Source organism: Myxococcus sp. AM010 (assembly GCF_013372585.1).
Lineage (GTDB): Bacteria > Myxococcota > Myxococcia > Myxococcales > Myxococcaceae > Myxococcus > Myxococcus vastator.
Genome location: NZ_JABXEO010000042.1, coordinates 1 through 57,671, shown reverse-complemented (window position 1 = coordinate 57,671; position 57,671 = coordinate 1). Strand labels below are relative to the sequence as shown.

Genomic DNA, 57,671 nt, shown 5'->3' with positions numbered 1-57,671 from the left:
CTGCCGTGATGTGCTGGTGCAGATGTCCGCGGACGCCGGGCAGACGACGGGCGAGCCCTTCCACCCCGTGCCCCTGGCCCGGCTGGTGGAGGACATGCTGGCGGAGCTCCCCGGCGCGGAGCGGGTGACGGTCGAGCTGCCCGCCGAGGCCCGCGAGTGGCACGTCCACGGCCCCCCTCGGGCGCTGGCCCGGGTGCTGCGCGGGCTGGTGAAGAACGCGCTCCAGGCATCACAGCTTTCACGTCCCGTGGAGCTGCGCGTGCGAGCGCGCGGCGAAGGCGCCCTGCTGGAGGTGCGCGACGCGGGCACGGGGATGGCGGCGGACGTGCTGTCCCGGGCGGGCGAGCCCTTCTTCACCACCAAGCCACCGGGCGAAGGCATGGGCCTGGGGCTCTTCCTGGCACGCACGCTGGTGGAGCAGCTGGGCGGCTCGCTGGAGCTGCGCTCGACGCCGGGCCAGGGCACCACGGCGAGCCTCGCGCTGCCGGTGACGGGGGGCGCGCCATGAGCATCGCCAGCGCGGGCACGGAGCAGCGCCCCAGCCTGCTGCTGGTGGATGACGACTCCACCCTTCGTGAGCGGCTGGCGCGTGCCTTCCGCGAGCGCGGCTGGGACGTCACCACCGCCGGGGACTACGACGAGGCCCTGGCCGCCGCGGGCCGCGAGTCCCCCGAGTACGCGGTGGTGGACCTGCGCATGCCGGGCCGCAGCGGCCTGGAGGTGGTGAGGGACCTGCTCGCGGTGGATGCCTCCACGCGCGTCATCGTCCTCACGGGCTACGGGAGCATCGCCACCACGGTGGATGCCATCCGGCTGGGCGCGGTGAACTACCTGCCGAAGCCCGCGGACGCGGATGACCTGCTCGCGGCCTTCGCGCGGGCGTCCGGCGAGCCCTCCGTCGCGGCGGCGGAGCGCTTCGAGGCGCCGTCCCTGGCGCGCGCCGAGTGGGAGCACATCCACCGCGTGCTGGCGGACTGCGGCGGCAACATCTCCGAGGCGGCTCGCAAGCTGGGCATCCACCGGCGCTCGCTCCAGCGCAAGCTGCAGAAGTACCCGCCTTCCCGCTAGCACCTTTGCTATGGGTGGCGGAATGTCGACCGCACTCCAGACCCGTCCTCCCAGCCACCTGGCCCCCGGCCGCTTCGGCCAGACGCGCTACATGATTCGCCGCAAGTTCTTCAAGCTGTTCGGCGACGCGTTCCACATCTACGACGAGGCGGGCAACCTCGCCTTCTACTCGAAGCTGAAGGCCTTCAAGTTGAAGGAGGACATCCGCATCTACGGCGACGAGGAGATGCGCGAGGAGCTGCTCACCATCAAGGCACGCGGCATCCTCGACTTCGGCATGACGTACGACGTGACGGACGCCACCACGGGCGAGCGCATGGGCGCGCTGCGCCGCAAGGGCCTGCGCTCCCTCCTCCGCGACCAGTGGCTGGTGCTGGACGCGAATGACCAGGAGGTGGGGAAGATTGAAGAGGACAGCATGATGATGGCGCTGGTGCGCCGCTTCCTGACGGCGCTGATTCCCCAGTCCTTCACCGGGACGCTGGGCGACACCCAGGTGCTCGCCTTCCACCAGCGCTTCAACCCGTTCATCCAGAAGATTGATTTGGACTTCTCCATGGACAGCGACCGGCGGCTGGACCGGCGGCTCGGCATCGCCGCGGCGGTGCTCATGTGCGCCATTGAAGGCCGGCAGCAGTAGGCTCCGAGCCTTCTCCCAGACGGGCGACGGCGGCCTTCAGGGCGCCGCCCGTCGCATCACGTCGCGCGGACCTCAGGGAGCGCGAGCTTCGATTCGCCAACAAGCGGCGGTGAACCGCACCTCGTCGCCGTGCACATAGGGGTTGAAGGCGGCAAGGACGGTTTCGATGACGTGCGTCCGGGTCCGCTCGTCGGCTTCGTGAAGGACGCGGCCGAGGGGCCCAAGCCGGCTCACGTACTGGAGCAACCCGCGCTCGGGCAGGGCACAGGTGGCGTCAACGGGCTGGATGTCGATGTCCGCCCAGCCGCTCTGCTCCAGGATGCGATGGACGCTGCCCTGGTCCGCGAAGGCGAACTGTCCCGGCGCGCCCGGCTGACGCGTGGGGAGGTTGGGGAGGAGGGGCGCCGCGGCCCGCTCGGCGGTCGTCATGAACGGGTTCTCCGAAGGGCCTCGCCAGGCGATGACGCTCAGCCTGGCGTTCTCCTTCGAGGCACGCCGCAGGTTCGCGAAGGCCTGGACGGCATCGTCGAAGAACATCACGCCGAAGCGTGAAATCACCATGTCGAAGCGCGCCGGCTCGAAGGCGTGGTGCTCCGCGCTGGCTTCGATGAAGCTGGCGGCCACCTGCTCCGCTTCGGCCCGGGCCCGCGCCGCCGCGAGCATGGGCGCGGAGATGTCGATGCCGACGCAGTGTCCCTGGGCACCGAGCCGCCGCGCGACGGCGAGCGTCGTGCCGCCCGTCCCACAGCCCACGTCGAGCACCTGACGCGCGCCGCGGGCCTGGACGGCTTCGACGAGCAGGTCCTCGAACGGCTTGAACATCCCTTCGAGCAGGTCCCGGCTATCGACCCAGGCCTGTCCCGCGGGGCCATTCCAAAGCGCTGCCTGCCCCTCCGGGGGCTGGTGACCCGATGCCATCGTGCGTCTCCCTTCACATGCCTTCAAGAAGTGAAGGCCGTACAGTGCCAGTTCAAGCCGACTTGAGGTCAACAAGGTGAGCGCCCTGCACGTTACCGAGGGCGGCCGGCGCACGGGCGTTCCTGCCTCGACGCCGCGCTTCCATGAGGCGAGGAACCTGCTCTCCTCGACGGCAACGCAGACCCTTCGGGCGCCACCAGGGCAGCAGGCCAAGGCCCGGAGCGCATGCATGCTCCACGAGCCACCGCGCGGATGGCCGTCTCCCCCTCCTCCGGCCCCTGGATGAGCTACCTCTCTTAGCTCGCTGTTCGGAAATGTCGGGGGTTTTGGCGCTACAAAAGTCCCGACATTTCCGAACAGCTATCCACCGGGCTGCGCCCCCGACCCAGAAGGCGACTCTCGCCGTCGCTGCCTCCATGCTCACGGCCGCCTACCACTTGCTGCGCCAGGACCTTGCCTACAAGGACCTGGGCGCTGACTCCTTCGTGCGCTCCAGCAAGGCGCAGCTCGCCAAGCGGCTCCTGCGCCGTCTCGAAGACCTCGGCGTCCATGTCGCTCTGGCGCCGACGGCGCAGGAGACCTGCCCCCCCTCTTCTGCCAACCCCAACACCTCGGTGCTCTCCCGAAGGTGTGGCAGCGCCAGCAGACGGCGCCCAACAACCGGGGCACCAACGCCGGCTACGCCATGGACCTCGCGGCGTACGACTTCAACAAGCTCGGCTGGAAGGTGACACGCCTGGCCTGCGGTGACGTGCCCAGCAGGGACTCGTTCATCCCGTGCAGCCAGCACATGGCGGCCATCGACATCGCCTTCGCCAACATCGCCAACGCCGTGGCCAACTGCAACTCGCTGGCCTACCAGTCACCGCCGCCCATCCCCCAGAAGCAGCTTCGCTCGCGGATGATTTTCAACTCGCACCTCTACGGGCTCGGCAACGAAGGCCATGACTTCAACCAGTCGCTCCCGGGCGATGAGCGCTGGGCCCTCATCGAATCCATGAAGACGCTCTGACTCGACCTTCGCCATCCTGGCCCGCCGCTCAAGCCGCCCGTGGGAGCGGCGGGTCCGAGCAGTTGAAGCCCACCCAAGGCGCGGTGCGCGGCACAACACTGCCGGCGGGGTGCGGGCTCCCTCCCTTCCCAGGACTTCAGCGCCTACGGGCTGAACGTTCCGGTGAGCACGCTGGCGCGGCCCCGAGGCAGCGAGCGCTTGAACGGGCTCGTCGCCAGGTTCGAGCCGGGCTGGTACCAGCTCTGGATCTCCGCGAAGTACGTCTGGCCCGCCCGCAGCACGTCCGGGGGCAGGTACACGCTCTGGAGCTCCGTGTGCAGCACCGCCACGCGCGACGCGGTGGTGGAGCCATTGCTCACGCCGAGCCGGTAGATGTTCACCACGTAGTTCGTGGCCGTGCCGACCAGCGGCTTCGACCAGCGCAGCGAGGCGTCGGTCCCCACGCCCGCGAGGTCCTGGAACGCGCCCCGCGTGTTCACCTTGGGCGCCTGCACCGGCCCGACGAGGGGCTGCACGGGCGCGGCGGTGAACACGCTCGCCTCTTGCTCCACGCGGATGTCCGCGCGCATGGTGTAGGGCGCCGCGGTTCCCAGCGCGTAGCTCTTCGTGAAGCCCGCGACGGCGAACGCCACCTTCTGCCACGTCGCCGGGAGCGGGTTGTTGTAGGTCATGCTCCCTGTGACGATGTCGGTCCGCTGCGCGTCAGGATTGAGCTTCACGAGCAGTGGCGGCCCGCTGATGGACGCGAGCGCCGAGCCCAGCGCGGCCGGCCGAGCGGACATCCAGATTTCATTGTGCGTGCTGACCGCGTCCGGGTTCACCTGGGTGCGCATGGCTTCGAAGGCCGAGCGTCTCCAGTCCACCTCGAAGGTGCCTGTCGCGACGGGCTGGGTGAAGGTTCCGCTGACGGTGACGGGCTGGCCCTCCACCTGCGTCATGCTCGCGTCGAGCACCTTGTGCATCGCGCGGTAGGGCACGCCATTCGCGCTCGTCTGCAACCGCATCTGCGCCAGCGAAAACACATCCCCGCGGCCGCTGTCGAGCAGCACCGGGTTGAGCATGTTGGCGTAATCAAAACTCAGCCCGGAGAGCGACGTGGCGCCCGCCAGGGGGCGCCCCGTGGCGCTGCCGTCGATGTATCCGAACGCGCCCGGGTTCAACGAATACATGTCCAGGAAGTCCTCCGGCTGCCAGGGAGACAGGCCGGTGGCGGACACCGTCACGGGAGTGGGCAGTGACGCGAAGGAGCCATCGCGGCCCCACTCCGTGGAGCCCAGATCGAACGCGCGACCGGTGCTCACCAGGTAGCGCGAGCCCAGCTTCAGGTAGATGCGGCCGGAGGGGACGTTCGGCACGGAGATGGTGCCGTCCGCGGAGCCCGTGCCCGGATAGGTCGTGAATGCTCCGGTCGTTGAGTCCCGCAGGTATGCCGCCACAAACGTGGCGGACTGGTCGTATGGCTTCGTCTCGTTGCCCGACGTGGCGATGAAGGTGACCGGGCTGGTGCCGGTGACTTGGGTGACCAGGCCTTGGGTGACCTGGGAGGCGTCCACCGCCTCCGCCTCGTCGAGCCCCCCGCATCCGCCCCCTGCCATGCCGACCAAGAGCCCGAAAGAAATCAATGGCATCTTCATTGTGAAGGAAACCCTTTCGGCGACGCCATGAATGGCGCTGCGCAGGGAGCTTCATAGCGGGTCGGTCTGACTTTTCCGGGAGCGCCTCGACTCCAATTCTTGCTCGGGACCGTGCAGGCAAACCCGCTTGTCGGCAGGTGAGCCCGGCAACGGACTCCGTGGCTTGGAGAGGTCCGACCGCAGGGCGGCGAGCAGCTCCGCCTCGAACTCGCGAGCCACCCGTTCGAGCACCTGCGGTCGGACCTGTCCTTGCGTGCGCCGCTACTTCAAGAGCTCGCCTCGCTCGGCCTTCTCGATGAGGGACGCCGGCGGCTCGAAGTGCGCGCCGTAGCGCTGCGCGAGCTCACGCGCGCGGGCGATGAAGCCCCGAAGCCCGTTGCCCGTCCGGCCCTCGTAGCCGTTGATGAACTGCACCACGCCGCCCGTCCACGCCGGGAAGCCGATGCCGAGGATGGAGCCGATGTTCGCGTCCGCGGCGGAGCGCAGCACGCCCTCATCGAAGCAGCGCACCGTGTCGATGGCCTCGGCGAACAGCATCCGCTCCTTCATGTCCTCGAAGGGGATGGTGTGGCCGGGCCTGGTGAAGTGCCGCGCCAGGCCCGCCCACAGGCCCGTGCGCTTGCCGTCCACGTAGTCGTAGAACCCGCCGCCCGTGGAGCGGCCCTTGCGCTGGTGCTGGTCAACCAGCGCGTCCACCACGGCGTAGCTGCTGTGCTCCACCCAGGGCTTGCCCTCCGCCAGGGTGGCCGCCTTCGTCTCCTGACGAATCTTGCGCGGCAGCGTCAGCGTGAGTTCGTCCACCAACTGGAGCGGGGCGGCGGGGTAGCCCGCCTGGAGGCCAGCCTGTTCGATGGAAGCGGGCGAGAGGCCCTCGCCCACCATGGCGATGGCCTCGTTGAGGAAGGTGCCGATGACGCGGCTGGTGAAGAAGCCCCGGCTGTCGTTGACGACGATGGGCGTCTTCCCAATCTGCACCGCGATGTCGATGGCCTTCGCCAGCGTGGCGTCGCTCGTCTTCTTGCCCGCGATGAGCTCCAGCAGCGGCATCTTGTCCACGGGGGAGAAGAAGTGCATGCCCACGAAGTCCTCCGCGCGCTTCACGCCCTCGGCGAGCACGGAGATGGGCAGCGTGGACGTGTTGGACCCGAGCACCGCGTCCGGGGCGACCACGTCCTGCACCTCCTGGAAGACCTGGTGCTTGAGCTTCACGTCCTCGAACACGGCCTCGATGACGAGGTCACACCCCTTGAGGTCGGCGGCGTCCGTGGTGGGCGTGATTCGCGCCAGCAGCGCGTCACCCTTCTCCTTCGTGGACTTGCCCCGCTGGATGGCCTTCTCCACCAGCTTCACGGAGTACTGCTTTCCCTTCTCCGCGGACGCGAGGCTCACGTCCTTGAGCACCACGTCGATGCCGGCCTTGGCGCAGACGTAGGCGATGCCCGCGCCCATCATCCCCGCGCCCAGCACGCCCACCTTCTTCGCCGTGTACTGCGGGTAGTCCTTGGGACGACCGCCGCCGGAGTTGATGTGCTGCATGTCGAAGAAGAACGCCTGAATCATGTTCTTCGCGACCTGCCCGGTGACGAGCTCGGTGAAGTAGCGCGACTCCACGGTGAACGCGGTGTCCACGTCCACCTGCGTGCTCTCCACCGCCGTGGCCATGATGGCGCGGGGCGCCGGCATGTTCGCGCCCTTGAGCTGCTTGCGCAGGTTGGCGGGGAACGCGGGCAGGTTCGCCGCCAGCCCCGGAGACGACGGCGTGCCGCCCGGAATCTTGTAGCCCTTCTGGTCCCACGGCTGCTGCGCGGTGGGGTTGGCCTTCACCCACGCCTTTGCCGCGGGCAGGAGCGCCTCCACGGAGTCCACCACCTCATGGACCAGGCCGGCCTCCTTCGCCTCCTGCGGACGGTAGCGCTGGCCCTGGAGCAGCACCTTCATCAGCGCGTCCACGATGCCCAGCATCCGCACCGTGCGCACCACGCCGCCGCCACCGGGCAGCAGGCCCAGCGTGACTTCCGGCAGGCCCACCTGGGCGCCCTTCACGTCCGCGATGATGCGCCGGTGACACGCGAGCGCGATCTCCAGCCCGCCGCCCAGCGCCGCGCCGTTGATGGCCGCGACCACGGGCTTGCCCAGCGTCTCCAGCGCGCGCAGCTGCGCCTTGATTTCCTGCCCCAGCTCGAAGGACTGCCGCGCGTCCTCCTTGCGCACCTTCAGCAGGTCCTTCAAGTCCCCACCGGCGAAGAACGTCTTCTTCGCGGAGGTGAGGATGACACCGGTGAGGGTGTCCTTCTCCTTGACCAGCCGGTCCACCGTCGCGCGCATGGACTTCAGATACGCGGCGTTCATGGTGTTCGCGGACTGGTTCGGGTCATCCAACGTCAAGACGACGATGCCGTCGGCGTCCTGGTCCCAGCGGATGGTGCTCTGCTCGCTCATGGGGTTCGCTCGAATCCTGTCGAAGTGTTGGAAGAGAAGCTCAGACGCGCTCGATGAGTGTGGCCACGCCCATGCCACCACCCACGCACAAGGTGATGACCGCGCGGCGCGCCTTGCGACGCTCCAGCTCGTCCACCATGGTCCCCAGAATCATCGCGCCCGTGGCGCCCAGCGGGTGCCCCATGGCGATGGCGCCGCCATTCACATTCAGCTTCTCATCCGGAATGCCCAGGTCCTTCTGGTACTTGAGCACCACCGAGGCGAAGGCCTCGTTGAGCTCGAACAGGTCGATGTCCTTCACCGACAGGCCCGCAATCTCCAGCAGCTTCCGGGTGGCCGGAATCGGACCGGTGAGCATGATGGTGGGGTCCGAGCCGGACGTGGCCACGGCGGCGATGCGCGCGCGCGGCGTGAGGCCCAGCGACTTGCCCACCTGCTCCGAGCCGATGAGCACCAGCGCCGCGCCGTCCACGATGCCCGACGAGTTGCCCGGCGTGTGGACGTGCTCGATGCGCTCCACGAAGTGGTACTTCTGCAAGGCCACCACGTCGAAGCCGCCCGCCTCGCCCATGACGGAGAAGGACGGGTTGAGCTTGCCGAGCGACGCCACGGTGGAGTCCGGGCGCATGAGCTCGTCATGCGCCAGCACGGGGAGGCCGTTCTGGTCCACCACCGGGATGACGGAGTTCTTGAAGTAGCCGCCCGCCCACGCCTTGCCCGCCAGCTGCTGCGAGCGGGCCGCGTAGCGGTCCACGTCCTCGCGCGTGAAGCCCTCCATGGTGGCGATGAGGTCCGCGGAGATGCCCTGCGGGACGAAGTAGGTGTCGAAGTTGGTGGCCGGGTCCATGGCCCAGGCGCCGCCGTCCGAGCCCATGGGCACGCGAGACATGCTCTCCACGCCGCCCGCGATGACCAGGTGCTCCCAACCCGAGCGCACCTGCTGGGCGGCCATGTTCACCGCCGTGAGGCCGGACGCGCAGAAGCGGTTGAGCTGCACGCCGCCCACCGTCTCCGGCAACCCCGCCGCCAGCACCAGGGTGCGGGCGATATCTGCGCCCTGCTCACCCACGGGGGAAACGACGCCGAGCACCACGTCGTCGATGCGCTGGGGGTCCAGGTTCGGGTGACGCTGCTTGAGCGCGTCCACCAGCCCGGTGAGCAGTGAAATGGGCTTGGTGCCGTGCAGCGCGCCCTTCTTGCCCTTGCCTCGTGGGGTCCGGACGGCGTCGAAGATGAATGCTTCCTGGCTCACGCAGAGCCTCCTTGAGACGAAGATGTGGGTCTACAGGGAACGGGCGACGAGTTCTTTCATGACCTCGTTCACGCCGGCAAGGCTTCGCAGCACACCGTACCCTCCGAACAACTGCAAGCAACGGTCGGCGACGATGCACGCCGGGTCCGTCACCCACCCGGTAGAAGTCACCGTCACGCACCGCGCGTGCGGAGAGGGCCTGGAGGACGGAGCCCGTCCCCGGCTCCGTCATGGCGATGGCCGCGCCCTGGACACCCAGCCGTCCGGCGGCGATGCCCTGGACAGCCCGATGCCACGGCTGCCTCCCGCCATCAGCAGCGCGCGACCCGCCAGTATCGAGCTGGTGGCCATTGCGCTTCCTTGCCCACGCCGGCGCTGTCAGGGCGATGACGGGTGTCTATCAACAGAGCGTCAACAGTGTGCTTCGTCTGGATTTTCAAACACTTCCAACCTATTGCGTCATCCCTCCCGGGCGCGGCCACTCCGGCGCCCATTCCTGCTTTTGCAGTTTTCCCCGCTCGGCTCGATACTGCGGGGTGCCGGGACACATTGTGTGGTCCGGCCACCCGTCGTCGTGGAGTCATCATGAACCTGCTTTCAAAGACGCTGTTCGTGAGCGCAGTGGCCCTTGTCACGCTCTCCCCGCTGTCCGCGTCGGCGCTGCCTCCGGATTGCGACGTGCAGTGTGCCGACGAAGCGCCCTGCTCGCTCCTCTGTGCGGTGCCTTGGGGGGTGCGCATCATCACCTGTGAGCGGTGGTTCAGCGACTACGAGCTGGGCGGCACGTGCACGCCGGACGCGCAGATTCCTTCCGAGGAGGAGGATGAGCTGTCGTCGGTGGAGCCGCGCCAGGGCAGCATGCCTGGCATGGCGGCGGCCTGCCTGTCCGCGCCGGTGAGCGCCCGGTAACACGCGTCCCCCTGGGTCGGCCCGCTCCGCGCATCCTGGCGTGGGGCGGGCGCCGTCGGGTGACTCCAGAGCCTGCGTGCGAAACCCTGTCCTGTCGTGGTGCGTGCTGCTGGTGGCCTGGCTGGGCATCGCGTGCGCCGCTCGACCGCCGCGGGTGCGGGTCTGGGAAGAGGTGAAGGCCTCCCGCTGTGCCGCGCCTGTTGAGGAGCACTGCGTGGTGCTCGGCTGTGAGGAAGGCGTTTGCGGCTTCTTCGCCTGCGAGGATGTCAGCGAGTCCGGCGCACCCGCGACCTCGTCCGTGGATGCGCCCGCCACCGGGCAGGTGCTGGCCCTGCGACCGGGCTTTCCCATGGGCCCGCCCAGGCCCGGACGGTGGTGGCGCAGGGCGCCCTGGCTTCGGCGGGGTGCCGAGCCGGAGATGACGTTCCGCTGATATCCGGAACGCCCGCCGCTACGGCCACCGCCCGTCCTGCCCGCGCCCCAGTTGCAGAAGCACCACCTGTTCCCCCAGGCCCCAACCCTCTCGGCGTGGTTCAAGGAACGTGGCATCAACATCCACGACCACACGATACTCATCCCCACCCATGTCCACCGGCGCATCCACGGCGGCGGACCTTCCGAGGCCTGTGGAACGAAGCGTGGCGGCAGTTCATCGAGACACGAGGCAACAAGGTGCGGCGGGCCCTGTGACGCCTGACGAAGAGTCTCGATTGCGCATCTATCAAGTCGAGTCGCCGCGACCTTCGCACTACACGGGGAGCCTGCATGCCGCGCATCGATGGAGCCTGCCCGGACTCGCGGACTGTCCCGGCTGTGGCGCGACCTGGAGCACCGCCGGACTTCACTATCCATGCGTGGACCTGACCGCGCACCCGACACGGCACGAGTACGAAGAGCCCCGCCCGGAGCCATACGCGGAGTGGGCTCGATTGCGCGAACAGATACGGCCCCAGGTGCCCCCCGGGTTTGCCTTGATGCCCGGGACCAAGTTGGGCCCGCTGACCGGACGCGCCTCCGGCACCTTCGGACAGCTACATTTTCAAGCGTGGGCCCTGAGCCTCCGCCGTGAAGCGCTGGAACAACTGCGGCGAGCAGGACTGCAAGGGTTGAACGGCTGCGCGATGCAACTCACGGGGAGCGGAAGGAACCCGCCCGAACTGCTCGAACTCGAGCTGACACCCTGTGGACGCTTCCACCCGGACTGCCTTCCGCCCGACCGCGAGCCCCCGTGCCCCACATGTGGCGTTGAGAGCTACGAGCTCCCCACCCCCTACTTCCTTGACGCGGCCTCCCTCCCCACCGCGGTGGACGTCTTCCGCCTCGCGGACTGGCCCACGCTCATCCTGGCCACCCAACGCTTCGTGGACGCGGTCCACCGCCTGGAGCTCGACGGCGTCACCTTCCGCCAGGTCGCGGTCCGCTGACCCACTGCCATGAGCAATCCGCTCCCTGCCTCCAGCGCGGCGCGCGAGGCGAGGACGCAGCTCACGAAGAGCCCTTTCGAGAGAGCCGGGCAACATGTTCAGCCTGGATGCGGCAGCCGCCGCGCTCGGACAGGCTCGGACTCCACGGCATCCTCCCGAGGGGTAGGAGGAAGGCCGCTACTGCGCGCGGCAGGGGGGCCGCGAAGACGTCAACGCCTAGCAGGCTCCACAGTCCGCGGCGCAGCTGTCCGGCGTGTTGCTGGTGCCGCAGCGCTCGGAGAGCTGGCACGTCCCGTCACCACACTTGTAGATGTCCTGGGGGCGGATGCGGGTGGTGAGCGGCCGGTACACGACGCCGTTGTACGTGCAGCGCGTGTAGTAGGACCGCGTGGGGTCCTGCTGGCAGTACGTCTGGGCCGCCCCCACGTGGGAGATGACGGCCGCGCAGTCCGGGTCCCCGCTCCACGACGACAGGCCACACGCACGCACCGTGCTCTCGTCGTAGGCCAGATAGGGCGCGTCATTGGCCGCGAAGAGCCCCTGACCATTGAAGAGGTTTCCGAAGAAGACGGCCTCATGCTGGTTGTAGGTCTGCAGCTCCTCGGCCGTCGTCGGAATGGCATTGCCCTGCGAGTCCTTGCCCTGCACGGAGATGTTCAGGTGCACGCCGTACTTGTTCACGTGTGCCGCCAGGCAGCTCGACACCAGCTGCTGCTCGGCCTCCGGAGCAACCGGACTCGGCGGAGGCGGAGGCGTGGGGCTCGACCACGTCGGCGCCAGCCCCAGGGAGCCCTGCCAGGTGTGCGTGGTGCCCGCATGCGTGTACGTCAGCGCCTGGCCGGAGGCGAGCGCGCACCGGACGATGTATCGCATCACCTCTTCGGCCTTGACGGGGTCCGCGCTGAACCACGTGCTGAAACCATTCGTCGACAGGCCATTCGTCGACAGCCCATTCGTCGACAAGCCATTCGTCGACAGCCCATTCGTCGACAAGCCATTGGTGGACAGGCCGTTCGTCGACAGCCCGTTCGTCGACAGCCCATTGGACGACACCAACCCATCCGACTGGGTGCCCAGCGTCTCGCGGGCCATATCCATCGGCTCCGCCGGGCCACACCCCACGGCGGCGACGAGAAGCAACGCTGGCAGCAGCTCCCACCGGTGCGCACAACGGCGCCCAGCGTAGGTGACCTTGGAGCTGGAACAGGTCTTCGAGGTGGGGTGGTGATACATGGCTGCCTCCGGTTTTTGGGGGTAGCCGCGTTTCTCGCGGCCAAGATAACCGGTAGTCCTTCTTTTCCCCTCTGACAGGTGCCCTCTCGGGCAGTTCGCGCATGTCGGTCATGCGGCAAACACGTAGTCCGTGCGCCGGCTGACGCTCAGCGCACGTTCCGCCCAACCGCCAACGTTGCAGTCACACGCGACGTCTCACGCCCGAGGGTGCGGGCACCTGCGACTGTCGCGCGTCTCGTGGCATCTTCACCGTAAAGGTCGTCCCCGCTGCCGCGGAGGAGGTCACGCACACCGCGCCTCCGTGCGCCTGGACGATTTGTTTCACGATGAAGAGCCCCAGCCCCAGGCCACCAGCGCCGCGACGGTGGCCCTTCCCAGCGCCGGTGCCCACCTGCCGGAACGGGTCGAACAATGTCTCCAGGTGTTGAGACGGAATGGGCGCCCCGGTGTTGTGGACCTCCAGGACCTGCTCACCGTCCACGGCGATACATTTGAGCCGGACGGGCGCGTCCTCGGCGCCGTGCTCCAGCGCGTTGCCCACCAGGTTGCTGAGCACCTGCGCCATCCGGTCCGCGTCCCAGAAGCCCTCCGACGCGCCCTCCACGTCCAAGGTGATGTGCCGGCCAGGATGCGCGGCGGACAGCTCCTCCACCACCATCCGGCAGACGATGGCCAGGCTGACCGTCCCCAGGTGCAGGGGAATGCCGCCCGCGAGCCGCGCGCGGGTGAGGTCGAGGATGTCGGAAATCATGGCGCCCATCCGCGCGGCGCTCGCCTCGATTCGCTGGGCGCACTGCTGCTGCTGGACCGCCGGCAGCGTGCGCTGCGCCATGGCCCGGGCGGACAGGGCGATGGCGTTCAGGGGATTGCGCAAGTCATGCCCGAGGATGCCGATGAACCGCTCACGAAACTCCGCCTCCTCGGTCAGCCGCTGAAGCGCCAGGTGGCGCGCGGTGCCATCCAGGGCCTCGCGTGCCAGCCGGGCCGTCGCGTGCTCCAGCGCGCCCTCCGCGCGGTGGCGGGCCTCGCGCTCACGCTCCAGCGCCTCGCGGAGCGCCTGCGCGTCGTCCGCGTCATCGGGCAGCAGCCACAGCACGAAGGCATCCAGCGCCTTCGTGCCCACGGCCCGGAAGCGCGCCTCCATGTTGCCCTCGCGGGCGATGCGCAACACGACGGACACCGGCTCGCCCGTGTCCACCACGCGGGCGCAGTCCTCCAGGCGAAGCCCTCGCACGCCCTCCTGCTCCCAGCGCGACACGCAGGCGGGCAGGACCCAGCCGTGCCCCACCGGCTCGGCGGACGCCCCTGGCGTGGCCTGGTGGAAATCGAGCACCTCCCCCGCCGTCCCTCGCACCGGCTCGAAGCGCAGGCAGGGCGCGGGGCCTCCCGCATGCGTCGTCCAGGTCCAGGCGGAGCCCCACTGCGACGACAGACACACCCCCATCGACGTCCCCCTGGCACGCGCTCCAGCCCCGATGCTCGACGCCCGGTCGCGGAACGCACGCGGGACAAGAGTGACAAATCTCAGGGAGCGCGAACGTGTACGCGAGTGCCAACGCGGCCCTCAGTGCTCACTCCGCGCCAGTGCCAACGCGCCACGCGGTCCGATATCCGCCGCGGTGTCGTCATTCCGCAATGGCCCTGCGCGAACGTCCTGGGCCGCGGAGCGTTTGCTCACGTCAGCAGGGGCCCACGGCGCAGCGCACCTTCTCAGACCGCCGCGCGGGGCAAGCGCACGGTGAAGGTGGTGCCGTGCTGCTCGGAGGACACGACCTCCACGCCGCCGCCGTGGCCGCGCACGATATCCTGCACGATGTAGAGCCCCAGGCCGATGCTGCGGGTGGACTGGCCCTCCTTCAACGCGCCCCGTGTCAGCGGCTCGAACAAGCGCGGCAGCAGCTCCCGGGGGATGGGGGCGCCTCCGTTGAAGACCGACAGCAGCGCGGCCTCCCCCTCCAGCCGTGTGTCCACCCGCACCGGGGCGTCCGCGGGGCTGTAGGCCAGGGCATTGCCCAGCAGGTTCGTGAGCACCTGCGCGATGCGGTCCGAATCCCATTCGCCGCGCACCTCGCCCTGGACCTCCACCTCCACGCGGCGCCCGGGGTTGGCCACCAGGAGCTCATCCACCACCTGGTGCACCACCTCCCGCAAGTCGGTGGCCTGACGGTGCAGGGCAATGCCGCCACCCAGCCGGGCCTTGGTGAAGTCCAACAGGTCGCGAATCATCCGGGCCGCGCGCTCGGTGGCCTGGCCAATGCGCCACACCATGCGCTGCTGCGACTCCGTCAACGCCCCCTTCTTCTCCAGCAGCCCCGCCGACATGGAGATGGCCGCCAGGGGATTGCGCAAGTCGTGGGAGACGATGCCCACCAGCTGCTGCTCGAACTCGGCGCGCCGGCGCAGCTCCTCCTGTGAGCGCTGCTGCTCCGCGAACAGGCGCGCGTTCTCGATGGAGAGCGCCGCCTTCGCCGCCAGCTCCTCCACCAGCTCCTGGTCCTCCTGGGTGAAGCCCCGGCCCTGGCCCATTCGCCCCACGGCCAGCGTCCCCACCACCTTGCCCTGCGCCCTCAGCGGCACGCACAGCAGGCTGCGCAGCGCCTCGCCCTGTCCCAGCTCCCGCTGTTGCTCCTGGGACAGCTCGGGCACGAGCAGCGGCCGTCCGCCACGCAGCACGCAGCCGCTCAGCCCCGCGCCCGGGAGCAGCGGCGCCCCGTCCTCCCCCTGACTGGAATGGCTGGCCGCCACCTCCAGCCGCGTCCCGTCATCGGACAGCAGGCACAGCGTGCACGCGTCCCCCAGGAAGTAGGCGACCTGGCGGGTGATGGTGCCCAGCAGCACGGACAGGTCGCGGTTGGTGGCATCGAAGGCGTCGGACGCCTCCGTGAGCATCTGCAGCCGGGCGGCGGCGGCCCGGGCCACGGCATGGGCCCGGCGCTCCTCCGCCGTCAGGTGCACCCGGTCCAACGCCTGGGCGCACGCATGCGCCAGCGCGGTGAAGAAGGCCCGGTCCATCTCCGTGAAGGTCCGCGGCCGCGCGAAGGACAGGCCAATGGCGCCCAGCGCACGTCCCTTCACCAGCAAGGGCAGCGCGAGCGCCGCCTCGTGGAGGCCTCGCGTATCCATGAGGGGATAACGCGCGCTCCACTCCTCCGGCGAGCCCACCCAGATGGCCTGCTGCTCCCGCAGCGACTCCACCAGCGGCATGGCCGCCGTCATCGGGATGCGCCGCCACCGGCTCAGCACGCTCTCCGGGTAGCCAATGGCGTCCACCACCTCCAGCGCCTCGCCCTCCGCGTCCAACAGGTTGACGGTGCCCGCCTTCGCGCCAGCGGCCACCAGTCCCTGTTCGAAGAGCGCGCGGCACACCTGCGGCACGGTGGCCGCCTCCGACAGCCGGGCGGCGAAGTCCCGCAGCCGGTCGATGTAGCCCGCGGCCCTCAGCGCGGCATCCCGCGCCTCGGCCTCCTTCTGCCGCACCAGCTCCGCCTGGCGCCGCACCTGCTGCTGCGCGCGGAACAGCTCCACGAAGACGGACACCTTCGAGCGCAGCACCTCCGGCGGGAAGGGCTTCTGGAGGAAGTCCACCGCGCCGGTGGCGTAGCCGGTGACGAGCTCCGCGTCATCGCGACCATAGGCGGTGAGGAAGATGATGGGGACGTTGCGCGTGCGCTCGCGCTGCTTGATGAGCGACGCCGTCTCGAAGCCGCTCAGCCCCGCCATCCGCACGTCCAGCAGGATGACGGCGTAGTCCTCGCGCAGCAGGAAGCGCAGGGCCTGCTCCCCCGAACAGGCCTTGTCCATGCGCACGCCCAGCGGCTCGAGGATGGCCTCCAGCGACACCAGGTTCGACACATGGTCATCCACCAGCAACACGGCGGGGGTCTCCGAAACCGCCTTCGCCTGGCGATGCGGGTCTTCGTCCGTCACCCGCGGGTGCGTCAGCGCCAGCCGGCTGGCAGCGGTGGCTCCCCGGCTGAAAGGGAGGCCTCCGCGCTGCAACGGCACCATCGTTGGAATCCCGTCCTGCGACATGAAGAAGTCACCTGGTGTGCGGTGGTCAGGAACTCGGCCCATGCGCTCCGGGCCCCCAGGAGCGGACCGGCCCCCGGAACAACTGGCGGCGCGGGATTACACCGCGCGGCGCGCCGTCGTGCCCAGGTGAAGGCGGAGTCGCGGCGCCAAGCGTGCGCTATCCATCAGTCCTCGTGCTCAGTAGCGCCCCTTCACGCCCAGGATGGGCAGGGCGATGGGCAGCCCCACCGCGTCCTTGCGCAGCGGGAAGCCGTTGCCACCCTCGTACTCGAAGCCCAGCGTCTCCCGACGGAGCGTGACGTTGAGCATGTCCAGGTACGCCTCCAGGCTGAAGGTGTCGTAGACCCACGACTTGGACAGCCGCACGTCGAAGCGGAGGAAGGCAGGCAGCCGATCCACGCGATCTCTGTCTGACTTGACCCAGGCTGGCCGGCCGGCGGTGTCTTCACCCGGGCGGTGCGTCTGCGTGCCCAACGTGCCGTATTCAGGGCGCCCGGTGTTGAAGTGCAGCACCCCGCCCAGCGTGACGTTGTTGGCGAACTTGTAGCTGAGCACCAGGTTGAGGATGTGCGTCTGGTCGAAGGCGAAGGGCAGGTCCGCCTCCGCCTCGCCCACCCGGTGGCCCTCCGCGTCGTAGCGGTAGAAGCGCGTGCGGCGCGTGCTGCGCTGAAGCGAATACGACAGCCAGCCAAACCAGTTGTCGCCCAGCGGGTGGCGCAGCAGGAACTCCAGGCCGTAGGCCATGCCGCTGCCGCGGAAGTCCGGGAAGTCGAAGTCCGAGCGGTCGGGGATGCCACCGTCATCCCCCAGTTGCATGCCGCGGCGCAGGCCGCCTGGAGGCGTCTGGGTGTCCGGCGGCTCGTCCTCCCCCAGGCCCTCATCGGAGAAGGGCGTCAGCTCGAGGGTCCGCAGCATGGGGTTGAGATAGACGTCCAACCCCACCTCCAGGCCGCGCCACGCCTTCCACTCCGCGCCGACGGAGAGCTGCACGCCTTGCTGGAGCCCCAGCAGCAGGCTCCCCACGTCCACCACGGGCAGGCTGATGAGGGTGGTGGGCGGCTGATGGAAGAGGCCCGCCCCGCCCTTGAGCGTGAGCGCCTCCGACACCTTGTGGCGCACGGTGAGGCGCGGCTCCAGCGCGCGCCGGTCAATCCCCGGCGACAGGTGGTAGCTGTCCACGCGCAGGCCGGGCACCACGGCCCACTTCTCATGGGGCTGCCACACCAGCTCCGTCCACGCCCCCATGAAGGTGCCCAGCGCCACGGGCGCCACCTCCATGTCCACGTCGGGGCCGCCGTCCTGCTGGAGCAGCTCGACGATGGCGCGCTTGTGCTCCACGTCCGCCCCGGCGCGCAGCGTGGCGCTGGGTGACAGCGTCGCGGTGTAGCCCAGGCGCGCGGACCAGTGCCCCTGGTCGATATGGATTTCGGTGGCGTCGCCAGGCGGACTGCGGCTGACGATGGCGAAGCGGTCCAGCCCCCACGTCCCGCCCACCTCCAGCTCACCGGGGCCCACGGGGTGCCGGTGCCGCAGGTCCACCCGGTGGAAGACAATGGACTGCAGCGCGGTGTCCCCCCACTCGTCCTGGGCCTCCGAGCCAAAGGTGTCGGACGAGCCAAAGGCAAACAGGCGCAGCGTGCCCTCGCCCAGCCGCTGCTCCACCCGGCCCTGGTAATCCCAGAAGTCGAGCACCACCTTGGGGTTCTCCCGACCGGGAGGGGGCGGCGCCTGGAGCTGGTTGGCCGCCAGGGCGATGAGCCAGGGTGTATAGGAATAGCGGCCGGCCAGGCTGACGTTGGTGCCCGTGTCCTTGAACGGCGTCTCGATGAAGAAGCCCGCGTTGATGAGGTCCGCGTAGGCGCTGCCGTGGACGCCGTCATCCCGCGGGCGGCTGAGACGCCCGTCGATGGCGCCCCCCATCAACCGCCCATACCGGGGCGGCGGTGAGCCCGGATAGAAGTCGATGGCGTCGATGAAGTCCGGGTGGATGACGGCCGGGCCCAGGAACAGGTGGAAGAGGATGGGGACGCGGATGCCATCCAGGAAGTAGCCCGTGGCCGCGGGCTGGCTGCCGCGCACCACCGGGTAGGCCACGCCGGACACCATGCTGCCCACGCCGGGCAGCAGCATGACGACGCGGAAGGGGTCCCCCATGGTGCCTGGCACCTCGCGCAGCTCCGCGTCATGCAGGGTGACGCGGCTCACCTCCGTGCGCTCGCGGTCCCCCCGCACCACCGTCTCGTACGGGTTGATGATGAGCGGCTCCAGCCCGTACACCACCTCCAGCGCCTCGTTCGCCTTCAGGCCCTCGCGGAAGACGGCGGGCTTGTGGCCGGGGGCGGTGATGCGCACCGGGTGCACGCCCGCGGGCCAGCGCGCCTCGAAGCGGCCGTCCACGTCCGTCTGCACCGGCGCGTCCGGCTGCGCGTCCGACACCAGCGTGGCCCCCACCAGCGGCCGGCGGTTGCCCTTGGTGCGCACCAGGCCCTTCAGGGTGATGGGCGCCGCGGGCGTGGCACCCGCGGAGCTGACCGGCGCGGGCGCCTCGAAGCGGTACTCGAAGAAGATGCGCACGGCCACCGGCAGGCCGTCCACGGTGGCGGGGGCGAAGCGCAGCGACGGCGCCGCGTGCAGCGCCGCCCGGTCCAGCAAGGGATGCAGCCCTTCCACCAACGTGGCGGACTCCACCTCGCCCGCGTCGTCGATGAGCAGCTCCAGCTTCACCACTCCCGCGACGCCCTCGGACGCCAGCCCGGGAGGATAGGGCGCGGGCGAGCCCTGCACCATCGCGGGCGGAGTGAACGCGGGCTCCGGCACACCCGCGTCCTCCGACAGGGGCGCGTCCGTCTCCACGGCCCAGCCCGCGTCGGTGCGCCGCAGCTCCCGCTCGGCCTGGGTGGCGCCCCCGTCGTCCGGCGTCCCCGCGTCCTGCGCGTGCGCCCGAGCCGCGGACATGAACAGGGCCACCACGGCGACCGCCGCGCGCGCTGCTGGCCTGCCTGTCCACCACCCAAGTCCGCGGGTCATTCCCTCACCAAGCGGGGCGCGGCGCACCCTGTCCCGCATGAGGCCAGGGAGACGGCGGGGTGACAAGCGGCTTGGGGTGGACTTGCGCGGGCCGCGTCAACTCGGGGCGCGGCGCCAGCCTTTTCATCAACCCAACGAGAGGCCCCGGTGCGTTCTGGGGCCCCTTAGTCGTTTTCGGGCTCGGGGAGCCACCAGAGCTGATTGTTGCTGCGCAACGTGCGCTCCAGCCACGCGCCGAATGACGGTGCAATCTGGACGACCTGCTGTGGATACGTCTCGTGGTAGGCGTCGAGAATAGGATACGCGTCGCCTGGCCGGGATGCGTCGAGCACGGAGTAATCGTCGTCCCCCAGGTCAGCGATGGTCCACCAGTGCGGCGAGCCCATCGCGTCCTCGTCACGGAACCGCATGGCGACGCGAGCGCGGCGAACTTCTCGCAACGGGAGTAGCCAGAACGTCTGGTTCGGCCATGGGCGAAAGAGCGTTGCGCCATCGCAGTGCAGATAGAACGCGCGCAGGTCTTCGTCCAGGCGCCAGCCGACGCGCTGCTCGAACTCCTCAAGCTGCGCTGGAGTGGATGGAGCGTTCGGGTAATGCCGAGCGGTAACTTCCTCTAGCAACGGCAGCATGGGGCTAGTCGGCATAGGGCCTATCCGGACCGATGCGCCGCCACTTCGCGGACCCGGCGTAACACGCTGGATACTCCAAGTTGTATACGGAGTGGACCTCGCTCGGCACTGGCAGGATGTTGGCCGTCGCGGACCCGCATGCGCTCACGAGCGGCACGCCAATGCATGTCAGCAGGACACCTCTTCAGAACATTGAAATCCGAATATCATCGCCCAAGCGGTAAGGTAAGGGGCCCGTTGGCGGCCGTCCCGTTGAGTAGGCCTGCGCTCCCTGGTGCCCAGCCGTTGCTCGCCACCAGGGGCCCCGCTGCTGCCATCCACAGTCCCCTCGGTGCACGGCGCCCCGGCTGAACAGCGAAGCGTTGCCGCACCACGCCTCACGCGCACGAGGCCTCCTCACGAAATCACAGACACCCGAAGACGCATCAGGCCTGCCCCCCAGGTAGCGCCGGGAACCCATCCCGGCACGGAAGCACCCACCTCCGGACAATCAAGGCCTCACCGTCCGGAGTCCGCCCTCACCGCTCCGGCAGGAGGGCGGCCGCGACCTGGTTCATCAGGTTGAGCTGCCTGCGCGACATGCGCCGCAGCGTCCGGAGCACCTTCCGCATCTCCGGGAGCTGGTCCCTGTGCCTGGAGTCGCCCTCCCAGAGCGCGGCGCCAACGCTGGCCGCCGTGGCGAGTCCCAGCCCGACGTCCGCCGACAACCGCAGCGCCAGACACAGGCGGAACAGGGTCGGCACGCTGGGCATCATCTTCCCCCGCTCCATGCGCCCATAGACTTCCGCGGCGATGCCCACACGCGCCGCGACATCCGCCTGGGTGAGCCCCGCGAGCAGCCGCGCGCCTCGCGCGGCCTCGCCCACGTTCTCCGCCAACCGGCTCTCCAGTTGCTCGCGCGACTTCCGGGCGCGCGCCGCCGGGTTTCGCGGCGGGGAGCGGGGCCGCTTGCGGGGAGGAGCAGGACCTTCGAGGTGGGTCTTCACTGCGTCAACCTTGTGAGTACGGGCCAAGCTCACGCCCTGCCCGGGAACAGGTCGCGCTCGGTCACGAGTTTTCCTGCGACTTATAACCCAGCACGTCCTCAGGCGAAATACCGATATAGAGGGTAGTCACCTGCCCCGCACCCTCCGCGAAAAGTGTCGTACCCGGAACCACACATCCGGCAGACGTCCAGGCGTCAGCCCGCGTGGCCCGTCCGGCACCGGGTCCGTCCGGCCCTACTCGTCATGTCTGTCATTGAGGGAGGGGCAGCCAATCCCTTCACAAGAATTCGACGACCAGGGTTGCCTCGCGAAAGCACTCCATGCAATGTGCATCATCAAGGCCACACTTCCGCGACCTGTCTGTGAAGCCTCCTGGACCGGAGGCCCGCGGCTGGACGCGTGAGTCTGGGCATGGGCGGCCAAGGCGTTCGCCGCCCCTGTGGGGGCCCGCATCCACCCTGGAGCACGGCACGTCTGGCTTCGGCCTGGCGGCGCCCCACTTTTCTTCCGGAGTCCCCCCGCAATGGAATTGAGATTGACCTCGCACCTGGTGCGAGACCCCGCGCCGCCTCAGCCCCTGGGGCCGGAGGCCTCGCGCGAGCTGCGTCAGCGCTGCGCGCTCGCTACCCCCGAGGACACCGCGCGTGGCATGTTCTTCCGGGGGGTCCTGGAGACGGTGCGGCGCGTGGGCGGCTCCAGCATGGAGCTGCGCTGCCGCCAGGGCCTGCCGGAGAAGCGCTACATCGACTTCTTCAGCTACCCCATCACCCAATTCCTGCCGCTGGCCTTCCAGGCCGCCGACCTGCTCTCCGAACACTGCGGGGGCCTGGCCGCCGCCCATCGTGTCCTGGGCCAGAAGGCCGCGCAGGACTTCCTGGAGTCCATCGCGGGCCGCACCCTGCTGATGCTCGCCTATGACGAGCCCCGGCTGCTGCTCGGGCAGCTCCCCACCGGGTTCCTCGCGGCGGTGAGCTACGGCGAGCGGAGCATGGTGTGGACGGGGCCTCGCAGCGGCCGCTTCGTCATGAAGCGGGACTTCATGCCCACCGCGTACCACGAGGGAGTCCTGCACGCCGCCCTGGACGCCGTGGGCGCGCGCGACCTCGGGGTGCAGGGGCGCGAGCTGGGCCTGCTCGACGCGGAGTACGCGCTGTCCTGGCGCTGAGACGCAACACCACCGGGGGCCCCGCCCCACTTCCAGTGGGACGGGGCGGCGCTTCGACTACAGCAGCGAGCAGAGCAGTCCGGGGAAACGCGAACCGGCGGGGCAGTCGTCGCCCTGGCAGTACTTCACGCCCGAATCGATGGCGGGGTTGGCCAGCAGCGCGGGGACCTTCACGTTGCAGGTGCCGATGGCGCTGTTGCCGGAGGCGTCCTGCACCGCGTACGTGAAGTTGTAGACGCGGCCGTTGCCCAGCAGGGCCGCCTCGGCGCGGACCATCGCGGACTTGCGGTCCGGGGTCAGCTTGATGTCGTCACACGCCAGCAGCCGGAGCAGGGACAGCGCGTCGTTGGACTCGTCGGAGGTGACGCGGATGATGCTGGCCGACGCGTCCAGGTCGAGCTCGCCGCCGCAGTTGTCGGCGGCCGGCATCGCGCAGTCAGCCAGGGACACCAGCACGTAGTCGGAACCCAGGACCGGCTGGAGCACCAGGCCGCGGTTGGCGCCCGGCGTGGGGGCGCTGACGTCGACGACCGTCACGTTCGCCGAGCACGTGCTGGTGGCCGCGCCGTCGGAGACCTGGAGCTGCGCGCTCGTGGTGCCCAGCCCATAGGGGCCCGCGGGCGACTGCTCCACGGAGAACGGCCCCGGGAAGCCATCCGGGTCGAACGAGCCGTTGTCGATGCTGGCGCTGCCCTGACAGGCCGCGTCCGCGGGGACGGTGACGTCCTGGCATTGGGCCACCGGCTGCAGGTTGGTGGCACAGGGGACCTCGAAGTCAATGGAGGCGAAGTTGTTGTCCTCGTCGTCCTCCGGATAGGTGCCGTCCTCGTCCGCGACGACCACCACCTTCGTGGTGCCCTCCGGCACCGTGTACGACAGCGAGAAGGGGAAGCGCTCTCCACCCACCAGCCAGGGGACGCTGACGGTGCCCAGCCGCACGCCGCCAGCGCCCGGCGTCCCCGCGTACACCGCCGCGGTGGAGTCCCCGATGCCCGTGAGTGCCTCGTTCTTGATGGCCGCGGAGAGCGTCAGCGCCGTCGCCGCGCACGAGGCGGACAGGTCCACCACGCTCAGGTCCAGCCCCGTCTCCTTCGCCTCCTGTCGCTGGGCCTCCATGTTGATGTCCGCCGAGCGCTCCTCGGGGAGGGTGCCCTCACAGCCCGTCAGAAGAAACAACGCCGTCCACGTCGAGACGCCATGATTCCGTGTCATGTCTGGTTCCTGGCATGCCGGGAGCACGCCTGCTCTGCAGGGGGAAATGCCTCTCAATGAGGCCACTCTTTTATGTCGAGTCGTTTACCCGGATACCACGGACTCCCAGTGCATGTGGAGGCAAATATTCTCACCAGCCTGTATGAAGGCGCGCTCCCACCGGGGTGATTGACGACACCTCACCTTGACTCTTGATAATCCAGACATGGAGCGATGCATGCCTGACACCCATGAGTCAAATCAGACATATACCAGTAAAAGCCGACTTAACTGCCAAGCCCCGCATCGTGTCGCGGTGGACATCTGGGGCGTCCACGGGCGGACGCATTGCCCTGGGGCACTGGCGGACATTGGACTTCAGTACAAGTCTACGGCCTCATGTGCACGCCCAACCTCGTCCTCCTCGTGGAAGACCATGCCGACAGCCGGGAGCTGTTGGAGGAGTTCCTCACCCTGGAGGGCTTCACCGTGGAGACGGCGGGCAACGGACTGTCGGCGTGGGAGCGCCTGAGCCGCCCGCCCATGCCGAATGCCGTCCTCCTGGACCTGATGATGCCGGTGATGAGCGGCTGGGAGCTGATGCGCCATGTGCGCCAGGACGCGCGGCTGAGCGCCCTGCCGGTGGTGGTGGTCTCCGGCGCGGGGAGCTCTCAACCCCTGCCCGAAGGCATCCGAGCCACGGTGCCCAAGCCCGTGGACTTGTTCGAGCTGCGCGCCACCCTGGAGCGGGTGGTGAGCCCCACCTGAGCGCGTCAGTTTGCCGGCAGGCGGGGCAGCGACACCCGGAAGGTGGTGCCCGCCTGGGCGGTGGAGGTCACCTCGATACGGCCGCCGTGCCCCTTCACCACCTGCTCGACGATGTAGAGCCCCAGCCCCAGCCCGCTGCTGCCCGCGCCGCCGGCACCGGCCATGGCGCCGCGCCGGAAGGGGTCGAAGAGCCGGGGGAGCATCTCCGGGGAGATGGGCTCGCCGGGGTTGTGGACCTCCAGCACCACGGCGTCGCCACTGTCCGACAGCCTGAAGGACACAGGGGCGTCCGCGGGGCTGTATTGGAGCGCGTTGCCGCCCAGGTTGCTGACCACCTGGAGCAGCCGGTCTCCGTCCCACGCCCCTTCGTAGCGGCCCGGCTCCACCCGGAGCGCCAGCTTGCGCTCGGGCCACGCCGCCTCCAATTCATCCATCCCCATCCGGACCACGGCCCGCAAATCACTGGCCGTGCGTTGGATGGGAATGCCGCCCCCCAGCCGCCCGCGCGTGAAGTCGAGCAGCTCTGAAATCATGCGCTTCATCCGGTCGCCGGAGCGGGCGAGGCGCGTCACCAGGCGGCGCTCGCGCTCTGGGAGCGCCTCGCTGTGCAGCAATTGGGTCGCGGACAGCTGGATGGCATTGAGCGGGTTGCGCAGGTCATGGCTGACAATGGCGATGAGCCGCTCGCCGAAGCGGGCCGCCTGCAGCGCGGCCTCCTGGGCGCGGCGCCGCTCTGAGACATCCACCAGGGTGGCCACCGCCGCGACGATGGTGCCCTCCCGGTCCAGGATGGGCGCGCTGGAGAGCAGCACCGTGACGTACTGGCCATCCGCGCGGGAGATGAGCATCTCCTCGCCCCGCACCACCTCGCCGTGGCGCAGGCTGCGCACCAGCGGCAGGTCCTCCATGGCGTAGGGCCGCCCGTCCGGGCGCAGCGAGACGCCATGGTCCTCCACGTAGAACTGCGTCGACGAGGAGGGCTGGAAGGGCCTGCCGGTGATGACCTCCACCTGGCGGCTGGCCATCACCAGCCGGCCGGACGGCGCGTCCGCGATGAAGACGCCCGCGGGCATCTGGTCCAGCACCGACGCCAGCCGCGCGCGCTCCGCCTCGATGGCGCCCAGCAGTCGCTGCCGGTCCATCTCCATGGCCCTGCGCTGGGTGATGTCCACCACGGTGACCACCCGCTCCTGCACGCGGCCGGCCTCATCCTTGAAGGCCGTGACATGGGTGAAGGCGGGGAAGCGGGTGCAATCCTTCCGGATGTGCAGGGACTCGTATTCGTGCGACGGCTTGGAGTCCGCCGCCGAGATGTGCCGAGGCAACACGCCGCGCGCTTCTGGCGCGTAGGTGTCCTCCAGCCGCCGTCCGGCCAGCTCCTCCGGGGCATAGCCGTGCATGCGCGCGAAGGCGGGGTTCACCTCGCGCAGCCGCTCCTCGGCCGCGTCCACCACGGCCACGCCCACGCCCAGCCGCTTGAAGACCTGCTCCCACCGCCGCAGGCCCGCTTCACTCTCCCGGAGGCGCTCCAGGGACGCCTCCGCCACGGCGCGCGCCTCGCGCTCGCGGTTGTGCGCCTGGGCCTGCAGCAGCAGCGCGGTGGTGCGCGCCGCCATGGCCCGGAAGAGGAACTGGTCCTCCTCCGCCAGCTCGCGGGAGGCGCGGCTGCCCATCAGCACCACGCCCATCAGCTGCGTCCCCAGGAGCAACGGCACCCCGAACAGCGCGGACAGGTCCGCCGCGCGCAAGGACGGCTCGCTCACCCGGCTGTCCGTGCGGGCCTCGTGCACCAGCAGCGGCTGGCGCGTGGCCGCGACGGTGCCCGTGAAGCCCTCCCCCATGGGCACCACGTCGCCCACGGCCATCCCCGTCCCCGTGCCCACCACGCTCTCCACCCGCATGGCGCCGTCCTCCAGCAGCAGGACGGCCGCCACGTCCACCACTGCCACCGTCTCCCGCAGCACCTGGAGGAGGCTCGGCAACAGGTTCGCGGCGTCGGTGCTGCCCAGGGCCGCGGTGCTGATGCGGTCCAGCGCCTGCAACGTGCGCTCGCGCGCCAGCGAGTAGCGGCTGACGGAGGCCGCCACCGCTTCATCCATGGCCTCGTGGAAGACGAGCTCCGACTCCGGGTGGTGGGTGGCGTTCTCCCGGGACGTCCACAAGCGCAGCACGCACGCGCGAAGCAGCCGGTACTCCGTCACCACCTGCCGCAGGGCGAAGCCCTCGCCCAGCCGCTCAATCGCGTGCTGGTCCGGAATCTCCTCCAGGCCCTCCTCCGCGCCGCCGGGCGAGCCGCGGCGCATCAGCGAGGCGACGACCTCCAGCAGCCGGGGCAGCCCATCCCGCAGCGCGAGCCTTGGCAGCGCCTGGGCCGCGGGGATGCGACGCACCTCCACCTCCCACGCGGACATGATGGCTTCCCGCTGCTGCAGAAGGAACTCGGCCAGGTGGATGGGCACGCCTTCGTGGATAGGCGTCAGCGCGGCCGGCGACAACGGCAAAGCGCGCCGAGTGCCCGGCAGCGGAAAATGTCCGAAAGCCCGCAGCCACCTCGCACGTCCGGAGTGCGTGTCACGGACACTCCTTGAAAAGAGCGCTGGAGGCCGCCGGGGGTGGCGCTGTTAGGGTCCCTCCGACATGAGCGGGCGCGCACGGTTTGCCTGGGCGCTGGGGGTGGGATTGTTGGGCCATGCGCTCAACCGGCATCCCGTGGAGCTCATCCCAGGCATCGACATCCTCCTGGGTTTCTTCGTCATCATCCCCGCGGCCCCGCTGCTGGGACCCTGGTGCGCGGGGTTGGCGGCCGGCATCGCCATGTCCGTCACCGTCCAGCTCTGGGGCCACCCCTGGGCCATGCTGGGCGCGATGATGGAGGCCGTCGTCCTGGGCGCGCTCACCCGGCGCTACTGGCCCCTTCAGGCGGATGGGCTCTACTGGCTGGCGGGCATCCCCTACCTCTTCGTCAGCTACCACCTGGGCGTGGACGTCACGGCGACGAGCGCGCTCGCCATCGCCATCAAGCAGGCGCTCAACAGCCTGGTGCCGGCGCTGATGACGCAGGTGGTGCTGATGACGCCCGCGGCGCGCGCGCGGCTCTGGCCCCTGCTGCCGCCCGGGCTGCGCACCTTCCCCCTGTCATCGGCGGTGGGCTCGGCGCTGCTGCTGGCGCTGATGCTGCCGCTGATGCTGGTGGGGACGCTGGAGGGCCGGGCCCGCTATGCCGCCGAGCTGCGGCGGATGGATGACCAGGGCCTCTCCACCGCGCACCTGTTGGCGGAGACGGTGGACGCGGAGCTGGCCTCCGCCCAATCCCAGACCGCCTTGCTGGCGAGCGTCATCATGGACGAGTGGGAGCGCGAAGGGGAGCGTCCATCCCAGCCGCAGTTGGAGGAGCTGCTGCGGGACTGGGTGTATCACTCCGCGTTCGCGCTCAACTGCGGCGTCGGGGACCGCGACGGCAACCTGGTGGCCATCTGGCCGCCGCTGGGCGTGGCGGCCCAACCGCTGGCGGGCGCCAACTTCGCGGACCGCGCCTACTTCCAGGAGGTCCGCGGCACGCGCGCGCCCGTGGTGAGCGGCGTGTTCGAGGGCCGCGCCGCGGTGTCGGGCCCCGTCGTGGTCGCGGTCGCGCCGTTGCTCCGGCAGCAACGCTTCGAAGGCTTCACGTTGGTGGCCATCAACCTGCTTCGGATGCGAGCGGTGGCGCAGGAGCGGCTGGCGCCGGGCCAGCGCGCGCTGCTGGTGGACCCGGACGGCAACGTGGCCTTCGACACCGGCGCCACGCCCGGGCCGAAGCCCCGGTCCCTGAAGGGCACCGCGTGGGGGGAGATGCTGTCGAAGCTGCCCGCCACGGGCACCCGCACCTATGACACGGAGCCCCAGGCCCCCAGGCCGCGGCGGACCCAGGGGACGCGGCACCTGACCAGCGCGACGCTGCTCCAACCGGGTTGGCGCGTCGTGGTGGAGCATCCGATGAACTTCATGGACTTCGGCGTCGTCGGCAGCTACCGCGCGCTGCTGGCCACCCTGGCGCTGGCGCTGGTGCTGGCCATCCCCGTCACCCGTCTGCTGACGCGCATGCTCTCCCGGCCGGTGGAGGCCGTGTCCCAGGCCGCGGGCCGCATGGCCGCGGGCGCGCGCGACGTGCGCGCCTTCGGGACGCTCCACCGCTCTGGCGCCATCGAGGTGGAGAAGCTGGGACTGGCCTTCGACGAGATGGCGGCCCGGCTCCAGCGGCACCTGGAGGAGGTGGAGCGCGTCAGCCAGGCCAAGGCGGCCTTCTTCTCCATCGCCAGCCATGAGCTGAAGACGCCCCTGGCCACCCTCAAGCTGCGCTTGCAGCGGCTGCGTCCGCACACCGTGCGGCAGCAGGACCTGGTCCTCATGGACCGGCAGGTGGACCGGCTGGCGCGGCTGGTCAATCAACTGCTGGATGTGTCCGAGCTGGCCAGCGGCCGGCTGTCACTGGAGCAGGTGCCCCTGGAGCTGTCCACGCTGGTGCGGCGGGTGGCGCAGCGGCGCGCGGCGTCCGCGCCCCAGCATCAACTGACACTGAAGCTGGAGCGCGTGGACGGCTGGTGGGACGAACCCCGGCTGGAGCAGGTCGTCTACAACCTGGTGGACAACGCCATCCGCTACAGCCCGGAGGGCGGACCGGTGGAGGTGGTGCTCCGGCGGGAGGACGGTGACGTGCTGCTGGAGGTGAAGGACCGGGGCGTGGGCCTGGGGCCGCGCGGGGGCGAGGAGCTCTTCAGCCGGGCCCTTCGCGGCGGCACGCTGTCCACCATCAGCCGCGTGGAGGGCCTGGGTTTGGGATTGTATTTGAGCCGTGAAATCATCACCCGCCACGGCGGCAGCATCCACCTGGCTGCCCGCGAGGGCGGCGGCACCTGCGCCGTGGTCCGCCTGCCGCGGAACGACCCGCGCGAGGCTTGACGTGCACGCCCGCTATGGGTCGACGGGTGGCACGTCGGGCCAGGGCCGCGGCAAGGAGGGCGCTGCCACGTGTGTCAGCCGTAACAAGCCGCGCCCCAGGTCGAGCTGGTAGCGGACGCGAAAACCCGAGTCGAGCACCACCAACCCACCCTGGTCCGACCTCAAGGGCCCGTCGAGCGGAAGGCCCGCGACGAGCGCGCCCAGCTCACACTGGAGCTGCTCTCGCACCGGGGTCGAACATCCCGCCAGGGTCCGGAGTGCCCTGGGAGCGAGCTGAAGTCGAAGGGCCATGGTTGTTTCAGACTGACGAGCCATGGCGATGACGACAAGCTGTACCCGGAGTGCATGTTTGACGTCGGCTTCCAGCCCCATGAGGGGACCACCCCTCACTTCGCTGTGGAGTGCCAGACAGCCAAGGCGGTGGAGACGCCGTCCGGGCCGGGCTTACCGCTGCCGCGCGAGGATGCGCCGCCCTTCGATGTCGATGGCGTAGGTCGCTTCCATGTCCATGATGATGTTCTGCTTTTCACAGACATCCGGACGCAGTGTCACACGGACGAAGGTCACACCTTCGGGACCTGGGGACGCAATCACTTCGTCCAAAGGCAGGAAGTCGTCGAGCGCGAGCTGCATGGCCGTCACCAGCGCCCCTGTCAACGTCGTCCGCGTCTCCGCCGGGAGGTCGAGCGGGAACTCCACCCGCGCCGCCCCCTCTGGAGACGCGTGCAGTGGGCGATACGGACGCTGGAAGAGCGCACAAGCGGGCAACAGCAGACACAGGGCGCGGAGGCGTCCACGCTTCAACTCAAACAGCCAAGGGGACCTGGACGTTTCCAAATTGAAAACCTGTTTCATTCCCCCGCCTCCATCAGGAAAACCCAGCGGGAGGCCCAGGATGTCGGCCACCAGACGAGGCGTGCGCGGGCCCCTGGCGCGGCCCTCGGGTCCGGGGTATTTGAGACTCCTCGCCTCGTCCACCATGGCCCGACCGCTCCAGCATCTGCTTCTCGTCGAGGATGACCACGCCTGGCGCGAGCGGCTGACAGTGGTTGCTCACGCGGAAGGGGTGAAGGTCTCCCACGCGGCGGATGGCCAGGAAGCCCTGGACTGGCTGTGCACACACCCCCGGGCGAGCCACCCGGACCTCATCCTCCTGGACCTGGTGATGCCGCGGATGGACGGGTGGGAGCTCTACGGACAGCTCCGGACCAACGCGCGGCTGCGCCACCTGGGCGTGCTGATGTTCTCCAGCGCGCTGAGCGGCCAGGAGCCCCCGCTGGACGGCGTGGTGGGCTACCTGCGCAAGCCGCACGCGCCCGAGGCCGTGGACGGGGCCCTGCGCGCCCAGCTTCGCGGGCTCCCCCAGCTCCCCGCCCGGGACTCCGCCGAGCCCTACGCACTGCACCTGCCCGAGGACGTGTCCCTGCCGCTGCGCACCCTGCCGGGCGCCCTGAGCCACGCGGTGCGCCTGCACCTGCTGCGCGCCGCGGAGCTGGTGGGCACGGAGCTGCCCCTGGCCTCCACCTGGCTGATGGCGCTCCCTGGGACGCCGCCCTCGCTGCTGGTGACGGTGGAGGGCGTGCAGGTGGAGCTGGAGGTGGATGACGCACAGCGACGGCTCACCGTCCGCGACGTCACCCTGTCACCGAACCTGCGATACGGCGCCTGACGGCTCAAGGCACTGGCAGGTGCCGGACCTCACCGCTCTCCAAATCCAACCATACACCCCCGCCCCCCTCGCCGAACACCAGCAACACGCTGTCGGTGAGCCTCACCCTTGGCCGGTCCTTCCCTTCGAAGGCCAACACTGCGCGGAGGAACCCCCGCCTGTCTGTCAATTGAAGCTGCCACTCCTTGCTCAAAGCCAGCAACTCCAGCCACCACTCTTGAGAGATGAAGATGGCCTTGAGCGGCTCGCTGTCGTGCGTCTTCGGGACCCGGTTGCGAAGCGCCACGGGCGGCAACCACGCCGGAGCGAAGGCCACCGGGTTCACTTTGCCTGTCAGCGCCTCGGGGGGAGAGGGCACCTCCGTGCCCAGCACGATGACCTCGCCATCCGGCACCACGGACTCGCTGACGAGCACGCAGTTCGGACCCGACACCTCTGGAGGCAGCTCCGACCGCTCGCGCAGCGTGGGCCCGTCCGCGAGCGTATACGCCCACCGCTCCTGGTTGCCGACAATGAAGCTCAGGTGCGTGGCATCCGCTGCAATGGCAGACACCTCCCTGGCGAGGTCCGGAACCCGCCAGAGCGCGCGGCAGTCAGCGGCGAGCGCATCCAGCATCATCACCGTGGTGCCAGAGGCCACGAACCAGACATTGCCGTCGTAGCTGGGGGACCAGGCCGTCAACGTCATGTCACGCCAGGGGCTGCACCTGCGCGTCACCAGGTCCAGCCGGGACAGGCGCCAGACCTCGCCCCGCCGCGCGAGCGCCAGGACCCGGTCACCATGAATGGAAGGCACCAGGTGGAAGGCCGGCACGTCGAAGTGCGCCACCGTCCGGCCATCGGCGCGAACCAGGCGCGCCCCCGCCTCGCCCAGCGCGTACAGCAGCCGCCCGTCTGGCAGCACCACCGCGTCATGCAGCGTGAAGGTCCCCGCCTCGGAGGCCCGCACGGTGGCGTCGATGCGCGGCCGTGAATGGGTATCGCGCCACGCGGGGTGGAGACAGTCCGCCAACGCCGGCAGGTCCGCGCGCAGGGTGCCGTCGGGCGCGTCGCCCAGCAAGCGCTTGATGAGGCTCAGGTCCGAGGTGAAGCGGGCATTGCCCGCCGCCCGGTCCCGAAGCAACGCGCGCAGCGTGGGAACCACCAGCGCGGTGCGGTTGGCGGAGGGAGGCTCTTCCACGAGCGCCAGCCCAAAGACGAAGCGCTCGGACGCGCGGCCCGGCGTGTCGTCGTCGAGCAGCTCGCGCACCCGCGCACCCGCCGCCGTCAGCCCATCCGCGAACGCCGTGGCCCACATCGCCAGCAGCCGCGCGCCCGTCGCGCCGCCGCTCGCCACGCCTCGCTCCAGCCACTCGCGCGCCGGGGCACGATTCTCCGCCACCGGCCACACCACCTGCACGGCGCGCGCGAAGTCGCCGGCCTCGGCGAGCGTCTCCGCCCACAGCAGCCGGAGCGCACGCGCCTCTGGTGGATTCGAACGCTCCAGCCGCGCCACCGCGTCCCCGAAGGCGCCGCTGCGCCGGGCGATGGCGACGGCGCGCGCCACGTCTCGGGCCAGGAACCACTGGCGCACCACGAGCCCTGGAGCCAGCTTGCGCCCCTCGGCCAGCTCCGCCGCCAGCTTGAGGCGGCCATGCCGCTCCAGGAAGGACACGGCCTCCTCGACGGCGCCGAGCAGCTCCGCCAGGACGAACGCGGCCTCGTCGATGCGTCCCTCGCGCTCGAAGCGGCGGAAGGCGTCGCGGTAGCGCTGCTGGAGCGCCGAGTAGAGCCCGGCCCCGCCCGCGAACACGGACCCCGCGGCCCCCCGCGCCTCCGTCTGGAGGGTGAGGTGCTCACGCGGGCTCGGCAGGCCCAAGGCCTCGCGCGCGTCTTCACTCAGCTCCTTGCCCAGGGGGATGGCGTGCCGCAGGGCCTCGTCGAGGTCGCCCTCCTCGAACATGCCGACGAGGCGGCGCACGTACTCCGCCTTCCGCTGCCGCGCCCACTCGCCGAGCAGGGTGTTGTTCATCATCCAGTCGGACAGCCTGCTCCAGGGACGCGGGCCCGGGGGGAGCGCGGGCGTGCGCGGTGGTGACGCTTCACGCGGAGGCCCCCGGAACATCGAGGCCAGTCGCGCCCCCCATCCGGACGAAGGGGGCCCCTGCCGCGGCCCGCGAGGCCCAGCCCCAGAGAACGCCGCTCCGAGCCGCGCCAGCCATCCTGGCCGGCCACGGCCGGACTCGCCACCTCCGCGCGCTGACGCGCCCTGATGGGAGAACTTCGCGCGCAGCCGCGCCAGCCATCCCTGGCGAACGAGCGCGTCACCACCGGCGCCACGTGCCGCCGTCCCGTCGGGGAAGAGCTTCTCACGCAGCCGCGCCCACCATCCCGGACGGCGCGCCTCAGCGGCGGCGGGAGCGCGGCGCCCCTCCATCCGCGCGAGCAGCTCCCGGGCTTCTACTGACGGCTCGGGCACGCCGGGACCGAAGCGCTCGCGAGACGGCGGCGGCACGGGCTCCAGCACCGGCACGGGGGGCGGCGGCGCGCCCAGCGTTCGCGGGGATCGGAGCTCCCATTCGGATACATCGAGCCAGGCGGACACCTCCACCCGCGGCATCGCGCCGGCGGAGAACACCTGGGCCCGTCCGCCGAGCACCAGCACCACCGCGCCTTCCTGGAGGCTCGGGTGTCGGCGCTCCGAAGGAGACAAGGGCGCCGAGGAGAGGAGGCCGTCCTCGCGCGTGAGCGGCAACCCCGGCGCGGCTTCACACGCCACCGCGCGTGGCGCGGACAACTCCACAAGATATCCACCCGCCACGGCGTGAACGGACAGGCCGGGCGCCCACACCGCCAGAATCCGGCGGCGCGCCTCCGCCTCACCGAGCAGGGCCGGGTCGAGCCAGAAAGCCGAGGCCCGGACCGTGCCCCGGTGCACCTGCTGCCGGGGCCGCAGCCCTGCACGCGCCGCGCTCATCCCTCGCCTCCTGTCTGGAGACGACACAGCACCGCGCCTTGCTCCAGGTGGTACAGCACCAGCTCGCCCTCCGCCGTCAGCCACGCGAGCACGGGCACCGCATGGCTGGCCTCCGCGTGGACCACGTTGGCGGCCGCCACCGTCAACTTGGATTGGTGCCGCGGCCCCACGCTCCAGAAGGTCCGCAGGTCCGGGTCGAGCGCCAACAACCCGGCCTCCCCTCGCGCCTGCTGACAGGTTCCGACGCCCACGGCGCGGAAGCCCGGACGCAGCGTCACGAAGGGCTCCGTGCTCTGGTGATGCAAGCGCCACACGCCGGGGCTCTTGTTCACCGCGAGCAACCCAGCATCCGGATGGCCTGGGTGAGGTGACGCGCCGAACCAGACAGTGCCGCCCCTCGAGTCCTCCAGTGGCACCTGGCGCACCTCCTTCGCGCTCACGATGCCCAGCCGCACGCCGCTCCCAGCCCCTTCCGCTCCGTCACGCGTCACGACGATGCTGGCGCCCTTCACGTGCGCGGCGGCGATGACCCGCCGTGCCACCTGGGTGGAGTCCACGAGGCGAGAGTCGGAGTCCTCCTCGAAGCAATAGAGCGTGTCGTCCAGGCCGGACAGGAGCACGCATTCCCGCTGGGAGGCATCAAGATAGGTCGTCAGCCGGCCGGGTGGCTGTCCCAGCGCGGGAACAGGTGGGTGCGCCTGCGTATCGCGCAGCGTCCAGGGAAGCGCCGCGGGCCCGCGCCCGTGGCTCCTGGCCTGATGTTGCAGCCGTCCCCGGAAGGCATAGGCGCCCCCCTTCCGCGTCAGCACGAGCAGCCCTCCCTGGCGCCGCCACCCCGCGCCCAGGAAGGTCTCATCACTCCGAGGATTCATCCGCTGGGGCCGCGCGATAGTGGCGCGAGGGGAGTTGGGCAGCGCCATGGCGCCGACGCCGCCCCCTTCATGGAAGAGCATCAGCCGGCGGCCATCCGAGGAGAAGGAGAACCCCGACACCCGCGCGTGCTGGACGGTCCTCACGGGCGCGGCGACGCGCGCGCGGAACGGGTCCCTCAACAGGCGCACGCTGTCCTCCGGCGACGGCAGGTCGAGCAGTACGGAGCGCGGCGCGCGCGCGGCGGGACGCACCTCCACCGCGAGCTGGCGCACCTCGGGCGCCAGGACTTCGGAGACCTCGATGCGCGAGAGCGCCTCCGCCCCCTCGATCCGGGACAGGCGGGCAGCCCCCACGAGCCAGACGTCCGCCGTCCGCCCGTCGAGCTCGAGTCCTTCGCGCCAGGCCGCGAGCCGCTCAGCCGAGGGCGGCGCGGTGTCACGCGCGCTCAACCAGGCGCCCAGCGTGGCGGGCGTCACCTCCGTGAACCCGCCACGCTTCGGGTCTGCCTGAAGCACACCCCACGCGAACGTGGCCCCCGCGGCCTCCGCCCTGCGCGCCATGACGATGAGCAACGCGAGGTGCGCGATGCGCGGAGCGCCGAGCTGGTCCGGTCCCGCGTCGAGCAACACCACCGTGCGCCGCGCACGCCGGGGCTGGCGGAACGAGGGCTTGAGATAGGACAGCTCTCCGAAGGCGGCGCGGCGCACCAGCTCGTCGGGGGCCTCCAGGGCCCACAGCCACTCACTCACCAGCAGCCGGTCGAAGGAGCCTCTCCGCGACAGGCCGTCATACCCGTGGGGCTCGCCGCCCATCAGCTCCGAGGGCGCCCGGAGCGGCCCCAGCGCCGCGGACAACCGGGCGACCAGTGGGCCCAGGTTCAGCGCCACGTCCAACGGGAACGTCGCGAGGATTGACGCCCAGGGGCGCAGCGCATGGGGCAGCTCGCTCACGGCGTGTGCCCCGTCGTCGCCGTGTCCAGCCAGGCCTGAAGTGTGACACGGGACACGGGCCGCGCCGCCTCCATGCTGACAAGGCACATGGACGCGGGCAGCACCGCCCACTTCGCTCCGCCCCCGCGCGCATGCGCCACGAGCGCACGCTCCAGCAGCGGCGCCGCCACGGCTGGCGCCAGCGCACAGGGAAGCAACAGCGAGGGCGCCGCGTCATCCCGCCCCAGGTACACGGCGCCGTCGACCCACGGCAGCGACGCCGAGGCCCCGAGGAGTACGAGGAGGCCCGGCCCCGCGACGCCTTCCCAGGTGGCGAGGCGTGCGTCGTCCTCCGCGAGCACCCGGCGCGCGAGCGCCACCGCCACGAGCCCTTCTCCCACGACCGCGAGCGGCTCCAGCGGCGCGGCGCGAGCACGCCACCGCACCGGCAGGCGCGCGGCGTCTTCGCCGCGCGGCTCCAGGGCGCTCACACCGCCACCTCCGTCTCGGACGACACGGGCCCTGAAGCACCGGCGGCGAGCACCCCCGCCACCTCCGCGCGCAGCACCTTCAAGTCCTCTGGAAGCGACTCGGGAGCGAAGCCCGCGTCCATCTCCCGCGCCACGCCCTCCAGCTTGAGCCGCCACGCGGCGAGCGCCTCGCCATGGCCCTCCACGGGCCGCTCCGCCAGCAGCGCCTGCCCCGCGGAGGCGATGCGCCGCGCCCGCGCCAGGGGACCCGCGCTGGCCTCCAGCGCCGCCGCCGACAGGGCCGGGTTCTCCGTCCCGGCGAGCACGTCCCGCAGCACGTCCCGCGCGAGCGCCTGGGCCTCCTTCGTCGGCACGGCATACACGAGCGGCCACAGGTCCGCGGTCCCCGGCGTGCGCCGGCCCGCGAGCGCCGCGGCGGCGGCGATGAGCTTCTGCACCTTCACCGCGCGGCGGTCGGACAGGGCCACGCCCGCGGCGCGCAGCGTGCGCAGCGCATGGGCCAGGTGGGGGCGCACCCCGGAGAGGTCCGCCTCACGCGCGGCCTGGGCGACGACGTCCAGGGACTCCAGCGAGGTGACGTGCGCGTCCGCGTCCCCCCACAGCGAAGCGCCGCCCGCGAGCAGCTCCTCCAGCCGCGGGTCCGGCACGGGCTCGACGAAGATGCGCGCGAGGAACCGGTCCGCGAAGGCGGCCAGCGACTCGTCCTCCGGCAAGGCATTGGCGGCGCCCACGCAGACGCGCAGGGGGCAGCGCATGCGGGTGTGGCCGCGCCGGAAGGTGCGCTCGTTGAGCAGGCCCAGCAGCGTGTTCAGGATGGCGGTGGAGCCGAGGAACACCTCGTCGAGGAAGGCGACCTCGGCCTCGGGCAGCATGCCCTGGGTCTCCGTCTCGACGAGTCCCTCGCGCAGCTTGCGCAGGTCCACGGGGCCGAAGAGCTCGGAGGGCTCGGTGAAGCGGCCCAGGAGGTACTCGAAGTAGGAGCCGCCCAGGACGCGAGCGGTGCGCCGCACGGCCTCGCTCTTCGCGGTGCCCGGCGGACCGATGACGAGCAGGTGCTCCCCCGCCACGGCGGAGAGCGCGACGAGCTCCACCATCGCCTCGCGTTCAACCAGGCCCCGGCCCGCACTGGAGAGCGCGTCACGAACGGCGGAGGCGGCGGCGTCGAAGGTGCTGGACATGGAGCACCACCCTAACCGCCGGACTTGCCGTCTGAAAGCGCATGCAGGTCCCCTCCCCGCCCTCCCTCCGACAGGGCGGAAGTAGCTGAACTGTCCGAGGGGCGGCACTCGGAGTCCCCCACGGCGACCTCCAGGCATAGACTGCAACGCATGAGAAAGCAGTCGATGTGGGTGGCGGTGGTGGGCGTGCTGTGTGTGGGAACGGACGCGGTGGCGGCAGGCTGGAATGGCTATGCATCGCTGGGCGCCGGCATCACCCTGGACCATCTGAGCGACTTCCGCACGAGGGGCCCGGCGCTGCACGGCTACCTGGGCCTGGAGACCCCACCTGGGCTGTCGGTGGGTTTGCTGGCGGAGATCTCCGAGACGTGGGGCCAGCAGTTCCCGGACGCGATGCGGTCGGGACAGTTGGAGCGCGCGCAGCTCGACTACCGGGCGGTGGGCATCGAGGCGCGGCTGCGCTTCTTCCAGGACAAGCCCATCACCCCGTGGGTGGGCGCGCGGCTGTCGAAGAGCTGGGGGAGCACCTTCACGCCGGACGACGTGGGCACGTGGCTGCGGACGAACATCGACACCACGAGCATGGCCTTCCGGGTGGGCGTGGACGGCTGGTTCAGCGACCGCTGGGGCGTGTCCGTCTCCACGGGCTTCCAGTTCTGCGACGTGAAGCTGACGTCCAGCGCGCTCAACCAATGCGCCAAGCTCATGCAGTCGGTGATTGCCGGGCCGGTGTTGCGCATCTGAAGCCAGCGCCGCGCGCGCCCGTTAGAGTGGGCCCGTCATGAGCGCTTCGACGACAGCTTCCTCCGCCGTGGGTCCTCGTTGGCTGTACCTGCACGGCTTCGCCTCGGGTCCGGATTCGAAGAAGGGTGTGGCCGTGGCCCGGCACTACGCGGACCAGGGCATCCCGGTGGAGCGGCTGAACCTCCGCGTCCCCTCCCTGGAGCAGCTCCGCCTGAGCGCCATGCTGGACACGGTGCTGGCCGCCATGGGCGGGCCCGAGGAGCGCGTGGTGCTCATCGGCTCCAGCCTGGGAGGTCTCACGGCGGCCCGGGTGGCGGAGCAGGACGCCCGCGTGTGTGCGCTGGTGCTGCTGGCGCCCGCCTTCCGCTTCGTCCCGCAGCTGCGCCGGAGGATGGGGGACGCGGCGTGGCGGCATTGGCAGACGTCTGGCTGGATTGAGACGGACGACTTCGTCACGCAGCAGAAGGCGCGCATCCATTCGGGCTTCATCGCGGACGCGGAGGCCGTGGATGCCCGCACGGAGGGCTGGCCCGACGTGCGCGTGCCGACGCTCATCATCCACGGCCGCCAGGATGACACCTGTGACGTCCGCAACTCGCGCCAGTGGGCGGAGGGCAAGCGCCACGTCCGGCTGGTGGAGGTGGAGGACGGCCACGAGCTCACCGCGTCACTGCCGCGGATTCTGGAGGAGACGGAGGTGTTCCTCCAGCCGTGGGGCGCCCGGGGGCCGCGCGCTCACAGTTCGAGGCCGTAGGCGGTGGCCACCTGCTTCATGAAGCGGAGCATGAAGGGCGGGGTGTCGTTGCCCAACGTCAGGCGCGTGCGTCGGCCGTTCACGGTGAACTCGAGCGTCGTCTCCTGCCCGTCATGTGCGGGGGGAGGCGGTGCGCTTCGGCCCTCCTTGAGTTCGCTCAGTCGGCTCGCCGCGATGAGCAGCGTCGTGAGCCGATGGGCGTCGTCCGCGTTCACCTCGGAGAGGAGCGGGCCGTTGCGCTTGAAGCGGCCATCCGCGAAGACCTCGAGCCAGAAGCTCCGCGTGTTGGGCATGCCGGGCGTCTTCTGAAGCCTGAGCACGAGCGCGTCCTTGGAGAACCGCTGCTGGCGCCGCTCCGGATGCTCCAACTGCGAGAAACCTTCGCTCAGCCGCGGCGCGAGCAGCGGCGAGTATTGGAGGAAATCGCTGAACGTGCCTTCGACCACGTCGGCGCACGCCCCCCGCTGCCAGCCGCCGAGGCCCTCGATGCGGTAGAAGACCTCATCGACGTACCACTGTCCCTCGGGGTTCCAGATGACGACGAGGCGCCTGGCCTGTGACGTCGGCTCGACGCGTGTGGAGAAGTACTGCCGGTCGTCTTTGGGGGTGCGGAGCAGCCCCTCGAGGTCTCTGGGCAGCAGCTTCTGGAGCGTGCTCCCGCGAATGGACTGCGCCTTGAAGTATGCGCCCAGCGTCGTCGCGGGCTTCTGCTCGCCGAAGTACGGGAGGAAGCCGAGCTCGGCGGACAGTGGCTCGAAGCCCTCGGGCGGGATGAGCTCGCACCGTTCGACGAAGGGCCGGTAGTCCTCGCGCCCCATGCCGTAGCGCTTCCCGTCCGAGCCGACGTGGACGTCGTTCCCCGCGTTGGGGTCGCCGCGGTTGACCTGATGGTAGAGCTCGAAGCGCCAGGTGTGAGCCGATGTCATGGGAGCACCTTTCTTGGGAGTCACGGGCCGAGTGTCTCCGGGCGCCGCGCCGAGGAGGGGACACGCCAGGAGGATGACGACGGCGAGACGGTGAAGTCGCGACATGACTCGCAGTGAACCATGTCGGGAAATCATGGGGATAGGGCTTATTGAAGCGGGAGCCGCGCACCTCCGGCGTTGAGGGGTGTCGCCCGGTTGAACGCCCACGGCTCAGGAACGGTACCGCTCCGCCTCATGGAAGAACTGGGCGAGCGAGTAGTCCAGCAGCGACTGGCGGGACTGCAGGTACCGGCGGGCGCGCAGGAATGGCAGCCAGACGCGCCTTCCGACACGCACCTGCGACTCCTCCAGCTTCCGTCGCGGAACCCACGCTCCGCCCAGCCGTCGAACGAGCATGCCGCCCAGGTACGCCCCCAGGGCTGGAGCGGTGTGCTCGTCGATGAGGTCCCGCGTGTACCGCTCGGGGAAGTTCTCCCTCCAGAAGTAGAAGTCCAGGTCCGTGAGCGACGCTGGCGTCTCGTTCATGATGGAGGGCACCTGGGCGTGCAGCGCCGCCACGAGTTGCTCGGACAGATCGCCGTAGTCACGACGGATGCGTTCGACATTCTCGACGTCCGGAGGAAGGGCGGCCGGGAGCCACTCCTCCGGCGCTGGCGGTCGGAAGGCGTTGAGCTCGGCGATTCTCGCCTGCCGTTCGCTGATGGCGAACGTGTCCGGCAGCCGTGAGAGGAGCGGCGCCAGGTCCGGGTGGAAACGAGGCTCCACCGGAGCGAGCGCGGCGCTGCGCTCCCTCAGCGTGCGCAGCACCGTGTCGAAGTCGAGGTCTGGCCGCAGGTGGACCTGGGCGCGGGCCTGGGCCACCCGCGCTTCGTCGCTCGCGAAGTCCGCGGCGGTGGGCCACAGCACCAGGAGGACGGAGCCGTTGGGAAGTTCCTCCACGAGGTGCGCTGGAGTTGAGAGCATCCGCTCGCGGCCTACGGCCTCGACCAGCTTTGGACCGAAGACGTTGAGCCAGCACACCTCGTAGACCTTGTCGAAGCCATCCCTCCGGGATACCTCGGCTTCGCGGCCGAAATGGGGGAAGCCCGCCAACTCGCGGTCAGCCATGCTATGTGCTGCGGCATGGGAAACCGGATAGTGAGTCGCCCAGACCCGGACCATCTCGACGAGCCCTGGACAGTCTCTTCCGTTCGAAAAGTGAGTGAGCGGTTGTACGTCGAGCCAGATGTTGAGCTCCGAAGGATGGGGCGGCAGCCAGAGTTCCAGCGTCAACTCCACAGCAGGCAACGCTGCGCGGTAGAGTGCGACAGACGCACTGTCATCGTCGCGGCGCTCCTTCAGCGCCTGCCAGAAGGCAGACCGCGCATACTTTCGTTTCCGTGTTCCCTTGACGATATCGGGAGCCCAGTCTCCTGCGCACTGTTCGAGTGCATTGAGAAACGGGACGAGCTCAGCCTCCAATTCGGTTTGATCGCTGAACGTGCCATCAAGGGTGAGCAGAAGGTGATCGACTTCGCTCGTGCAGGGAGCCTTCGGGGCGCTCATTGGACCAGCACCTCCACCGTTGGCGCCTTCCTCTGCGTGCGTCTCAATGCGGTCTCCCAGACTTCCAGGTTCCTGGGCTTGAGCGTCCCTTCATAAACGAGGCGAACCCTCTGGACTCGTGCCCGCTGCCGCATCCCTTTTCGGAGGATGTTTAATTCACCACCGTAATACCGCAGTGCGCTGCTCGCGTCCGTAGTCATTTGTGCCGACAGAGAGTCCTTGTCCAACGCCGTGAGGTCCCGACTCTTGAAACTGAACGTCTCCACGCGGGGCGTCGGGCCAGCATCGGTCCCTGCCTCGATGACGAGCACGTCCGCGAAGCGCAGGTCCGCCTTCGCCACGCCCACATGCGTCTCGATGCGGGGTCGGTCGAAGTCCCGGAGCCACCGCCGCTGCGCCCGTGGGAGCGCCGCGTCCACCTCCAGAATGGCGACCATCTTCTTCTCGAAGGCCAGCCCCCGGGCGTACTTGGCGCGCACAAGCTGATATCCGGCCCACTTCAGCGGCCCCTGCTCCGCAACCCCCTGCTTGAGTTCAGCCGCCCGCGTCTCCAGGTAGGCCACGTAGTCGGCCCAGAGAGGCTCGGCCTTGAGCTCGACGGGAGCCGCCTTCCGCAGGGCCTGGCGGTGCCGCGCCAGCTCCGCCACGTCCATCGACAGGCGCGCTCCCGGGAACTCCGCCTCCCACTGCTTGAACTTCGCCTCCGCCACCTCCGCGGGGAGTCCGGCTGACTCGGGTGGCACGGAGGGCCTGCTGCCACTGCTTCTCCCTGCGCCCCCGCCGGTGGATGCGGCGCTCGGAGGTTCGCGATACCGCACCGCCAATGTGGCCTGCGCTTGAGCCACGTTGCCGCGCGCCTCGTGCAGCGCCAGTGCACCGGCCTCACCCCACTCCGCCACCAGAATGGCCGCGTCCCGGCGCTGCTGGAGGTGCCGGGCCAACTCCCCCACGGCGCTCTCCCCAAGTCGCGCCTCCAGCCGCTCCAGCACGGCCTTCAGCGCTTCCACGCGGGGCACCACCGCCTGGAGCCGCGCACCCTCCTGCCTGGAGAGGCCGACTTCACGGAAGGCGCGTGCGCCCTTCCCTCCCGCGTACAGGCCCACCATGAGGGTCGCGGGCGCCAACTGCCGCGTGGCCTCCTCGTACTCACCCCTGGCGAGGGAGGCTCCGCCCTGCGCCGTCCCCGCCGCCAGGAGGTAGAAGCCCAGCGGCACGCCGAAGGTGAGGGAGTCAAAGGACGCCAGGGCCACGTTGCCCGGCGCGAAGGCCCCCAGGTACTGCGCCTTCTCTACGTCCTGATACGCGGCCCGGTAGGGAGGAGGAAGCCGCGGGGGCAGCGCGGACGCGTCCACGCTCCGGCTCCCGCCGATGAGGGGTATGGAGGTTGCGACGTCGTCCGCGGCCCGTCCCAGCCCGCGCGCGATGTCGCCCGCGCGGAAGTCCCGCTCCGGGAAGTCAGCGAGGGCCATGCCCCGTTGCTTCAGCTCCTCGCTCACCACCTCCATGGCCCCCAGCGCGCGCGTCAGCAGCTTGTCCTTGGCCAGCAGGCGCAGCAGTTGTCGCACCTCGTCGTCGTGGGTGGTGTGGAGGACGAAGAGGGCGAGGACTTCCGCCTTGGCCAGGCCGTGCCTCTCCACGGCGGTGGAGAGGAAGGCCGCGCGCTTCTGCAGCAGGACGAGGGCCGCTTCGGCCTCCATGGGGCCCAGGGCGCCCAGCCGGACGGCATTCCAGTCCGAAAGGCCCTCCACCAGCCGGGGCATGTCCGCCCGGCGCTGCAAGGCCAGGAAGGCCGCTGGCGTGGGGCATTCGAGGAAGGGCGCCAGCACCTCCTCCCCCGAGTCCAGGTGCGGCCAGCCGGAAGGCACCTCCCCGCACGCGCCCACCACGCGCAGGGGCGTCGTCTCGCCTCCGCCGGGGATCGAGGGGGACGACATGACTCGGCGGCGGTGCAGGAGCGGCCCGGCGTCGGCCACCTCGTCGTCGGAGAAGTCCTCGGGCCCGTCGTCCTCGGGGAGACTCACGACGGCACCGCGCCCAGGGGCCGCCATGGGCGTCGGGCCCGCTCCGGCAGCCAGGGTGCCTCCAGGGCCGGCCCGAGAAGGCAGCGAGGCACAGCCCGACATGAGAAGCGACAGGGCCAGCACCAGGCAGGCGCCACCGCGAAGCAGACGCTCAGCGCGCATTATCCAGCCCCAGTCCCACGGCCGCGAAGGCCCCTCCTGGGAGGGGAACAGCAGCAACAGGGCGACGGCCCAGTGCCAACGGGTGAACATCAACGCCTCCTGTGAAAGGCCACGGTATAGCCAAGAGGACAGAGTTTTCCCGTTCGGTCCGACAAGGTGCTGGACCGAAGGACGCATTGCACCGAATGACTGCGGATGTGCGGCTCAACATGGCAGAGGTCCCCTGGTTGAACGCCCGCCAACCAAAGCGCAATGAGCAGCGGAGAGCTCGTCAGGAGCGACACGCCGTCGTCGGTGAAACCCCGGCGCACCTCGTGGTTTCCCACCCCGCGTTCCCCGCGTTCACGAGGAGCGACATCGCTCAGCAACGCCTCCACTCCGACACCGAGTTTCAAGCCACGCTCCCTGCGTTCACGAGAAGCGACCGGCCACCTGGCCAAGCACCGTCTTCGCGCTAATGTTTCAACCCACGCTCCTCGCGTTCACGGGGAGCGACCTCCAGCGTCAGCGTCTTGCCGCTCGCGTCGGTGTTTCAACCCACGCTCCCCGCGTTCACGAGGAGCGACTTGAGCGCCTCCGCCAACTCGCGCCCGAACTCAAGGTTTCAACCCACGCTCCCCGCGTTCACGAGGAGCGACCATATTCGCCGGCCAATCTCTGGCGGTGGGCCGCGTTTCAACCCACGCTCCCCGCGTTCACGAGGAGCGACGCCGCGTCGCGTGCCAGGAGCGCGTCCACCAGCGCGTTTCAACCCACGCTCCCCGCGTTCACGAGGAGCGACACCCTGGACCGGCAGTCAACGGAGAGCGGCCAGGTTTCAACCCACGCTCCCCGCGTTCACGAGGAGCGACGTCAGTCAGGGACATTGACGATTCGCTCCATGGTGTTTCAACCCACGCTCCCCGCGTTCACGAGGAGCGACCACGTCAGCGAAAAACTCCGGCCTCCAGTGCAGTTTCAACCCACGCTCCCCGCGTTCACGAGGAGCGACTGGGACTTGGCGCAGGAGATGGGCGGCGCCACGGTTTCAACCCACGCTCCCCGCGTTCACGAGGAGCGACTGCAGGTGTAGAGGCTCGGTGCGAACGCCTTCGGGTTTCAACCCACGCTCCCCGCGTTCACGAGGAGCGACAGGCGCTGGAGGGCAAATGACACGCGCATACAGGTTTCAACCCACGCGCCCCGCGTTCACGAGGAGAGACCGCACACCGTGTCGTCGTCCGTCCAGCGGAGACGGTTTCAACCTACGCTCCCCGCGTTCACGAGGAGCGACTGGCCCGAACAAGTACCTCCTGGACCTGGTGTGGTTTCAACCCACGCTCCCCGCGTTCACGAGGAGCGACTCCGGCTGGAGTACACGCAGGGGCCGTCGAGTTGGCTGTTTCAACCCACGCTCCCCGCGTTCACGAGGAGCGACGCTGGAGGTTGAGAGCTACCGCGCGTGGATGAAGTTTCAACCCACGCTCCCCGCGTTCACGAGGAGCGACCGCGTGGGGCTGACCGGTGAGTAGCCCCACCGAGTTTCAACCCACGCTCCCCGCGTTCACGGGGAGCGACGTCCTCTGCGGCCGCGTGGGGCGCTACCCGTCGATGTTTCAACCCACGCTCCCCGCGTTCACGGGGAGCGACGACTACTCCTGTTGGTTAGCACTGCATCGCCCGTTTCAACCCACGCTCCCCGCGTTCACGGGGAGCGACCTGGTGTGGCTGGGCACATCCATCAGCGACCAGAAGTTTCAACCCACGCTCCCCGCGTTCACGGGGAGCGACCACGTCCCCGCCCGCGTGGGCGTGCCTCCGACGAAGTTTCAACCCACGCTCCCCGCGTTCACGGGGAGCGACCGCCCGCGCCGGCCCAGGAGCCCGCCTCCACCGCGTTTCAACCCACGCTCCCCGCGTTCACGGGGAGCGACGACCTCTTCGTCAATCTTCGGCTGGCCGCCCTCGGTGTTTCAACCCACGCTCCCCGCGTTCACGGGGAGCGACTGAGGCCGCCCGTGGGCGCGGGCAGGTGCGCCGTCTGTTTCAACCCACGCTCCCCGCGTTCACGGGGAGCGACCCTCACCCCCTCCGCGCTCCAGCCTGACACTCTGTTTCAACCCACGCTCCCCGCGTTCACGGGGAGCGACCCGGGACGTGGGCAAGGGCCTCGTGGCCCTGGTGTTTCAACCCACGCTCCCCGCGTTCACGGGGAGCGACGTTGAGCGCAACGGCCTGTTCGTGGGCCTATGGGTTTCAACCCACGCTCCCCGCGTTCACGGGGAGCGACCTGCTCGCCCGGAGTCCGGTCCGCAATGGCCGTCCAGTTTCAACCCACGCTCCCCGCGTTCACGGGGAGCGACCAGTTGACATGCGCTCGGCTTGACGCGCCCTCAAAGTTTCAACCCACGCTCCCCGCGTTCACGGGGAGCGACCGGTCGCCTTGGACCGTGCCAGGGATGGCACTCCAGTTTCAACCCACGCTCCCCGCGTTCACGGGGAGCGACGTGGCTGCTCCAATCATGCACTGGCGTCTCGCGGTTTCAACCCACGCTCCCCGCGTTCACGGGGAGCGACTACTGCCTGCCGAGCCCGACCGGCCGCCTGAGCCGAAGTTTCAACCCACGCTCCCCGCGTTCACGGGGAGCGACCAGGTGGTGGACGTGGACGCTAGCGAGCCGGAGTTGTTTCAACCCACGCTCCCCGCGTTCACGGGGAGCGACGATGCGCTCGAATGGGGCGTTGAGGTTGGAGCGGTTTCAACCCACGCTCCCCGCGTTCACGGGGAGCGACGCGGCGCGGTGCAGTCCCTCCTCGCGTCGGACACGTTTCAACCCACGCTCCCCGCGTTCACGGGGAGCGACGCGCGCTCCTGGGCCAGTTGGCGCTTGAGGAGGTTTCAACCCACGCTCCCCGCGTTCACGGGGAGCGACGGGCGATGCAGTCCAACCCTTTGGAGACGCCATGGTTTCAACCCACGCTCCCCGCGTTCACGGGGAGCGACTACTTCGCCGCCGCAGCGCTGACGGGACTGCTGGCGTTTCAACCCACGCTCCCCGCGTTCACGGGGAGCGACCTGACGCGCTGGAGGCCCTGTTGCCGAATCTTCCGGTTTCAACCCACGCTCCCCGCGTTCACGGGGAGCGACAGGGCGGCCCGTGGGACACGGACCCCGCCGAGATGTGGTTTCAACCCACGCTCCCCGCGTTCACGGGGAGCGACCATGCTGCACCTGCACCGGCGTCACGAGCAGGTGTTTCAACCCACGCTCCCCGCGTTCACGGGGAGCGACACCAGCGCGCCAGAGAACCCCGACATCCAAGTCCAGTTTCAACCCACGCTCCCCGCGTTCACGGGGAGCGACCGCCAACTGATTGGCGACGCGCCGGTATTCGGCAGGTTTCAACCCACGCTCCCCGCGTTCACGGGGAGCGACGTGGACCTCGGCGGACGTCCCCAGCACCTTGTGGTTTCAACCCACGCTCCCCGCGTTCACGGGGAGCGACGACTTCGCCAGCGCCGTTGACCTGCGCGTGCCAGTTTCAACCCACGCTCCCCGCGTTCACGGGGAGCGACGGCGAGATTGAACACGTCCCCTACGTCATCCGGTTTCAACCCACGCTCCCCGCGTTCACGGGGAGCGACCCCTTCTTCCTTTCGGACGCGCGCGCGAAGCGGTTTCAACCCACGCTCCCCGCGTTCACGGGGAGCGACCGGGGACGATGATTTTGATGAACTCCTTGTCCACGTTTCAACCCACGCTCCCCGCGTTCACGGGGAGCGACTCGGCCGCGTAGGCGTAGAGGTCGTCCGCGCTCTTGTTTCAACCCACGCTCCCCGCGTTCACGGGGAGCGACACCCATCCGGACATGGTGCGCCAAGAATGACGACATGACGTTTCAACCCACGCTCCCCGCGTTCACGGGGAGCGACCGTACACCTCCCGCTCCACGGGGCACGCCTTCAGGTTTCAACCCACGCTCCCCGCGTTCACGGGGAGCGACGACCGACGGGCGGGACAACTCCAGGACGGCGAAGCCACAGGTTTCAACCCACGCTCCCCGCGTTCACGGGGAGCGACTTCGCGAGCAGGAAGGCCCGCTGCGTCACGGACGGGTTTCAACCCACGCTCCCCGCGTTCACGGGGAGCGACCACCACCTTCAGCGGTGCGCCAGTCCTCGCCATCAGTTTCAACCCACGCTCCCCGCGTTCACGGGGAGCGACTACGGCCAGCGCATGGGCGCCAACGACTACGACGGTTTCAACCCACGCTCCCCGCGTTCACGGGGAGCGACATTCACTCGGGATGCAGGTGTCAGCGCACGCCAGGTTTCAACCCACGCTCCCCGCGTTCACGGGGAGCGACGCTTCGTCGGGCCCTGCGCTAGTTACGGAGGGCGAGTTTCAACCCACGCTCCCCGCGTTCACGGGGAGCGACTTCTCGTCGCCTTGTCGATGTCAGCCTCAGATCTGTTTCAACCCACGCTCCCCGCGTTCACGGGGAGCGACGACGCCGCGTTGGAGGAGGCGGCGAAGGTGGTCCAGTTTCAACCCACGCTCCCCGCGTTCACGGGGAGCGACTTGGCCCCTCTGCCTTGTCGCGGTGCGCCGCCTTGTTTCAACCCACGCTCCCCGCGTTCACGGGGAGCGACCGAACGGCAAGAGCGCCACGTTCCCGGCGAGCTGGTTTCAACCCACGCTCCCCGCGTTCACGGGGAGCGACCATCACGCTTGTGCATGGCGACGGCCCGCCCGGGTTTCAACCCACGCTCCCCGCGTTCACGGGGAGCGACCTCAGCGCGTTCACCAACCTGGGCTCAATCCAGCAGTTTCAACCCACGCTCCCCGCGTTCACGGGGAGCGACGCCGCAGCTCCAACATAGCGTTCTGACTACGGAATCCGGCCGGATTTCGCGAACCGGCCCTCGCCGCCACGAAAGCGCCCCGTCGTTCCTGCCGCCCACGCCCCCAACCCACTGATTCTATTCGGGATTTCAAAGAGCGCGAACCCTCGACGGAGCGCACACCGGGAGCGGTTCGCGGGGGCCTACAGGACCAGGGGTCCCTCGACGTCCAGGGGTGCCCTGGCGCCGTGATGCTCCGTCTTCCGGGCATCATCTTCCGACAGGAAGTAGAAGCGCAGGCTGTCACATTCCGAGTCAAGTATGCCAAGCAAGCGGGCGCGCAGGACGACCCAGTCCTTCGGCTCCAGGACACACTCGAAGACAGAGTATTGCACTCGTACGCCATGGTCTCTGCAAGCCCGCGCAAGCTTGCGCAGGCGCCGGGGCCCCTGGGGGTCCGACACCCGCACGTCGTAACAAATCAACACAGTTAATCTACGCATCAGCGCATCGCGAAGGGAGGGTAGCCGTCCAGCTCCCCTCGGAGGTGACGCGCCAGCAGCAGCGCTTGCAGGTGAGGCGCCATGCCCCAGGTCGTCTCCTGCCCCAGGAACGCGTGCCGCACCCCCACCTGCTTCGCCTCCTGGTACGCCACGAGGAACGTCTTGCGCGCATCGTCCTTCAGCAACACGGCCCCCGCCGACTCCGTGCGGAAGTCCCCGGGCTTCAGTTGGCCCCGGTTCACCAACGAGAAGACGAGCCGGTCCACCACCGGCGCACGGAACTCCTCCATCAAATCCAGCGCCAACGACAAGCGCCCCGGTCGGTCCTCGTGCAAGAACCCCACGGCGGGGTCGAGCCCCACGCCCGCGAGCGCCCCCGCGCAGTCCTGCGCCAGCAGCGCATAGCCAAACGAGAGCATCGCGTTCAGCGGATTCCTCGGGGGCCGCCGGTTGCGGCCATCGAACTCGAAACCACTGGCGCTCTTCTTCAGCAGCGACGGAAAGGCCTCGAAGTAGTCGCGCGCCGCGATGCCTTCCAGCCCCCGCACCTGGTCCAAGTCCTCCACGCGGCACAGCGCGCGCAGGTGCGCCGACAGCCGCCGCGCCGTTTCCGACAGGGCCACCTGCCGCTCAGGTGCCGCGTCACGCCGGGCGTGCAATACGAACTGCCGCGCGTTCCCGAGCTTCCCCACCACCAAGGCCCGGGAGATGGCCACCGAGCGAGCGACATCATCCGCCGCCCGGTACTGCTGCCGCCGCAACAGGACGTTGCCGCCCGGCACGCCCTCCACCCGCGCCAGGAAGCGCCCCGTCATCCCGAAGAAGGAGACGTGGATGCCCGCCTCCAGGCAGCTCTCCATCAACTCCGGCGTCAGCCACGCGCGCGTCAGGCACACCACCGAGCGCAGGTGCCGCAAGGGGACCTCCGCCTTCTTCTGCTCCTGCACCGTCACCACCACGCACTCGCCTTCCTTGTTCAGGCGAGTCCCCTCGGCGGTGATGAACAGCGTGTTCAGCGCGGTCGTCATGCGTTCCTCCGTTCAGCCGTCCTCGTCCATCCACCGCGCCAGGAAGTCCTGAACGCTCCGCTGCCCCGCCGTCACCTGCGGGAGACACAGCGGCTCCAGCGAGCACCCGTCACACCTTGGCGCGCGCGCCACGACAGGGACCTCCTGCCGGCGCAGCACCTCGTGCATGCGCGTGATGGCGTCCTCGGTCCGCTGACGCAGCCGCGCGTCGAAGGGCACCGCCTCACGCTTGTGCTCCGTCCCGTAGAAGAGCGCCCCTTCCGGGATGTCCACGCCGTGCATCTCCTCCAGGCACAGCGCCTGCGCGCAGAGTTGCACGCGGTCCGCCTCACCCGCCTTGCGCCGGCCGCGCTTCACCTCCACCGGATAGGGCCGCCAGCCCGCCCCCTTCGCGTCCCGCTGGTACTCGACCAGGTCCGCGCGCCCGGACACGCGCAGCCGCTGCGAGCCCAGCAACACGGCCCGCTCCACCCGCCGCCCCACCCGCGCGTCATGCCCCGGCAGGTCCACGCGCTCGTGCAGCAACCTGCCGGAGGCGGTGTTGACGTCCTCGCGCCATTGCCGCTCGACGTGGATGAGCGCCGCCTGCCGCTCGCAGTACAGCAGGTGCTGGAGCGCCGACAGCGCCACCCACGTCTCGCGGTCCGCGCTCATCCCGCCAGCTCCAGCACCTCGATGCCCTGGGGCAGCCCGGCCTTGTCCACGCGGACCTCGTAGTCAGAGAAGCTCCGAGCCGGCTTCTCCGGCTGGGTGCGCGCCGCCTGGACGCGGTCGAACAGCGCGTGCGCAGGGGCGTTGCCCAGCTCCGAGCCATGCTTGAAGACCACCACCTTGCGCATGGACATCAGCCCCCGCGCGGCGCTGCGGTCCAGCTCGAACATGTGCGTGAAGGACTGGAAGAGCAGCTCCAGGTCCGCCGTGCCGAACCCCGTCTGCTTCGCCAGGTGCGGCGAGACGAAGCCGTGCGCCCGGTAGAGCCCGTAGGGCACGGTGTTCTTCCGGCCCATGGTGCGGTTGTCACCGCCCTGCTTCTCGGCCTCGCCCTCCGTCGCCACGGCCATGCGGGTGATGGAGTGCTCCTGCGACACGATGGGATCCACCGAGCGCGCGAAGGTGAGCTGCACCGGCCCACGCACCTGCCCCGCGTTGGCCCCCGTGGACATGACTGCGCCAAAGGTGCGGACGTCGAAGAACGTCTTGCACATCCACGCGCGGCCCTTGTCCACCTCGGAGCCCTGGGCGAACCCCTTGTCGTTGCGCTTCTTCCCGTCCTCGGCGCGGGCGGGCTTCTCGCTCAGGTCGATGCCCAGGCTCTTGTACGCGTCCGCGATGCGGTTGTTCAGGATGGCCTTCTCCTTCACGAAGATGTCCAGCCCCGGCTTGCCCTCCTGCGTGAGCAGGATGAAGTTGCGCACCTTGCGCTTGAGGCTCACGTCCGTCACCAGCCCGTGGCCCGTCTCCGCGTCGATGCGGGGCAGGTTGCCCGCGTCAGGGTCTCCATTGGGGTTTCCATCCAGCACGTCGAAGAACAGGACGAAGTCGTGGCGCTGCTTGAGGTCGGTCATGGCGCTTTCTCTGGGAATGGGGTGAAGACGGGGGAACGTCAGGAGATGGACGCGTCGGGCTCGCCAGGAGCCGGCGCCTCGCGCTTCGTGAAGAACGCCTCGCGCTGGTGGTAGTAGCCGACGGCGAAGAGGCCCTGCGCTTCCAGGTCAAGCACCGGCGGGAACGGCCGCTCCGAAGGAAGCAGTGACATCACCTCTCCCTTCGTCCGCTCCAGCCACCTGCCGTTCTCCGCCGCCTTGGAGGCGTGGTGGACGGAGAGCTGAAGCAACCGGGGGAAGACGGTGACGGGGTTGCGAGACGCGGCGCCGAAGTAGCGGTCGCGGATGGTGGCGTTGAGGTCCTTCAGCGCCGCGCCCTGCAGCCGCTCCAGCACGGCGAAGAGGCGGCCGAGCACATAGGGCTGCGAGGCGTTGTTCTTGTCCAATGACACGGAGACCTCCAGGGGAGTGGTTCCACTTCGAGGGAGTCGCAGCAGGGTGGCTTTGATGAGCGCGACGCGGAGCCGCAGTTGTTCGCGCTCGAACCTCTCGTCGGAGGGCGGCAGCCGCAGCCGGTCCAGCGCGGACGACAGGAGTTGACGCGGAAAGGGTTGTCCTCGCAGCGCCGCGCCCAGCATCCGCGTGGCGACGTCCGGCGACAGGCCACGCCCCGAGGGCGCCTCCACGGCCTTGAGCAGGCGATAGACGGGGATCGGCTTCGCGGGTGCCTGCCCGATGCGGAGGTCATCGAAGTAGCGCCGGATGTTCCGCTTCACCTCGCCCACGCTGGACACGAACCAGTCGCGCACGGCTACGCGGCCCGCGTTGCTCGCCAGCGTGACGGCATAGAAGGCGTGGTCATCCAGTTCGCCTGGCTCCAGGCCGTGCAACGGCGACTCCGCGAAGCGCTGGAGGTCCTCCTCCGTCGGGTCCATCCACGACAGCAGCAGGCTCTCTTCAGACGCGGACGCGCGCGTCCAGAACACGAGCACCGAGCCGTCCCCCAATTGAATGCCCTGCCGGAAGCGGCGCTGCTCCGTCCCACGGAGCATGTCGTTGAGCGCCAGCACGTAGCCCAGCGCCGCCTCCTGGGAGACGGGGGCGTTGTCCCCCTGCTCCAGCCCGTGCGACGAGAATGCGGGCGCGTTGAAGGACACCAGTGAAGCGCCCGCCGGCTGAGCCTCCGGGACGTTCTTCAGCTTGGGATGGGTGGCGGCCACCACCCCCTCCAGCCCTGTCACCAGGCACCGCGCCGTCCGCCCCAGCGCGCGCTTCTCTCCGGAGCGCCGCTCCCAGCAGGTACGAATGGCCGGGTTCTGATGCACGGGCACGGTGGCCTCACCGACGACGAAGGCGAGCAACTCGGAGCCCGTCCATTCCTCCGCGTCGCGAGCCGCCAGCACCTTGCTCCGCTCGGCCTCGTTCGAAAGGAAGGCCTCCACGGCCCGGGCCTCCGGGTCCTTCGTCTCTGCGGCGACCTCCCGCACCGGCTTCAGGAAGGCCTCCAGCCGGGCCACGCGCTTCTCCACGCCTCCAGCCTTTGTCTTGGGCGTGCCCTTCTCGTAGGCGAGGACGTACTTCGGGTTGTCCGCGAAGAAGCCCGCCGCGATGTTTGCTGCCCGCTGCGGCAGCCGGGGAATCGAGAGGGGCTTTCCCCGCCCGTCCTCTCCCGCGGTGCTCTCCAGCGTGACGAACTTCCCCGCCGCGCTGATGCGGATGAAGAAGTCCACGGGCTTGACCTCGTACAGCAGGTCGTCGGTGAGCCCGCGCTCACGGGCGAAGTCGTTCAGTGCCGTCAGCATCATGGGACACCTCCGCCGAGCACCTGCGCCCGAGGCGGCACGCGCAACACCCCATCCTCCAGGAACGCCTGGAAGAACTCGGGGCGCACGGGCTCACCGGGCACGTCGAAGACGAAGTCGTAGAACATGAGCCCCAGGGGCCGCCGCCCGTTGCCCGCTTCGTGCGGCAGCAGGCCGTCCTCGGCGGGCTCCACCCGGGCCGCGAACTCGCGGCAGCCCAGGTAGGGCGCATGGAAGAACTGGCCCCGCTCCAGGCGCCGCTCGAACATGTCCTCGAACTTGCGCGCGTTGTCCTCGGGCCCCGCCTTCCCGGGCACCAGGGTGAAGGACGCGGTGATGACGTAGTCCACGTCCCGCAGCGCCACCGTGTTGCGCTGGGCCCGGTCCTCGTCCGCTGCGTAGTCGAACCTGCCCACCGTGGCGCGGCTGTTGACCTCGTTGCGGCGGAAGCTGGTCCACTTCACCGGCGCGAGCACGGCAATCTCATGGATGTGCCAGCGGATGGCCGGCTTCCACAAGATGGCCTCCAGCACGCCGCGCGCCGCCGAAGGCGTCATCACCTCGTAGCTGACGCGCTCCGCCTTCATCTCGGGCCGCGTGAAGCACGCCACGGGCCCCTGGGCCCTCACGCGAAACCGCCTGCCTGCCGTCGCTGTCATCCACACCTCCTGATGCGTGTCTCAGCCGGGAATGAGGAAGGACGGGTCGAGGATGCCGACCCGGTCCAGGAGAAGGCCGAAGCGCTTGTGGTACGCGGACGCGTGCTCCGGCCCCAGGTACACCACCGTCTCCGCCGCGAGCCGGGCCCACTCCCGCGCCAGCCAGGCCTCCCGGACCTTGCGGGGGACCGTCACCGTGAAGCGTTGCAGCGCGCGCAGCCGATCCCGTGAGGGGCCTCTCTGGCGCAACTCCTCCAGGAGCGCCTCACAGCCCGCGAAGGGCACCACCACCGACGCGCTCCAGTCGTCCTCGACGAGCTTGAAGGCCTTGGACACCGCTTCGAAGTGGAGCTTCTTGCGCAGGTCCTGGATGCCCTTCTCGTCCAGCTTGCGGGTGGCATAGAGCCGCCCGAAGTAGCGCTGGAAGCTCTCGGACGCGAACAGGTCCAGGTCGGGTGCCTGCTCCAGCAGACCGCGAGTCACGTCCTGAGCGGCGCGCGGAACGCCTCGGGGAGGCTGGGTCTCGGGTTCGTAGACGCGCAGCTCGCCGAGCCCGTCCAGCATCCCCTCCCGGTTGCACCGGCCCGCGGCCTGGGCCAGCGAGTCCAGTCCTCCAAGCCCACGAAAGACGACGCGGAAGTCCAGGTCCACGCCCGCCTCCACGAGCTGCGTGGCCACCAGTCGCACCGGCTCCCCTCGCCGCTTGCGGGCCTTGATACCCGCGAGCACCTCCGAGCGATGCACCGGACACATCAACGCGGACAGGTGCAGCGTGTCCTGATGCCCCAGCCGCGCGTCCACGAGCTCGCAGAGCCGCCGCGCGTCGTCCCGCAGGTGGACCACGGCGAGGACGTCCCGCTCGGCCGCCACGGCGTCGGCCAGCTCGGCGTAGGGGAGCTTGCGTCCCAGGGTGGGCCACCGCACCCGCACCCGGCGCAGCCGCTCGAAGGCGCGCACCGAGGCCGGGACGATTTCACGCGCGTCCGGCAGTCCCTCCTGGAAGTCCGGGCGGCGGCCCAGCGCGGGCTGCGTGGCGGTGCAGATGACCACGGAGCAGCCGTAGTCCTTCACCAGCGCGCCCAGGCCATCCAGGATGGGCGCCAGCAGCGACGGCGGCAGCGTCTGCGCCTCGTCGAGCACGATGACGCTCCGGGCCACCCGATGCAGCTTGCGGCACGCCGACGGGCGGCGGGCGAAGAGGCTCTCCAGGAGCTGCACCGTGGTGGTGACGATGACGGGCGCATCCCAGTTCTCACTGGCGACGCGGTTGAGCGGCGTCTCCTTCCCGGGGTCGACGGCGGAGTGGTGCTCGATGACGGCGTGCTCCAGCCCCTGGAAGGCCTGGCGGTACACGTCCGCGCTCTGCTCGATGATGGATGTATACGGAATGGCGACGATGACGCGCTGGAGCCCATGCCGCCGCGCGTGCTCGAGCGCGAAGGCCATGGACGTCAGCGTCTTGCCCCCGCCCGTGGGCACGGTGAGGCTGAAGACGCCTGGCGGCAGGGACGCGGCCTCCACCGCGGCGGAGAGCACCTCGCGCCGCACCCGGTTGACCTCCGTGTCCGGGGCCATGCGCTGCTTCTCGTCCAGGAAGTCACGGAGGCGTTCGGCGAGCTGAGACAGCGTCACCGGTACCTCGCGCTCCACGCCCCGGCTCGCATCGAAGAAGGCCTCCGTGTCCAGGAAGTCCGCGTCGCACAGGATTGAGAAGAGCATCCGCGTCCAGAGCTCCAACTGGAGCGGCGTGAGCCGCAGCAGCGCCCCCGGCTCGAAGCCGAGCGGTCCGTCCAGCAAGGCGGGCACATCACACCGAGCCCTCGCGTCCGCGAGCAACGCCTGCTTCTCCTTGCGCCCCAGGCGCGCCCTGAACGCCGCCAGGTCCGGCAGCCCCGCGTGGTGTCCGGCAATCGCCAGGGCCAGCGGGAGCAGGCGGGGGTCGCGGCGCAGCGCCCAGAGCGCCCCGGCCGTCGAGTGGTCTCGCTCCAGCGCGCCCTCTTTCTCCAGGTGCGCCTCAAAGCGATTCTCCGCGCGGATGCGATACCAGAAGTCTTGTGTGTACTTGCCCAGGTCATGCCAGCGCCCGGTGGCCAGGGCCGGCGCGCGCAAGTCCTCTCGCGGCGCCAGCCTCGCGGCCCACTGCCCCACGGCCTCCAGGTGCTCGCGCAGCAGATGTGGACGGCCATCTTCCGCCACGTGAGCCAAGGGCTCCGCGGTGATTCCGCGTGGCACGGCGGACGGCTCCTGACACCCGAGGTCCTTCGTCATGGCGCTCCCCCCACCGACCGCGCGTCCAGCGGCACGAGCGGACATGCGTGTCTGCATTCTGATTTCCGTCGGATGACCGGCACAAGGTGCCTTGTCCTTCAAACGGCCGGAGCGCGCGCTCCCCCCACGGTGGTATGCCCGGGCGCGAGGAATGCGGGCAGGCTCCCGGCCACACGGGCTTCGCCCTATGAGCGTCATCCGTGGGAGCCGCAACGAACACCCGGGCGGGTAGCCGCCGACTCGGCAAAGTCAGACATCCGCCCAGGTGTTCACTCTCGGCAGTCCGGCGGGCGGGCCTTGCACGCCAGTCGCGGCCTTTGACGCATTGCGATTAAGTTGCGCGCCATGAACCGCGAATACCACCGCTGGTACAGCGAGCGACTGCACCGCGACATGGAGTTGCTCATCTTCGGCCACTCGGGTGAGCCCGTGCTCCTGCTGCCGACGAGCAAGGGCCGCTTCTTCCAGGCCGAGGACTTCGGCCTCATCGGCGCCATCGCCGACCGCGTCCAGTCCGGCCGGTACATCGTGGTGTGCCCGGACTCCGTCGACGAGGAGTCCTGGTTCAACACCGCCATCCCCCCGCGTGAGCGCGTCGTCCGCCATCAGCAGTGGGAGGACTACCTCCTCCACGAGGTGGTGCCCCTGCTCAAGAGCCGCGGCACCGGCGGGCGCCTCACCCTGGCCGGATGCAGCTTCGGCGGCTTTCACGCGTACAACATTGGACTGCGGCACCCGCACGTCTTCCGGCGCCTGCTGTCCATGGGCGGCAAGTTCGAGACGGACGAGTTCCTCGACGGCCACCACGACTCGGACGTCTACTTCCACTCATGCACGGAGTGGCTGCCGAACCTCACGGACCCCGCGCGGCTCTCCGCCCTCCAGCGCGTGGAGCTGGTGCTGGCGGTGGGCGAGCACGACTTCTGCCGCCCCTCCAACGAGCACCTCTCCAACCTGCTGTGGAAGAAGGACATCGGCAACCACCTGGCCGTGTGGCAGGGCGGCACGCACGACTGGCCCGTGTGGCGACAGATGATTCAGCAGTACCTGCCCTGGTAGCCGCGCCGCGCGCCGCTACGCTTCAACTGGACGTAGCGCGCCCGCGCTCATCCGGTTGAAGCGCCACAGCAGCGCCACCGCCACGGTGACGAGGCCCGCGCACAGGCCCCACCAGATGCCCACCACGCCCAGGCCCAGCTTGAAGCCCAGCAGCAGCGTCAGCGGCAGGCCAATGGCGTAGTGCCCCACCATGTTGGCCAGGAACGTGAAGCGCGTGTCGCCCGCGCCGCGCAGCACGCCCGCCCCCACGCCCTGCACGCCGTCGAACACCTGGAAGACGGCGCTCACCATCAGCAGCGGCACCACCAGCGGCAGCACGTCCTCGGGCGCGCCCGCCAGCCTGGCCAGCGCCGTCGGGAACAGCGCGAACAACAGCCCACCCAGCGCCATGAAGCCCGCGCCGCCCGCGAAGGCCATGAAGCCGCTCAGCCGCGCCTGCCGCCCGTTGCGCGCCCCCACCGCCCAGCCCACCCG

42 protein-coding genes, 1 pseudogene and 1 CRISPR repeat array (1 of these 44 running past the window's edge) are annotated in these 57,671 nt (G+C 69.8%); of the genes and pseudogenes, 14 read left to right on the top strand and 29 right to left on the bottom strand.

Annotated elements, in window-relative coordinates; genetic code table 11:
• The 3 genes in view from HV826_RS19970 to HV826_RS19960 are tightly spaced (at most 22 nt apart) and all read left to right on the top strand, a layout consistent with a single transcriptional unit that may run on beyond the window.
• Nucleotides 1-508 carry the 3' portion of an ATP-binding protein gene (locus HV826_RS19970; protein ID WP_176418619.1) on the top strand. 803 nt of this gene lie to the left of the window's left edge, so only the last 508 of its 1,311 coding nucleotides appear in the window; the start codon falls outside the window, past its left edge; its stop codon occupies nucleotides 506-508.
• Complete coding sequence (locus HV826_RS19965; RefSeq protein ID WP_176418618.1) at nucleotides 505-1,068, top strand: response regulator transcription factor; 564 nt, start codon at nucleotides 505-507, stop codon at nucleotides 1,066-1,068. The genes HV826_RS19970 and HV826_RS19965 overlap by 4 nt, the downstream gene beginning before the upstream one ends.
• A gap of 22 nt (nucleotides 1,069-1,090) precedes the next feature.
• A complete protein-coding gene (locus HV826_RS19960) occupies nucleotides 1,091-1,708 on the top strand; it encodes a hypothetical protein (RefSeq protein WP_176412332.1) in 618 nt (205 codons plus the stop codon).
• A 72-nt stretch (nucleotides 1,709-1,780) separates the two neighbouring features.
• Here HV826_RS19960 and HV826_RS19955 read toward each other — a convergent pair whose 3' ends face one another.
• Nucleotides 1,781-2,626: a class I SAM-dependent methyltransferase gene (locus HV826_RS19955; RefSeq protein WP_176418617.1), complete on the bottom strand. Its 846-nt coding sequence runs from the start codon at nucleotides 2,624-2,626 to the stop codon at nucleotides 1,781-1,783.
• A 628-nt stretch (nucleotides 2,627-3,254) separates the two neighbouring features.
• Between HV826_RS19955 and HV826_RS19950 the strand changes: the two genes are divergently transcribed.
• Nucleotides 3,255-3,638, top strand: coding sequence for a hypothetical protein (locus HV826_RS19950; protein ID WP_255217308.1), 384 nt, complete (start codon nucleotides 3,255-3,257; stop codon nucleotides 3,636-3,638).
• Between the two features lie 143 nt (nucleotides 3,639-3,781).
• Here HV826_RS19950 and HV826_RS19945 read toward each other — a convergent pair whose 3' ends face one another.
• From HV826_RS19945 to HV826_RS19935, 3 genes are all read right to left on the bottom strand, one after another.
• Entirely contained in the window at nucleotides 3,782-5,272 is a 1,491-nt protein-coding gene (locus HV826_RS19945; protein ID WP_176418616.1) for an ABC transporter substrate-binding protein, read from the bottom strand.
• Nucleotides 5,273-5,533: 261 nt separating this feature from the next.
• Nucleotides 5,534-7,711: a 3-hydroxyacyl-CoA dehydrogenase NAD-binding domain-containing protein gene (locus HV826_RS19940; RefSeq protein WP_176418615.1), complete on the bottom strand. Its 2,178-nt coding sequence runs from the start codon at nucleotides 7,709-7,711 to the stop codon at nucleotides 5,534-5,536.
• A 40-nt stretch (nucleotides 7,712-7,751) separates the two neighbouring features.
• On the bottom strand, nucleotides 7,752-8,963 hold the full coding sequence (locus HV826_RS19935) for an acetyl-CoA C-acetyltransferase (protein ID WP_176418614.1): 1,212 nt from the start codon (nucleotides 8,961-8,963) through the stop codon (nucleotides 7,752-7,754).
• 585 nt (nucleotides 8,964-9,548) lie between these two features.
• Here HV826_RS19935 and HV826_RS19930 point away from each other — a divergent pair.
• The 3 genes and pseudogenes from HV826_RS19930 (at nucleotide 9,549) to HV826_RS19915 (ending at nucleotide 11,296) form a co-directional block, all read left to right on the top strand.
• Entirely contained in the window at nucleotides 9,549-9,872 is a 324-nt protein-coding gene (locus tag HV826_RS19930; protein WP_176418613.1) for a hypothetical protein, read from the top strand.
• 40 nt (nucleotides 9,873-9,912) lie between these two features.
• A pseudogene (locus tag HV826_RS37315) lies at nucleotides 9,913-10,569 on the top strand (TIGR02269 family lipoprotein).
• Entirely contained in the window at nucleotides 10,559-11,296 is a 738-nt protein-coding gene (locus tag HV826_RS19915; protein ID WP_176418610.1) for a double-CXXCG motif protein, read from the top strand. The pseudogene HV826_RS37315 and the gene HV826_RS19915 overlap by 11 nt, the downstream one beginning before the upstream one ends.
• 216 nt (nucleotides 11,297-11,512) lie before the next feature.
• On the opposite strand, the gene HV826_RS19910 is transcribed toward HV826_RS19915, so the two are convergent.
• The 6 genes from HV826_RS19910 to HV826_RS19885 form a co-directional block, all read right to left on the bottom strand.
• Nucleotides 11,513-12,529 (bottom strand): hypothetical protein, encoded by a 1,017-nt coding sequence (locus HV826_RS19910; protein ID WP_176418609.1) that lies wholly within the window; start codon nucleotides 12,527-12,529, stop codon nucleotides 11,513-11,515.
• 181 nt (nucleotides 12,530-12,710) lie between these two features.
• Nucleotides 12,711-13,973: a sensor histidine kinase KdpD gene (locus HV826_RS19905; RefSeq protein WP_176418608.1), complete on the bottom strand. Its 1,263-nt coding sequence runs from the start codon at nucleotides 13,971-13,973 to the stop codon at nucleotides 12,711-12,713.
• 266 nt (nucleotides 13,974-14,239) lie between these two features.
• The gene (locus tag HV826_RS19900) at nucleotides 14,240-16,561 is read right to left on the bottom strand and encodes a GAF domain-containing protein (protein ID WP_176418628.1); all 2,322 of its coding nucleotides are present in this window, start codon (nucleotides 16,559-16,561) and stop codon (nucleotides 14,240-14,242) included.
• A gap of 177 nt (nucleotides 16,562-16,738) precedes the next feature.
• Entirely contained in the window at nucleotides 16,739-19,516 is a 2,778-nt protein-coding gene (locus tag HV826_RS19895) for a TonB family protein (RefSeq protein ID WP_176418627.1), read from the bottom strand.
• Nucleotides 19,517-19,752: 236 nt separating this feature from the next.
• Nucleotides 19,753-20,217, bottom strand: coding sequence for an SMI1/KNR4 family protein (locus HV826_RS19890; protein WP_255217306.1), 465 nt, complete (start codon nucleotides 20,215-20,217; stop codon nucleotides 19,753-19,755).
• Nucleotides 20,218-20,735: 518 nt separating this feature from the next.
• The gene (locus HV826_RS19885; RefSeq protein ID WP_368670955.1) at nucleotides 20,736-21,203 is read right to left on the bottom strand and encodes a helix-turn-helix domain-containing protein; all 468 of its coding nucleotides are present in this window, start codon (nucleotides 21,201-21,203) and stop codon (nucleotides 20,736-20,738) included.
• A 439-nt stretch (nucleotides 21,204-21,642) separates the two neighbouring features.
• On the opposite strand from HV826_RS19885, the gene HV826_RS19880 reads away from it, so the two are divergent.
• Nucleotides 21,643-22,368, top strand: coding sequence for a DUF2378 family protein (locus tag HV826_RS19880; RefSeq protein ID WP_176418605.1), 726 nt, complete (start codon nucleotides 21,643-21,645; stop codon nucleotides 22,366-22,368).
• 57 nt (nucleotides 22,369-22,425) lie between these two features.
• Here HV826_RS19880 and HV826_RS19875 read toward each other — a convergent pair whose 3' ends face one another.
• A complete protein-coding gene (locus HV826_RS19875) occupies nucleotides 22,426-23,580 on the bottom strand; it encodes a CARDB domain-containing protein (protein WP_176418604.1) in 1,155 nt (384 codons plus the stop codon).
• Nucleotides 23,581-23,958: 378 nt separating this feature from the next.
• On the opposite strand from HV826_RS19875, the gene HV826_RS19870 reads away from it, so the two are divergent.
• On the top strand, nucleotides 23,959-24,327 hold the full coding sequence (locus tag HV826_RS19870; protein ID WP_176418603.1) for a response regulator: 369 nt from the start codon (nucleotides 23,959-23,961) through the stop codon (nucleotides 24,325-24,327).
• 5 nt (nucleotides 24,328-24,332) lie between these two features.
• Here the strand turns inward: HV826_RS19870 and HV826_RS19865 are convergent, their stop codons facing one another.
• Nucleotides 24,333-26,738 (bottom strand): ATP-binding protein, encoded by a 2,406-nt coding sequence (locus HV826_RS19865; protein ID WP_217918694.1) that lies wholly within the window; start codon nucleotides 26,736-26,738, stop codon nucleotides 24,333-24,335.
• A gap of 226 nt (nucleotides 26,739-26,964) precedes the next feature.
• Between HV826_RS19865 and HV826_RS19860 the strand changes: the two genes are divergently transcribed.
• Nucleotides 26,965-29,262 carry a sensor histidine kinase gene (locus tag HV826_RS19860; RefSeq protein ID WP_176418601.1) on the top strand — a complete coding sequence of 766 codons (2,298 nt, stop codon included), beginning with the start codon at nucleotides 26,965-26,967 and terminating at the stop codon, nucleotides 29,260-29,262.
• Nucleotides 29,263-29,274: 12 nt separating this feature from the next.
• Here HV826_RS19860 and HV826_RS19855 read toward each other — a convergent pair whose 3' ends face one another.
• Both HV826_RS19855 and HV826_RS19850 read right to left on the bottom strand, forming a co-directional pair.
• Nucleotides 29,275-29,553, bottom strand: a complete 279-nt coding sequence (locus HV826_RS19855; protein ID WP_255208389.1) for a hypothetical protein — start codon at nucleotides 29,551-29,553, stop codon at nucleotides 29,275-29,277.
• 153 nt (nucleotides 29,554-29,706) lie between these two features.
• On the bottom strand, nucleotides 29,707-30,243 hold the full coding sequence (locus tag HV826_RS19850) for a hypothetical protein (RefSeq protein WP_255217305.1): 537 nt from the start codon (nucleotides 30,241-30,243) through the stop codon (nucleotides 29,707-29,709).
• On the opposite strand from HV826_RS19850, the gene HV826_RS19845 reads away from it, so the two are divergent.
• The gene (locus HV826_RS19845; protein WP_176418599.1) at nucleotides 30,242-30,931 is read left to right on the top strand and encodes a response regulator transcription factor; all 690 of its coding nucleotides are present in this window, start codon (nucleotides 30,242-30,244) and stop codon (nucleotides 30,929-30,931) included. The two genes, HV826_RS19850 and HV826_RS19845, sit on opposite strands and share 2 nt — an antisense overlap.
• A gap of 4 nt (nucleotides 30,932-30,935) precedes the next feature.
• On the opposite strand, the gene HV826_RS19840 is transcribed toward HV826_RS19845, so the two are convergent.
• The 4 genes from HV826_RS19840 to HV826_RS19825 are packed head-to-tail and all read right to left on the bottom strand — an operon-like array spanning nucleotide 30,936 to nucleotide 37,358.
• Nucleotides 30,936-33,887: a bpX6 domain-containing protein gene (locus tag HV826_RS19840; protein WP_176418598.1), complete on the bottom strand. Its 2,952-nt coding sequence runs from the start codon at nucleotides 33,885-33,887 to the stop codon at nucleotides 30,936-30,938.
• Entirely contained in the window at nucleotides 33,884-35,710 is a 1,827-nt protein-coding gene (locus tag HV826_RS19835) for a hypothetical protein (protein ID WP_176418597.1), read from the bottom strand. Before HV826_RS19835 ends, HV826_RS19840 begins: the two co-directional genes overlap by 4 nt.
• Nucleotides 35,707-36,180 carry a hypothetical protein gene (locus tag HV826_RS19830; RefSeq protein ID WP_176418596.1) on the bottom strand — a complete coding sequence of 158 codons (474 nt, stop codon included), beginning with the start codon at nucleotides 36,178-36,180 and terminating at the stop codon, nucleotides 35,707-35,709. Before HV826_RS19830 ends, HV826_RS19835 begins: the two co-directional genes overlap by 4 nt.
• Nucleotides 36,177-37,358 carry an AAA family ATPase gene (locus tag HV826_RS19825; RefSeq protein ID WP_176418595.1) on the bottom strand — a complete coding sequence of 394 codons (1,182 nt, stop codon included), beginning with the start codon at nucleotides 37,356-37,358 and terminating at the stop codon, nucleotides 36,177-36,179. The genes HV826_RS19830 and HV826_RS19825 overlap by 4 nt, the downstream gene beginning before the upstream one ends.
• 150 nt (nucleotides 37,359-37,508) lie before the next feature.
• On the opposite strand from HV826_RS19825, the gene HV826_RS19820 reads away from it, so the two are divergent.
• Entirely contained in the window at nucleotides 37,509-38,102 is a 594-nt protein-coding gene (locus HV826_RS19820) for a hypothetical protein (RefSeq protein ID WP_176409958.1), read from the top strand.
• Between the two features lie 37 nt (nucleotides 38,103-38,139).
• Nucleotides 38,140-38,856 (top strand): YqiA/YcfP family alpha/beta fold hydrolase, encoded by a 717-nt coding sequence (locus HV826_RS19815; protein WP_176418594.1) that lies wholly within the window; start codon nucleotides 38,140-38,142, stop codon nucleotides 38,854-38,856.
• Here the strand turns inward: HV826_RS19815 and HV826_RS37305 are convergent.
• From HV826_RS37305 to HV826_RS19765, 10 genes are all read right to left on the bottom strand, one after another.
• A complete protein-coding gene (locus HV826_RS37305; RefSeq protein WP_255217304.1) occupies nucleotides 38,838-39,782 on the bottom strand; it encodes a hypothetical protein in 945 nt (314 codons plus the stop codon). The genes HV826_RS19815 and HV826_RS37305 overlap by 19 nt on opposite strands.
• A 210-nt stretch (nucleotides 39,783-39,992) precedes the next feature.
• The gene (locus HV826_RS19805) at nucleotides 39,993-41,327 is read right to left on the bottom strand and encodes a hypothetical protein (RefSeq protein ID WP_176418593.1); all 1,335 of its coding nucleotides are present in this window, start codon (nucleotides 41,325-41,327) and stop codon (nucleotides 39,993-39,995) included.
• Nucleotides 41,324-43,510 carry a hypothetical protein gene (locus HV826_RS19800; RefSeq protein WP_176418592.1) on the bottom strand — a complete coding sequence of 729 codons (2,187 nt, stop codon included), beginning with the start codon at nucleotides 43,508-43,510 and terminating at the stop codon, nucleotides 41,324-41,326. Before HV826_RS19800 ends, HV826_RS19805 begins: the two co-directional genes overlap by 4 nt.
• Nucleotides 43,511-43,829: 319 nt before the next feature.
• A CRISPR array of direct repeats spans nucleotides 43,830-48,355; the repeat unit is 37 nt; unit sequence GTTTCAACCCACGCTCCCCGCGTTCACGGGGAGCGAC.
• Between the two features lie 182 nt (nucleotides 48,356-48,537).
• On the bottom strand, nucleotides 48,538-48,837 hold the full coding sequence (gene cas2, locus HV826_RS19795) for a CRISPR-associated endonuclease Cas2 (RefSeq protein WP_176418591.1): 300 nt from the start codon (nucleotides 48,835-48,837) through the stop codon (nucleotides 48,538-48,540).
• Nucleotides 48,837-49,865 carry a type I-C CRISPR-associated endonuclease Cas1c gene (gene cas1c / locus HV826_RS19790; protein WP_176418590.1) on the bottom strand — a complete coding sequence of 343 codons (1,029 nt, stop codon included), beginning with the start codon at nucleotides 49,863-49,865 and terminating at the stop codon, nucleotides 48,837-48,839. The genes cas2 and cas1c overlap by 1 nt, the downstream gene beginning before the upstream one ends.
• Nucleotides 49,866-49,877: 12 nt before the next feature.
• Nucleotides 49,878-50,519 (bottom strand): CRISPR-associated protein Cas4, encoded by a 642-nt coding sequence (gene cas4, locus HV826_RS19785; RefSeq protein ID WP_176418589.1) that lies wholly within the window; start codon nucleotides 50,517-50,519, stop codon nucleotides 49,878-49,880.
• Nucleotides 50,516-51,430 carry a type I-C CRISPR-associated protein Cas7/Csd2 gene (cas7c, locus tag HV826_RS19780; protein WP_176418588.1) on the bottom strand — a complete coding sequence of 305 codons (915 nt, stop codon included), beginning with the start codon at nucleotides 51,428-51,430 and terminating at the stop codon, nucleotides 50,516-50,518. Before cas7c ends, cas4 begins: the two co-directional genes overlap by 4 nt.
• Before the next feature lie 38 nt (nucleotides 51,431-51,468).
• The gene (gene cas8c / locus HV826_RS19775) at nucleotides 51,469-53,214 is read right to left on the bottom strand and encodes a type I-C CRISPR-associated protein Cas8c/Csd1 (RefSeq protein ID WP_176418587.1); all 1,746 of its coding nucleotides are present in this window, start codon (nucleotides 53,212-53,214) and stop codon (nucleotides 51,469-51,471) included.
• Nucleotides 53,211-53,870, bottom strand: coding sequence for a type I-C CRISPR-associated protein Cas5c (cas5c, locus tag HV826_RS19770; RefSeq protein ID WP_176418586.1), 660 nt, complete (start codon nucleotides 53,868-53,870; stop codon nucleotides 53,211-53,213). The genes cas8c and cas5c overlap by 4 nt, the downstream gene beginning before the upstream one ends.
• Before the next feature lie 21 nt (nucleotides 53,871-53,891).
• Nucleotides 53,892-56,138 carry a CRISPR-associated endonuclease Cas3'' gene (locus HV826_RS19765; protein ID WP_255217303.1) on the bottom strand — a complete coding sequence of 749 codons (2,247 nt, stop codon included), beginning with the start codon at nucleotides 56,136-56,138 and terminating at the stop codon, nucleotides 53,892-53,894.
• A 345-nt stretch (nucleotides 56,139-56,483) separates the two neighbouring features.
• Here HV826_RS19765 and HV826_RS19760 point away from each other — a divergent pair, with 345 nt between their 5' ends.
• The gene (locus tag HV826_RS19760; protein ID WP_176418584.1) at nucleotides 56,484-57,197 is read left to right on the top strand and encodes an esterase family protein; all 714 of its coding nucleotides are present in this window, start codon (nucleotides 56,484-56,486) and stop codon (nucleotides 57,195-57,197) included.
• A 15-nt stretch (nucleotides 57,198-57,212) separates the two neighbouring features.
• Here the strand turns inward: HV826_RS19760 and HV826_RS19755 are convergent.
• The coding region (locus HV826_RS19755; protein WP_255217302.1) for an MATE family efflux transporter at nucleotides 57,213-57,671 on the bottom strand (459 nt) is incomplete at its 5' end.

Coding starts and splice junctions, on each gene's coding strand:
- HV826_RS19965 (WP_176418618.1), top strand. CDS start 505: ATGAGCATCGCCAGCGCGGGCACGGAGCAGCGCCCCAGCCTGCTGCTG.
- HV826_RS19960 (WP_176412332.1), top strand. CDS start 1,091: ATGTCGACCGCACTCCAGACCCGTCCTCCCAGCCACCTGGCCCCCGGC.
- HV826_RS19955 (WP_176418617.1), bottom strand. CDS start 2,626: ATGGCATCGGGTCACCAGCCCCCGGAGGGGCAGGCAGCGCTTTGGAAT.
- HV826_RS19945 (WP_176418616.1), bottom strand. CDS start 5,272: ATGAAGATGCCATTGATTTCTTTCGGGCTCTTGGTCGGCATGGCAGGG.
- HV826_RS19940 (WP_176418615.1), bottom strand. CDS start 7,711: ATGAGCGAGCAGAGCACCATCCGCTGGGACCAGGACGCCGACGGCATC.
- HV826_RS19930 (WP_176418613.1), top strand. CDS start 9,549: ATGAACCTGCTTTCAAAGACGCTGTTCGTGAGCGCAGTGGCCCTTGTC.
- HV826_RS19910 (WP_176418609.1), bottom strand. CDS start 12,529: ATGTATCACCACCCCACCTCGAAGACCTGTTCCAGCTCCAAGGTCACC.
- HV826_RS19905 (WP_176418608.1), bottom strand. CDS start 13,973: ATGGGGGTGTGTCTGTCGTCGCAGTGGGGCTCCGCCTGGACCTGGACG.
- HV826_RS19900 (WP_176418628.1), bottom strand. CDS start 16,561: ATGTCGCAGGACGGGATTCCAACGATGGTGCCGTTGCAGCGCGGAGGC.
- HV826_RS19895 (WP_176418627.1), bottom strand. CDS start 19,516: ATGTCCGCGGCTCGGGCGCACGCGCAGGACGCGGGGACGCCGGACGAC.
- HV826_RS19890 (WP_255217306.1), bottom strand. CDS start 20,217: ATGCTGCCGTTGCTAGAGGAAGTTACCGCTCGGCATTACCCGAACGCT.
- HV826_RS19875 (WP_176418604.1), bottom strand. CDS start 23,580: ATGACACGGAATCATGGCGTCTCGACGTGGACGGCGTTGTTTCTTCTG.
- HV826_RS19870 (WP_176418603.1), top strand. CDS start 23,959: ATGTGCACGCCCAACCTCGTCCTCCTCGTGGAAGACCATGCCGACAGC.
- HV826_RS19865 (WP_217918694.1), bottom strand. CDS start 26,738: ATGTCCGCGTGGGAGGTGGAGGTGCGTCGCATCCCCGCGGCCCAGGCG.
- HV826_RS19860 (WP_176418601.1), top strand. CDS start 26,965: ATGAGCGGGCGCGCACGGTTTGCCTGGGCGCTGGGGGTGGGATTGTTG.
- HV826_RS19855 (WP_255208389.1), bottom strand. CDS start 29,553: ATGGCCCTTCGACTTCAGCTCGCTCCCAGGGCACTCCGGACCCTGGCG.
- HV826_RS19845 (WP_176418599.1), top strand. CDS start 30,242: ATGGCCCGACCGCTCCAGCATCTGCTTCTCGTCGAGGATGACCACGCC.
- HV826_RS19850 (WP_255217305.1), bottom strand. CDS start 30,243: ATGGTGGACGAGGCGAGGAGTCTCAAATACCCCGGACCCGAGGGCCGC.
- HV826_RS19840 (WP_176418598.1), bottom strand. CDS start 33,887: ATGAGCGCGGCGCGTGCAGGGCTGCGGCCCCGGCAGCAGGTGCACCGG.
- HV826_RS19825 (WP_176418595.1), bottom strand. CDS start 37,358: ATGTCCAGCACCTTCGACGCCGCCGCCTCCGCCGTTCGTGACGCGCTC.
- HV826_RS19820 (WP_176409958.1), top strand. CDS start 37,509: ATGAGAAAGCAGTCGATGTGGGTGGCGGTGGTGGGCGTGCTGTGTGTG.
- HV826_RS19815 (WP_176418594.1), top strand. CDS start 38,140: ATGAGCGCTTCGACGACAGCTTCCTCCGCCGTGGGTCCTCGTTGGCTG.
- HV826_RS37305 (WP_255217304.1), bottom strand. CDS start 39,782: ATGACATCGGCTCACACCTGGCGCTTCGAGCTCTACCATCAGGTCAAC.
- HV826_RS19805 (WP_176418593.1), bottom strand. CDS start 41,327: ATGAGCGCCCCGAAGGCTCCCTGCACGAGCGAAGTCGATCACCTTCTG.
- HV826_RS19800 (WP_176418592.1), bottom strand. CDS start 43,510: ATGCGCGCTGAGCGTCTGCTTCGCGGTGGCGCCTGCCTGGTGCTGGCC.
- cas2 (WP_176418591.1), bottom strand. CDS start 48,837: ATGCGTAGATTAACTGTGTTGATTTGTTACGACGTGCGGGTGTCGGAC.
- cas1c (WP_176418590.1), bottom strand. CDS start 49,865: ATGACGACCGCGCTGAACACGCTGTTCATCACCGCCGAGGGGACTCGC.
- cas4 (WP_176418589.1), bottom strand. CDS start 50,519: ATGAGCGCGGACCGCGAGACGTGGGTGGCGCTGTCGGCGCTCCAGCAC.
- cas7c (WP_176418588.1), bottom strand. CDS start 51,430: ATGACCGACCTCAAGCAGCGCCACGACTTCGTCCTGTTCTTCGACGTG.
- cas8c (WP_176418587.1), bottom strand. CDS start 53,214: ATGATGCTGACGGCACTGAACGACTTCGCCCGTGAGCGCGGGCTCACC.
- cas5c (WP_176418586.1), bottom strand. CDS start 53,870: ATGACAGCGACGGCAGGCAGGCGGTTTCGCGTGAGGGCCCAGGGGCCC.
- HV826_RS19765 (WP_255217303.1), bottom strand. CDS start 56,138: ATGACGAAGGACCTCGGGTGTCAGGAGCCGTCCGCCGTGCCACGCGGA.
- HV826_RS19760 (WP_176418584.1), top strand. CDS start 56,484: ATGAACCGCGAATACCACCGCTGGTACAGCGAGCGACTGCACCGCGAC.